The organism is Prevotella sp. P4-51, assembly GCF_002251455.1.
GTDB lineage: Bacteria > Bacteroidota > Bacteroidia > Bacteroidales > Bacteroidaceae > Prevotella.
Map to the genome: position 1 here is coordinate 1 of NZ_NPJM01000057.1, position 57671 is coordinate 57671.

44 protein-coding genes, 1 tRNA gene and 1 CRISPR repeat array (1 of these 46 running past the window's edge) are annotated in these 57671 nt (G+C 50.5%); of the genes, 17 read left to right on the forward strand and 28 right to left on the reverse strand.

The window, feature by feature from the left end; genetic code table 11:
- From CIK94_RS14660 to CIK94_RS09100, 16 genes are all read right to left on the reverse strand, one after another.
- A partial coding sequence (locus CIK94_RS14660; RefSeq protein WP_144008364.1) for a hypothetical protein occupies positions 1 to 232 on the reverse strand: 232 nt, incomplete at its 3' end.
- 295 nt (positions 233 to 527) lie between these two features.
- Complete coding sequence (locus tag CIK94_RS09030; RefSeq protein WP_254046182.1) at positions 528 to 3215, reverse strand: thiol protease/hemagglutinin PrtT; 2688 nt, start codon at positions 3213 to 3215, stop codon at positions 528 to 530.
- 58 nt (positions 3216 to 3273) lie between these two features.
- Entirely contained in the window at positions 3274 to 3402 is a 129-nt protein-coding gene (locus tag CIK94_RS14875; RefSeq protein WP_256387338.1) for a hypothetical protein, read from the reverse strand.
- A 424-nt stretch (positions 3403 to 3826) separates the two neighbouring features.
- Positions 3827 to 3908: transfer RNA gene (locus CIK94_RS09035), tRNA-Leu, on the reverse strand.
- Between the two features lie 55 nt (positions 3909 to 3963).
- Positions 3964 to 4986, reverse strand: a complete 1023-nt coding sequence (locus CIK94_RS09040) for a S41 family peptidase (RefSeq protein WP_094422733.1) — start codon at positions 4984 to 4986, stop codon at positions 3964 to 3966.
- Complete coding sequence (locus CIK94_RS09045; protein WP_094384795.1) at positions 4983 to 5798, reverse strand: DUF3316 domain-containing protein; 816 nt, start codon at positions 5796 to 5798, stop codon at positions 4983 to 4985. The genes CIK94_RS09040 and CIK94_RS09045 overlap by 4 nt, the downstream gene beginning before the upstream one ends.
- On the reverse strand, positions 5785 to 8478 hold the full coding sequence (locus CIK94_RS09050; protein WP_094422735.1) for a DNA gyrase/topoisomerase IV subunit A: 2694 nt from the start codon (positions 8476 to 8478) through the stop codon (positions 5785 to 5787). Before CIK94_RS09050 ends, CIK94_RS09045 begins: the two co-directional genes overlap by 14 nt.
- Positions 8479 to 8678: 200 nt before the next feature.
- Positions 8679 to 9998: a nucleobase:cation symporter-2 family protein gene (locus tag CIK94_RS09055; RefSeq protein WP_094422737.1), complete on the reverse strand. Its 1320-nt coding sequence runs from the start codon at positions 9996 to 9998 to the stop codon at positions 8679 to 8681.
- Positions 9999 to 10276: 278 nt separating this feature from the next.
- Positions 10277 to 12609: direct repeats of the CRISPR family, unit length 36 nt; unit sequence GTTGTATATCGTCCGTTTCCTACATCAAACCACAAC.
- Between the two features lie 91 nt (positions 12610 to 12700).
- The gene (gene cas2 / locus CIK94_RS09060; RefSeq protein ID WP_094422739.1) at positions 12701 to 13063 is read right to left on the reverse strand and encodes a CRISPR-associated endonuclease Cas2; all 363 of its coding nucleotides are present in this window, start codon (positions 13061 to 13063) and stop codon (positions 12701 to 12703) included.
- Entirely contained in the window at positions 13060 to 13944 is an 885-nt protein-coding gene (gene cas1, locus CIK94_RS09065) for a type II CRISPR-associated endonuclease Cas1 (RefSeq protein ID WP_094422741.1), read from the reverse strand. Before cas1 ends, cas2 begins: the two co-directional genes overlap by 4 nt.
- Before the next feature lies 1 nt (position 13945).
- Positions 13946 to 17590 carry a type II CRISPR RNA-guided endonuclease Cas9 gene (gene cas9, locus CIK94_RS09070; protein ID WP_173845694.1) on the reverse strand — a complete coding sequence of 1215 codons (3645 nt, stop codon included), beginning with the start codon at positions 17588 to 17590 and terminating at the stop codon, positions 13946 to 13948.
- Between the two features lie 196 nt (positions 17591 to 17786).
- Positions 17787 to 18356, reverse strand: a complete 570-nt coding sequence (locus CIK94_RS09080) for a hypothetical protein (protein WP_144008061.1) — start codon at positions 18354 to 18356, stop codon at positions 17787 to 17789.
- Between the two features lie 22 nt (positions 18357 to 18378).
- Complete coding sequence (locus tag CIK94_RS09085; protein WP_094384803.1) at positions 18379 to 18561, reverse strand: hypothetical protein; 183 nt, start codon at positions 18559 to 18561, stop codon at positions 18379 to 18381.
- Positions 18562 to 19014: 453 nt separating this feature from the next.
- Entirely contained in the window at positions 19015 to 19899 is an 885-nt protein-coding gene (locus tag CIK94_RS09090) for a carbohydrate kinase (RefSeq protein ID WP_094422750.1), read from the reverse strand.
- Between the two features lie 171 nt (positions 19900 to 20070).
- Entirely contained in the window at positions 20071 to 21120 is a 1050-nt protein-coding gene (locus CIK94_RS09095; protein WP_094422753.1) for a zinc-binding dehydrogenase, read from the reverse strand.
- 99 nt (positions 21121 to 21219) lie between these two features.
- Positions 21220 to 22629 (reverse strand): MFS transporter, encoded by a 1410-nt coding sequence (locus CIK94_RS09100; protein WP_254046183.1) that lies wholly within the window; start codon positions 22627 to 22629, stop codon positions 21220 to 21222.
- A 267-nt stretch (positions 22630 to 22896) separates the two neighbouring features.
- On the opposite strand from CIK94_RS09100, the gene CIK94_RS09105 reads away from it, so the two are divergent.
- Positions 22897 to 23904, forward strand: a complete 1008-nt coding sequence (locus CIK94_RS09105) for a LacI family DNA-binding transcriptional regulator (protein WP_094422757.1) — start codon at positions 22897 to 22899, stop codon at positions 23902 to 23904.
- 192 nt (positions 23905 to 24096) lie between these two features.
- The gene (locus tag CIK94_RS09110; protein ID WP_094384958.1) at positions 24097 to 24471 is read left to right on the forward strand and encodes a RidA family protein; all 375 of its coding nucleotides are present in this window, start codon (positions 24097 to 24099) and stop codon (positions 24469 to 24471) included.
- 284 nt (positions 24472 to 24755) lie between these two features.
- Here CIK94_RS09110 and CIK94_RS09115 read toward each other — a convergent pair whose 3' ends face one another.
- Positions 24756 to 25973: a glycoside hydrolase family 27 protein gene (locus CIK94_RS09115; RefSeq protein WP_094422759.1), complete on the reverse strand. Its 1218-nt coding sequence runs from the start codon at positions 25971 to 25973 to the stop codon at positions 24756 to 24758.
- A gap of 306 nt (positions 25974 to 26279) precedes the next feature.
- Between CIK94_RS09115 and CIK94_RS09120 the strand changes: the two genes are divergently transcribed.
- Positions 26280 to 27041 (forward strand): 4Fe-4S binding protein, encoded by a 762-nt coding sequence (locus tag CIK94_RS09120; protein WP_094422761.1) that lies wholly within the window; start codon positions 26280 to 26282, stop codon positions 27039 to 27041.
- Positions 27038 to 28144, forward strand: coding sequence for a glycerate kinase (locus tag CIK94_RS09125; RefSeq protein ID WP_094422763.1), 1107 nt, complete (start codon positions 27038 to 27040; stop codon positions 28142 to 28144). The genes CIK94_RS09120 and CIK94_RS09125 overlap by 4 nt, the downstream gene beginning before the upstream one ends.
- Before the next feature lie 228 nt (positions 28145 to 28372).
- Here the strand turns inward: CIK94_RS09125 and CIK94_RS14760 are convergent, their stop codons facing one another.
- Positions 28373 to 28591, reverse strand: coding sequence for a hypothetical protein (locus CIK94_RS14760; protein ID WP_254046188.1), 219 nt, complete (start codon positions 28589 to 28591; stop codon positions 28373 to 28375).
- Between the two features lie 890 nt (positions 28592 to 29481).
- On the opposite strand from CIK94_RS14760, the gene CIK94_RS09135 reads away from it, so the two are divergent.
- The 4 genes from CIK94_RS09135 to CIK94_RS09150 are packed head-to-tail and all read left to right on the forward strand — an operon-like array spanning position 29482 to position 32673.
- Positions 29482 to 30024: a hypothetical protein gene (locus tag CIK94_RS09135; protein ID WP_094422765.1), complete on the forward strand. Its 543-nt coding sequence runs from the start codon at positions 29482 to 29484 to the stop codon at positions 30022 to 30024.
- The gene (locus tag CIK94_RS09140; protein WP_044065103.1) at positions 30024 to 30857 is read left to right on the forward strand and encodes a CsgG/HfaB family protein; all 834 of its coding nucleotides are present in this window, start codon (positions 30024 to 30026) and stop codon (positions 30855 to 30857) included. Before CIK94_RS09135 ends, CIK94_RS09140 begins: the two co-directional genes overlap by 1 nt.
- Positions 30858 to 30859: 2 nt before the next feature.
- The gene (locus CIK94_RS09145; protein ID WP_254046184.1) at positions 30860 to 31747 is read left to right on the forward strand and encodes a DUF6175 family protein; all 888 of its coding nucleotides are present in this window, start codon (positions 30860 to 30862) and stop codon (positions 31745 to 31747) included.
- A gap of 14 nt (positions 31748 to 31761) precedes the next feature.
- Complete coding sequence (locus CIK94_RS09150; RefSeq protein WP_094384824.1) at positions 31762 to 32673, forward strand: hypothetical protein; 912 nt, start codon at positions 31762 to 31764, stop codon at positions 32671 to 32673.
- Positions 32674 to 32810: 137 nt separating this feature from the next.
- Here CIK94_RS09150 and CIK94_RS09155 read toward each other — a convergent pair whose 3' ends face one another.
- Both CIK94_RS09155 and CIK94_RS09160 read right to left on the reverse strand, forming a co-directional pair.
- Positions 32811 to 33359: a hypothetical protein gene (locus CIK94_RS09155; RefSeq protein WP_254046185.1), complete on the reverse strand. Its 549-nt coding sequence runs from the start codon at positions 33357 to 33359 to the stop codon at positions 32811 to 32813.
- Between the two features lie 245 nt (positions 33360 to 33604).
- Entirely contained in the window at positions 33605 to 35011 is a 1407-nt protein-coding gene (locus tag CIK94_RS09160; RefSeq protein WP_158216554.1) for a caspase family protein, read from the reverse strand.
- A gap of 398 nt (positions 35012 to 35409) precedes the next feature.
- Between CIK94_RS09160 and CIK94_RS09165 the strand changes: the two genes are divergently transcribed.
- The 3 genes from CIK94_RS09165 to CIK94_RS09175 all read left to right on the forward strand — a co-directional run bounded on the left by CIK94_RS09165 (position 35410) and on the right by CIK94_RS09175 (position 38114).
- Positions 35410 to 36534: an ATP-binding protein gene (locus CIK94_RS09165; protein WP_094384828.1), complete on the forward strand. Its 1125-nt coding sequence runs from the start codon at positions 35410 to 35412 to the stop codon at positions 36532 to 36534.
- An 80-nt stretch (positions 36535 to 36614) separates the two neighbouring features.
- Entirely contained in the window at positions 36615 to 37298 is a 684-nt protein-coding gene (locus CIK94_RS09170; protein WP_094422770.1) for a hypothetical protein, read from the forward strand.
- A 3-nt stretch (positions 37299 to 37301) separates the two neighbouring features.
- Positions 37302 to 38114: an agmatine deiminase family protein gene (locus CIK94_RS09175; protein WP_094422772.1), complete on the forward strand. Its 813-nt coding sequence runs from the start codon at positions 37302 to 37304 to the stop codon at positions 38112 to 38114.
- Between the two features lie 190 nt (positions 38115 to 38304).
- On the opposite strand, the gene CIK94_RS09180 is transcribed toward CIK94_RS09175, so the two are convergent.
- Positions 38305 to 40773 carry a leucine-rich repeat protein gene (locus CIK94_RS09180; protein WP_094388161.1) on the reverse strand — a complete coding sequence of 823 codons (2469 nt, stop codon included), beginning with the start codon at positions 40771 to 40773 and terminating at the stop codon, positions 38305 to 38307.
- Positions 40774 to 41607: 834 nt separating this feature from the next.
- Here CIK94_RS09180 and CIK94_RS09190 point away from each other — a divergent pair.
- Positions 41608 to 43803 (forward strand): alpha-galactosidase, encoded by a 2196-nt coding sequence (locus CIK94_RS09190; protein WP_094422774.1) that lies wholly within the window; start codon positions 41608 to 41610, stop codon positions 43801 to 43803.
- A gap of 363 nt (positions 43804 to 44166) precedes the next feature.
- Here CIK94_RS09190 and CIK94_RS09195 read toward each other — a convergent pair whose 3' ends face one another.
- The 5 genes from CIK94_RS09195 to CIK94_RS14430 are packed head-to-tail and all read right to left on the reverse strand — an operon-like array spanning position 44167 to position 50368.
- On the reverse strand, positions 44167 to 45165 hold the full coding sequence (locus CIK94_RS09195) for a glycoside hydrolase family 130 protein (RefSeq protein ID WP_022311711.1): 999 nt from the start codon (positions 45163 to 45165) through the stop codon (positions 44167 to 44169).
- 28 nt (positions 45166 to 45193) lie between these two features.
- Positions 45194 to 46474: an MFS transporter gene (locus CIK94_RS09200; RefSeq protein WP_022311710.1), complete on the reverse strand. Its 1281-nt coding sequence runs from the start codon at positions 46472 to 46474 to the stop codon at positions 45194 to 45196.
- A 15-nt stretch (positions 46475 to 46489) separates the two neighbouring features.
- Positions 46490 to 47983, reverse strand: a complete 1494-nt coding sequence (locus CIK94_RS09205; RefSeq protein ID WP_094422776.1) for a glycoside hydrolase family 125 protein — start codon at positions 47981 to 47983, stop codon at positions 46490 to 46492.
- A gap of 12 nt (positions 47984 to 47995) precedes the next feature.
- The gene (locus CIK94_RS09210) at positions 47996 to 50161 is read right to left on the reverse strand and encodes a GH92 family glycosyl hydrolase (RefSeq protein WP_094388164.1); all 2166 of its coding nucleotides are present in this window, start codon (positions 50159 to 50161) and stop codon (positions 47996 to 47998) included.
- 48 nt (positions 50162 to 50209) lie between these two features.
- Complete coding sequence (locus CIK94_RS14430) at positions 50210 to 50368, reverse strand: hypothetical protein (protein ID WP_022311707.1); 159 nt, start codon at positions 50366 to 50368, stop codon at positions 50210 to 50212.
- 93 nt (positions 50369 to 50461) lie between these two features.
- Here CIK94_RS14430 and CIK94_RS09215 point away from each other — a divergent pair, with 93 nt between their 5' ends.
- The 5 genes from CIK94_RS09215 (at position 50462) to CIK94_RS09235 (ending at position 56069) form a co-directional block, all read left to right on the forward strand.
- Complete coding sequence (locus CIK94_RS09215) at positions 50462 to 51277, forward strand: prolyl oligopeptidase family serine peptidase (RefSeq protein ID WP_022311706.1); 816 nt, start codon at positions 50462 to 50464, stop codon at positions 51275 to 51277.
- Positions 51278 to 51286: 9 nt separating this feature from the next.
- A complete protein-coding gene (locus CIK94_RS09220) occupies positions 51287 to 52075 on the forward strand; it encodes a Cof-type HAD-IIB family hydrolase (RefSeq protein ID WP_173845696.1) in 789 nt (262 codons plus the stop codon).
- 130 nt (positions 52076 to 52205) lie between these two features.
- Positions 52206 to 53108: a YitT family protein gene (locus CIK94_RS09225; RefSeq protein WP_022311704.1), complete on the forward strand. Its 903-nt coding sequence runs from the start codon at positions 52206 to 52208 to the stop codon at positions 53106 to 53108.
- 13 nt (positions 53109 to 53121) lie between these two features.
- Complete coding sequence (locus CIK94_RS09230; RefSeq protein ID WP_094384846.1) at positions 53122 to 53754, forward strand: helix-turn-helix domain-containing protein; 633 nt, start codon at positions 53122 to 53124, stop codon at positions 53752 to 53754.
- Positions 53755 to 53903: 149 nt separating this feature from the next.
- Complete coding sequence (locus CIK94_RS09235) at positions 53904 to 56069, forward strand: M3 family metallopeptidase (protein WP_173845698.1); 2166 nt, start codon at positions 53904 to 53906, stop codon at positions 56067 to 56069.
- Between the two features lie 249 nt (positions 56070 to 56318).
- Here the strand turns inward: CIK94_RS09235 and CIK94_RS09240 are convergent, their stop codons facing one another.
- Together CIK94_RS09240 and CIK94_RS09245 are read right to left on the reverse strand one after the other, a co-directional pair.
- Positions 56319 to 57329, reverse strand: a complete 1011-nt coding sequence (locus CIK94_RS09240; RefSeq protein WP_094384852.1) for a class II fructose-bisphosphate aldolase — start codon at positions 57327 to 57329, stop codon at positions 56319 to 56321.
- Between the two features lie 194 nt (positions 57330 to 57523).
- Positions 57524 to 57671: the end of an MFS transporter gene (locus tag CIK94_RS09245; protein WP_094384853.1), read on the reverse strand. The gene runs 1082 nt beyond the window's last position; the window shows 148 of its 1230 coding nt (coding positions 1083–1230); its start codon lies off the right edge, out of view — the gene reads right to left on this strand; the stop codon is at positions 57524 to 57526.

Genomic DNA, 57671 nt, shown 5'->3' on the forward strand with positions numbered 1-57671 from the left:
TCTTGTTGTGTTTGAGATGGTTATGTGACACTCTTTCCCCTTGAGGAAGGCCGGGATGGGGCTTGTGGGTGGATGCCGTTGTCGGCAGGTGGGCATCGCTGTGGGGCGTCACTGCGCCTCTTGCTGTCAGCGCAACTCCCGTAACCCACGCCATGTCGCCCATGGCGATTTCGCGGAGCGTGATGGGCATTGCCGCTACCCTGTTGACCGCCATCCCGACTTGCGCAATCATCACGGCTGGCTCGTAACATATGATACGTGGGCTCGTGCCTACTGAACCGTGGGCTCGTGACTTATGATGCGAGGGCTCGTGACATAAGGTACGAGCTGGCCATGGTGGTAGAGGTGATGGCGATGATGCCCTCTGGCTGCCCCTGAGGCATGAGGGGCGAGGCGGAGCGGGTGGCGGTGCTTGGGTGGCTGGTGGCGGTGACGCAAAAAAGCCATCCCCGCTGTCTGTCGTTGGGCAGGGGGGATGGCTATGGTTGCGCCGTGGTGGCGGTGACGGTGGACTGCTGTCGCAGTGGCTATCGCAGAGGGGCGGCGGTGCGGTGCATGAACCGGTAGGTGGTGGTGCGCGCTCCAGCCTCTATCCGCAGGAGGTAGACGCCCTGGGCGAGACCCTGGAGGGAGAGTTCGGCGCGGCGGGCGTCGGTGGCTGGTGCCTGGCCGACCATTGTGCCACTCACGCTGTAGAGCCGTATGGCTCTGAGCCCCTCGGCGCTTACCGCAAGCTGACCGGCGCTGAGGCTCACTGTGGGCACCGTGGTCGGGGCGTCGTCAATGGCTGTGGCGGTGCCGCTATAGATGGAGAAGATGTTGCCCTCGCGCTTGAGGTAGTAAGCCGGCGCCTTGGGCGAGGTCAGCGCCACATCGTTGCCGTCGGTCTTGCCGGTGACATAGATGCGATAGGTGTGGCCGTCGGCAAAGGGCTGGTTGCTCTGACGCAACCAGTAGCTGAAGAGCGGCACATCAAACGATGAATGGACGCTGACATTATCCTCGATACCCGGTATCTGGATGGTCTCATGGGTCTGCGTGTCTTCGCCAAACATATATACGTAGCCCTCGTAGCTGCGTCCTTCGGTTGCGCGTAGCGACACTCCGAGTTTGAAGAGCGGCATCCTGGTGATGTCGATGCTTCCCGACTCGACCTTGGAGTTGGAGTCGTCGGCCAGGAATATCTCCGCCTTGGCCATAATCGGTCTGTCCTGTCCCTTGACCACATCGATATAGGCGGCATCGCGGTCGTGGATGTTGAGGATGGGGTAGTGGAGCGTCTCTGCCTCGTCGCCCGTCATCTCGAGCTGCACCTCGTAGCGCGCTGGGGCGAGTGAGGCGGGGATGGAGAGGGTGATGGGTATCTCGGTCTCGGTGAAGCCCTCGATTTCGGTCAGTGCGTCCACGCGCGTGTCGAGCACCACTGTCCTGTCGGCATCGAGCAGCCTCACCCTCAGATAACAGTCGCGCGGCACGCCATTGAGATTTTTCACGGGGAAGAACGCCACCACCTTCTCGCCCTGATAGGCTTCGTCAGAGAGACGGGGCTGGCCCATCAGCTGGAACCGCGCTTCCTCCGAACAGATTTCCGAGATGCGTGCGGAGCCGTTGCTCAGTTCCACCTCGATGATGGGCACCTTCTTTATGGGGAAGAAATCGTCCCACGAACCGTCGTCCTTGCGGGCGGTGCATACGGCGATGAGGCGGTAGTAGCCATCGGCGAGCTGGGCGAGACTCAGGTGGATGGGCTGGGGCTCGTTGATGAGATAGTCGGTGCCCATATATCCGTCGAGGCCGTCGCCGTAGATTCGCTGGGTGAGTCCGCCGGTGGCGTGGTCGTCAGAATAGGCCACGCGGACGAACTTGCCCTGGGCGTCGTAGACCGCCACGCCGATGTCGCCACGGAAGGGGTTGCCGCGGTTCACAAACGAGCTGACCTCTACGGTCTGCGTCTGCGACGGATTGAAGGTCTTGTCTGCGCCCTTGATGGAGAGCGAGCCGCCCTCGTTGAACATCAGTTGGGGCGAGGTCTCCAGCAGTCCGCGGTCGATGTCGGGATATTTGCCGTTGTTGGGGTGGGCGAGGATGGCGGTGAGGGCGCGGTTGAAGGCAAGAGGCTTGCCCTGAAATTCGCTTCCGGTCTCGGTCACGTTGAGGTTGGTGAGCGAGTAGTAGGCATCGCCCTGTCCTTCCCAACCGAAGTTCATGTGGAAGAGTCCGTTCTGGTCAAATCCGTCGGCCACCCAGGCGTGCCCCGATGCCGTCCCTGCGGGCCGTCCGTCCAGATAGACTGGGCACCCGTTGAGCAGTTCCTGCCGCAGTATCTCGGCAAAGCGGCTGGGGCCCTCTATGGCTTTGGTGACATAGGCAGCGGTGTAGTCGAAGTGCTTCTGCAGCGCCTTGTAGGCAAAGAGTCCCTGGGTGCCGCTCGCGTCGGGGGTGTACTGCATGAACGAGGCTATGCCCACGTCGCTCATCAGCAGCGCCACGGCGTCTTCCTGCTTCTGCGTGGCGGCGATGGGGTAGCGGTAGTCGGGCAGCATGTTGGCCCAGTCGTAGCGCGACTGGCTGAAGTCGGCGCTCACCGTCGTGTTGTAGTACTTGACGAGATACTCGTTGCTCCCCTTGCCCTGGGCGGGCCACTGGTAGTAGTACATCATCTGCGCCACCGCCGTAGCCACGCATACGCTGTATGGGTAACCGGTCTTGGCGTTGAAGGGGTGCGACTGTCCCCACTTGCTCTTCAGCAGCGGCTCTACGGTCTTGGTGTAGAGTGCGTTGCGGGTTCTGGGGCTGAGGGTCACCCGCCCCTCCTTGATTGCCTCGTAGGTCTGGCGGTAACCCTCTAAGAGCAGTTTGACGCAGGGGTTGGCTGTCAGCGTGTCGAGCGTGGTCTCCCTGCTGTAGGCCAGGATTTCTCCCATCTCGTCGTCGCCGGCAACGATGACAAATCCCAGTCCCCGCGCGTCGTTATATATATAATAAGGTGGGATGGGCGTCGCCGTGCGGCTCTGCGCCCTGGCCATGGCGGCACAGTCGTCCGACAGGGTAACCACTCTTCGGGCAATCCTGACAGCCTCCATCGGGCTGATGTCCTTGGCATGCGCCGCTGGGGCAATGGCCGCCAGCATGCTCACCACAACAGTCGCCACAGCCACAGCATGGCTGCGCCACACTGCAAGTCTAAGTATTCGTGCGATATCTTTCATTTCCATTGTTCTATATGTAGATTCAGACATAGGGCATTTGGTTTCAAAAGCATTGTGCATGGCTTCAAAAGCGGTTGCGCATGGCTTCGGAGACATCGCGCTTGGTCTCGTAATTATTGCGCTTGTCTTCAAAAGCGGTTGCAAAGATAATACTTTTTTGCTGATAAATAGCTGTTTTCGCCGTTTTTTCCATAATGCCACATAGATACATTTATTGGGTCATTTATTGGGCCATTTATTGGGTCATTGGGCTAACCGAGTATGGCATTGCTTTGAACAAGCTGGTTCAATCAAATCTGTATTGGTTCTGGTTACTCCCGTAGTTAGGGTCTCAAGCAACGCTTCTCATTCCAAGCATTCAATAATAGCGGAAATTCCGAATAGGGTTGTCTCCTCAGCCATTTTGCAGAATATATTATGCTTGTTGCCCACTTCAAGGTATCCCTCTTCTATCTCTACACATTCCTCCAGCCTGTCAGTAGTGGTGTCTTCAAATGTAGAGGCTGACAGCCTGCCCATCGGGTGACCATGAGTGATGACTGCGCAGGTAATGGGGGCTTGGGTATACAAACAAAAAAATCCTAACTGCTTGTTGATAAGCAATTAGGATTAGCGGGTGCGCCTGATAGGACTCGAACCTACACGACCTGAGCCACCAGATCCTAAGTCTGGCGCGTCTACCAATTCCGCCACAAGCGCAATAATGGTGCAAAGTTACGATAAAAAAATGAGAAACGTGACGATGCGTGAGTTTTTATTTGCTGTCATTCAATTTTTTACGGGCTTCCTCGATGATGGTGTCGATGCCGCGCTGGAGGTCGCTGTCGGTAATGCTCACCACATGGTCGGGGGCTATGCCGTCTTCGGTGCTCTGGCGGTTGCGGTCGTAGATGGGGCAGGCAGAGAACCTCACGCTCCATCCGCAGGGCAGCTCGCTGCTGAAGGGCATGCCGCCTCCGCCACCGGTGTGGTCGCCCACGGTGATGACGCGTGGACAGCAGCGCATGTACTTGACAAACTCGTTGGCGGCGCTGAAGACGGTGCGGTTGGTGAGCACTGCCACCGGCTTGTGCCAGCGTATGCCGCGGCTCGGGCGCAATCGCTGCTCCTTCATGGCAGAGAAGTCGTTGTGGCCGCGGCCCGTCTTGTGCTGCACATATCCCACGAGGATGTCTTCGTCGGTAAAGCGGGCAGCCAGCTGCTCGGCGGCGCTTATCATTCCACCGGGGTTGCTGCGTATGTCGATGATGAGGGCGCGGCAGGTGAGCAGGTAGGCCATGATGTCGTCGAGGTTGCCTTCGCCGAAACCGTTGGCAAAGGTGGAGCAGCGCATATAGCCTATGTTGTCGTCGAGGATGCGGTAGCTGATGCCCGACGCGATGCGGTAGTCGGTGCCGAGATAGCGTCGGGAGAGTGTGTCGGAGAAATTGGAGGGATAGTCTTCGCGCCAACTCCAGTTGCGGCCGATGTCGAAGGTGGAGTAGAGATTGACATGGCCGTCGCGCAGTTCGCTGAGCATGTTGCAGAGAACCTCAAACTGCTGGTTCTCGCTCATGTGGTTGTCTATCTGGCGCGAGTAGCGCTGGTAGACCTCGTTCCAGTCTACGCCCTTCTGGCTGAAGAAGCAGTAGTGCTCGTCCATGATGCGCCATAGGGCTTCAAAGTTGCCGCTCGGCGAGTTGGTGTATTCGTCTTCATCTACGCAGCTGGTCATGCTGATGGCGACAAGGCATGTCAGGCATAGACGGAACAAGAGAGAAAGGCGTGGAAGGGTCATGGCTGTTTAATCTTTTGGATACTGAACTTGCGCACCACACCGATGACAAACGCATGGGTGTAGATGTGTGACTTGAGGTGGTTGACGCTGGCCTGCTGGTAGTCGCCCAGATAGCCGGCGCGCAGGGTGGTGCCCCACAGGTTGTAATCGACGGTGAGCATCTGCCTCATCGACGGCGCGTTGCCTACCCAGGTGGGCACCACGTTGTGGTCGTAGTTGCCCTTGGAGAATATCTCGTAGTAGGACTGTCCGTAATTGGGCGAGAACATGACGCCGGCGACAGGCAGCCACACCTCGTATCTCACTGCCAGCGGATGGCGCCAGTGCAGGGTGTAGGTGGCGGCGGCTGTGGGCGTAAGGTTGAGATAGGCTCTGGCCTGTGCGGGATTGTTGGAGTTGCGGGTGTTGTAGATGAAACCTATGTTGGCGTCGATGTTTCCACCCACATCGAGTCGCAGGGTGCTTCCCTTGAAATGGAAATCGCATAGATGCCAGTGCCATCCGTACTGGAAATTGTAGCTGCCTGCCATCTCGCCACCGTAGCCGCTCTTGTTTTCAAGAAGAGAGAGGCTGCCCTGGTGGATGATTTCATGGAAGAGGCGCGTGGTGTCGGTCTTCTCGCGCAGGGTGTGTGAGATGTATCTCAGTTCGGTGCCCCTGTAATGGAGCGGGGAGAGATAGGTGTCGAGCACCTCGGCGCCTCCAATGCCCACCATGCGGGCATTGGTGACTATGCGCTCGCTCTGGGCCCAAGCGATGGAGCAGGGCACGACTGCCAGAAGCGCCAGGAGGATGATCTTAATTGTCGTCATTGGAGAAAAGGCTGAGTTGGCCGGTGATTTCGTCGATGACCTGCTGCTGGCTCTTGCCGGCATCGGGGTCCAGATTGGTGTCGTCGGTGCTGTCGTCGGCGTCACTGGCAGTGGGCTCGGGCTCAGGCTGGCGGGTAGGCTCAAGCTCTTCTACCGTCTTGACCTTGTAGATGGTGAGACGGCGGCCGTGGGCCTTGACCGAGCGGATGGTGGCGAAGTCGGCAGCCTCGACCTCCAGCGGCGGCTGCTTGACATCGACGCCCTCGAAGGTAACCCTCAGACGGGGATAGGGCGTGTCGGTGAGCAGCACCATCTTGCTCTTGGGGTTTTCGCCCATGATGTTGAGCGGCTTGCGCGAGTATTCCAGCGCAAATCGCTTGATGTAGAGCAGACGGTTGTTGTCGGCATCATAGAGCACGGCGGTCCATATCTTCTCGGGATTCCACTTCTCGATGACGACGATGCCCTCGCTATAGTGGTTGTTGGCGTCGAAGTCGGTGAAGTAGTAGCTGTAGTCGTTGAGGATGACCAGTATACGGTCGTCGTCGCTGAACTCTCCGAGGTAGTTGCCCCGCTCTTCATAGTTGATGCGTCGCACATAGGGGTCGTACCACACCTTGCGTCCGCCCAGAGTGGAGTGGCCGCGGCTCTTGAGCGAGATGCGGTGAACGGGCTTCTTGGTGAGGATATTGCCTCGTGCCGTACGGTTCTTGATAAGTATTTCGGAGAAATCCTTTTCGAGGAATATATTAGCCTTCTTCTTGGCTGTACAGTCGGGTTCGAGCGTTATCTTTATCACTTCGGCCTCGCCGTTGGGGTTGGCAGTGAAGTACATGATGCGCGAACCCTCGGTGCCTTGGGTCAGGTCGTACTCGCGGTCACGAGTACAGCCGTTGACGAAGAAACGCTTGATGAAGCACATGCCCTTGCGGCCGTCGCGATAGACCACGTTGAAGATGGTGCGCACATCGTTCTTCTTGAACACCTGCGCCCAGATTACGTTCTTGCCCACGAAGAACTTGTCGGCCACCTTGACGATCTTGTATTTGCCGTCGCGGTAGAAGATGATGATGTCGTCTATCTTGGAGCAGTTGCACACAAACTCGTCTTTCTTGAGTCCGGTGCCCATGAAGCCGTCGCTGCGGTTGATGTAGAGCTTCTCGGTGGCCTCGATTACCTCGGTGGCTTCGATGGTGTCAAAGTTGCGTATCTCAGTGTGGCGTGGATGGTCGGCGCCATATTTCTCGATGATATACTCATACCAGTTGATGGTCACGTCGGTCATGTGGGCCAGGTCGTGCTCTATCTCCTTGAGCTCTTTCTTGATACGCGCCAGCAGTTCGTCGGCCTTGTCCTTGCTGTATTTCAGAATGCGCTGCATCTTGATTTCGAGCAGACGCAGCAGGTCGTCGCGTGTGATGCTGCGCACCAGCTTCTTCTTGAATGGAGCAAACTTCTCGTCGAGGAACTCCACCACGGCGTCCTGGTTGGGAGCCTGCTCGAAGCGGGTCTCCTTGTACATGCGTTCCTCGATGAAGATGCGCTCGAGCGAGATGAAGAACAGCTGCTCGAGCAGCTCGTTGCGGCGTATCTCCAGCTCCATCCTCAGCAGGTCTTTGGTGTGCTCGACCGAGTGGGTCAGCACGTCGCTGATGGTGAGGAAGCAGGGTTTGTTGTCCTTGATTACGCAGCAGTTGGGCGAAATGTTGGTCTCGCAGTCGGTGAAGGCATAGAGCGCGTCGATGGTCTTGTCGGGGCTTGTGCCCGGCGCCAGATGTATCAGTATCTCCACCTCGGCGGCGGTATTGTCGTCGATGCGGCGTATCTTGATTTTACCTTTCTCTATAGCCTTGGTGATGCTGTCTATCAGAGTTGATGTGGTCTTGGTGAAGGGGATGTCGCGTATGGCGAGCGTCTTGCCGTCTACCTGCTCTATCTTGGCTCTTACCTTGACCATTCCGCCTCTCAGTCCGTCGTTATATTTGGATACGTCTATCGAACCGCCGGTGGGGAAGTCGGGGTAGAGGGCAAACTTCTCGCCGCGCAGATAGGCTATGGCAGCCTGGCATATCTCGGTAAAGTTGTGGGGCAGAATCTTGGACGCCAGACCCACGGCTATACCTTCGGCTCCCTGGGCCAGCAGTAGCGGATACTTCACGGGCAGCGTGATAGGCTCCTTGTTGCGGCCGTCGTACGACAGTTGCCAGTCGGTGGTCTTGGGGTTGAACACCGTGTCGAGGGCAAACTTGGTAAGACGGGCTTCGATGTATCGTCCGGCAGCAGCACGGTCGCCGGTCAGTATGTTGCCCCAGTTGCCCTGGGTGTCGATGAGCAGCTCCTTCTGGCCCAGTTGCACCAGCGCGTCGCTTATCGACGCGTCGCCGTGGGGGTGCAGCTTCATCGCCTCGCCCACCACGTTGGCCACCTTATTATATCTGCCGTCGTCCATGCGCTTCATGGTGTGCAGTATGCGTCGCTGCACAGGCTTCAGACCGTCCTCGATATGAGGTACGGCACGTTCCAGGATCACGTAGCTGGCGTAATCCAGAAACCAGTTCTTGTACATTCCCGAAAGGTGATGCACGGCAGAAGCGTCGAAACGGTCGGCGGGGCGATAGTCAGAGTGCTGGTCGTTGTCCAGTATATCGTCTGTTTCCTCTTTGGTCTTGTCGTCGTCCATAGTTATTATCGTTTATTGCAGAAAGTTTACAAAATTAGGAGTTTTTTTTGATTTATGCAACGAAAGAATGGCAAAATGCTTGATTTTTCATGATTATGATAGACACGCCGACCCCTGAAACCGAAGAGACGACAACCGGCAGGGCGCTGTGGGGCCCATCGTCGGCTGTCGTCTCTTCAGTAATGGAGTGTCTTGTATCGTTATTGCTTGTCAGCAGCGTCTTCCTTCTCCTTGGGCAGAATCAGATTGAGCACCACGGCCAGGAGGAATACCACAGCCACACAGTTGTCGGCAAATACCGTACGCACAATCTCAGGGAAGATGTTGAACATGTCTGTGGCCTGGGTGAAACCGAGTCCCACGCTCAGCGAGAGGCTCACGATAATCATGTTGCGCTGAGAGAATCCAGAGCGGGCCATCATGCCGAAACCGGCAAAGAGGATGCTGCCAAACATCATGATGGTGCAGCCTCCAAGTACGGCCTGGGGTATGGTGGTAAGCACATAGCCTATAGCCGGGAATATGCCGCCCACAATCATTACCACGGCACCCACGCCTATCGTGAAGCGGTTGACTACGCCCGACATGGCAGCCAGACCCACGTTCTGGCTGAACGAGGTGATGGGGGTACAGCCGAAGAGTCCTGATACACTGCTCACAAAACCGTCGCAGCAGATGGCAGACCCCATCTCCTTCTGCTTGGGGTCGCGTCCGAGCGCGCTGTTGCAGAGCGCCGATGTGTCGCCTATCGTCTCTGTCGCCGAGACCAGATAGACCGCCGTCACCGAGAGTATCGCGCCGATGTTGAACTCAGGCGTAAAGGGCAGCAGCTTGGGTAGCGCCACAATCGATATATCGCTGAGTCCACTGTAATCAATCATACCCATGAAGAGAGCGAGGATATAGCCCGCGATGAGGCCCATGAGTACCGACAGCGACCGCAGGAAGCCCTTGGCAAACACCTGGCAGAGCAGACAGGCCAACAGCGTAACGCTGCCCACAATCCAGTTGTCCATGCTGCCGAAGTCGGCTGCGCCCAGTCCGCCGGCAAAGGAGTTGGCTCCCACCGGCAGCAGCGAGAATCCGATGGCTGTCACCACAGTGGCTGCCACGACATGCGGAATCAGTTTTATCCAGTATTTGGCGAAAAGTCCCAGCAGTCCTTCCAGCACGCCGCCCACAATCACCGCTCCGATGAGGGTGCCCATGCCATAGGCTGCGCCAATGCTGATGGCCAGCGAGAGAAAGGTGAAGGAAATACCCATCACGATGGGCAGCCGCGAACCTATCCGCCATACGGGGTAGAGCTGCACCAGCGTACCTATACCCGCTATTACCATACAGTTTTGTACGAGCACCGCACTGACTGATTTGTCCAGCCCTATGGCGCTGGCAAGAATCATGATAGGCGCAATGTTGCTGACAAACATGGCCAGTACATGCTGAAGACCGAATGGGACTGCTTTGCCCAATGGCACTCTACCGTCAAGCTGATAGAGATTCTCTGTAGAATTTGTCATAACTATATCAGTATAAATAGAAATATCGCTTGATAACATTTCTTTCCGCTCCGTGTCTATCCCACAGCCATAACTGCTTGCGCTGTCAAGCCCCAGGTCTGCCACAGAGACGCTACAAAGTTACAAAAAAACATTGACCTCCAATCCCTCAATCCCCATTTTTTCTTCTGCCATGCACAAAGGGGCGGGATTGGGCGCGGATATATGCCTTATTATATATATAGGAGGCGTCACATCCGTTTTGCCATCCGCTGGTGGAGTCGCTTGGGGGAGAATGGCATCTCGTGTTGTCTGTTTCTACATCAAACCACAACTATGGTTCCGTTAGAGCCTGCCGTTACTAGTTGTATATCGTCCGTTTCCTGCATCAAACCACAACTATGCCGGAAAAGGTATTGGCAGTGGTAACGTTGTATATCGTCCGTTTCCTACATCAAACCACAACCCTGGTTAGGCGCAGACCGCTATGAGTGTGTTGTATATCGTCCGTTTCCTACATCAAACCACAACTGGCACGCCGTTCAATGATGTTGCCACCAAGTTGTATATCGTCCGTTTCCTACATCAAACCACAACCGTAAGGATGCTGTAAAGGAAGGAGATATTGTTGTATATCGTCCGTTTCCTACATCAAACCACAACGCTGACAGCATACAGGCAGCTAAGGACAACGTTGTATATCGTCCGTTTCCTACATCAAACCACAACCCCTCGGCGGTCTCTACGAGCTGCAAGCCCGTTGTATATCGTCCGTTTCCTACATCAAACCACAACATATTTTTTGATATAAATGAATATTTTTTAGTTGTATATCGTCCGTTTCCTACATCAAACCACAACAAGATGGTATTTGTACCTTTCCTTGAAACGTTGTATATCGTCCGTTTCCTACATCAAACCACAACAAGATGGTATTTGTACCTTTCCTTGAAACGTTGTATATCGTCCGTTTCCTACATCAAACCACAACCGCGTGAAGCGGAGACGCGCTAACGCGCTTGTTGTATATCGTCCGTTTCCTACATCAAACCACAACCTTCGGACGTATCTATAAAAAATGGCAATGTTGTATATCGTCCGTTTCCTACATCAAACCACAACCTGAAGATTTCAGTTTGTCTTCGTCGAAATGTTGTATATCGTCCGTTTCCTACATCAAACCACAACCATGATGTCGAACAACATCTTGTGGCATCCGTTGTATATCGTCCGTTTCCTACATCAAACCACAACGGCGGCGTGAAAGCATGATTTGGCGTTCATGTTGTATATCGTCCGTTTCCTACATCAAACCACAACAGGAAACGGGAACGGTTCTTTTCGCAACCGGTTGTATATCGTCCGTTTCCTACATCAAACCACAACGGTACATTACAAGGGTCGTTCATGTCCTTGTTGTATATCGTCCGTTTCCTACATCAAACCACAACCAAAAATAGCAAAAAATACTCAATTTGAAGTTGTATATCGTCCGTTTCCTACATCAAACCACAACGCTGCCACCGCTGCATGCAAGTAACACACCGTTGTATATCGTCCGTTTCCTACATCAAACCACAACTGTCAGTTGATGATGACTGGATCTACAGGGTTGTATATCGTCCGTTTCCTACATCAAACCACAACTTTTTTTCAGTTGCGCTTTCAAGTGCCTTTGTTGTATATCGTCCGTTTCCTACATCAAACCACAACATGTAGACGCGTCTACCGTTGAGCTTCCCGGTTGTATATCGTCCGTTTCCTACATCAAACCACAACTTTTTTCTTCTGATGTCTATCATCATATTGTTGTATATCGTCCGTTTCCTACATCAAACCACAACATGCTTGGTGATGGAGACGATGTAGAAATAGTTGTATATCGTCCGTTTCCTACATCAAACCACAACTGGCTTTGACCATCAGCAGTTTGCCGAAAAGTTGTATATCGTCCGTTTCCTACATCAAACCACAACCTTACTAAAGAGGTTACTGATTTCGTTGAGTTGTATATCGTCCGTTTCCTACATCAAACCACAACCCAACAGCGAGAGAGTACGGCTATAATCTGTTGTATATCGTCCGTTTCCTACATCAAACCACAACTATCATGATAAAGGGGTTCGATAAACAAACGTTGTATATCGTCCGTTTCCTACATCAAACCACAACTCTTCTCGCCACCTCCACTGTACTTGAATGTTGTATATCGTCCGTTTCCTACATCAAACCACAACCGATAGGCCGAACTACTGCCTCCGAAACGGTTGTATATCGTCCGTTTCCTACATCAAACCACAACCCTTTAGGTAAATAGTTGTTATAATGTAAAGTTGTATATCGTCCGTTTCCTACATCAAACCACAACCTACGCTGCTAAGTACACTACGAAAGACCTGTTGTATATCGTCCGTTTCCTACATCAAACCACAACCGTTCCGTTGTGGCATACGAAAAGAAGATTGTTGTATATCGTCCGTTTCCTACATCAAACCACAACATATCCTTACTCCTTTTCAATTAATCTCAAGTTGTATATCGTCCGTTTCCTACATCAAACCACAACTAACGCCTTAACGATGGCTTTATACGTTGCGTTGTATATCGTCCGTTTCCTACATCAAACCACAACCTATAATATCTAATAAGCTATATACTAATATATTACTTATACTTTTTATTATAAAAAATGGCCGTGTAGGCTTTGTTCTATCGCAAAAATACTAAAAAAACTCCAACTGAACAGGTTCGCTGATGATTTTTTTTGTGATTTTGCTTAGTTTAGTACTCTTGGGAACTCCCCAAAAGTTGTAGATTTCTCCATATTGTCGGTCTGTCACAGTCAGAATGCTTACCTTCCCTGATTCAGGCAGCATAGATTTTATTCTTTTGATATGCACTTCCATGCTCTCACGTGATGCGCAGTGCCTGATGTATACAGAGAATTGCATCATGGCGAAACCGTCCTTTTCTAAGTTCTTCCGAAATAGGGAGGCTGCCTTCATCTCCTTCTTCGTCGTGACCGGTAGGTCAAAGAAAACGAATATCCACATGATATGGTATGCATTTAGCCTGTATTCTGTCATGTCACCTCGGGCAATGTCAGTTTTTTCGCTTCTAATGAGTAATATTTCATGAGCGATGCAGACGTAAAAGTCAGAGCTACTTGTAGAGGCCTTGTCTTGCTTCCTATCTTTACATCACAATTGAGGACTCTCAGTATTAGTTCTTTAGTTGTCTTGTTTACCTCATGGTGACCGTCACGGTACAGTTGATAGACGATTTCATCGACATAGGGGCGATAGGGTTCCATGACATCGTCTGCCAGGGGAAAAGCATTGTATCTGCTTTTATGGAAGACGCCTAAATTGGGTAAGAGACCAGAGCCGAGTAGCGCACGTGCAGTAGCTGCCCTAAGGATGGAATAACCATAATTGAGCATTGCGTTGGGCACGGGGCCTTCTCTCTCCCTCTTGAAGTTTCCACCAAACAGTAGATTCCAATATACTTTTGCGGCAATTCCCTCACGGTTGTCAGTGTCGCCACTCCTTACAGCCATATATAATGGCTTGAGAGCAGCTCCATTCAATCTCAACTTGGTTAATAACAGCGACTGGTTTTTGATTTTTGCTTCTATAATCTGTTTCCATACCTGCTTCTTCATAGGGTCGCTTACTGCCAATTGGCTCTTGATGCTTTCTGCCTGGGTGGTGTTTGCGTCCAGAGGCTGCAGCATGGCTGTTGGCATCTGCTTGTTGTCGCATAAGATTACAGCAACATTATTCTTCACCAACTCGTTGAGCAATGGCAGGCTGATGCTTATCTGCTGGTTTTCCAATATCACGCATCCTATGTCTTCTATCGGACGCGTTACTACATCATCGCTATCTTTCCATGAGATTACCAATTGGCAATTCTTCAGAGAGAGCCTTACTGGAGTGGAGAAGAATAATGTTTGCTTTATCATATCACCTTAGACTTTTGATTTCACCAGCTTCATTGATTTCAAAATCACATCCTTGGACAAGAGCTTTTATTTGGGTATGCAGCATCAGTATCGAAGGACGTAAATCCTCCCCTTGTTTATAGGCTCCATTTTTTGCCTTAATTTCTTTGCTTGCTCGGGCTTCTTCATGGAATGTAAGCGTAATTTTCCCATAGGAATTATTTTTGCCAGGCAAGATAGACAATCCCGTCACCTTATACAATCTCCTACTAATCTCAGCTTTTGTTCCTTCCCAGATTTCAGAGGGATTGTTTTCATAGAGCAGCACCATGGTTCCTATCTTCAGCGTATAAGCCAATGGGTAGCCGCTTGTGCTCTTGACGGGTACTATATTGTCGTCGGCAGCCTCTTTGTCATTACTGGTCTTGAAGTATCGTGCGGCTTCCAGCATATTGACAAGTTCAAACTCGCTCTTTTCTTTCCCCTTTTGGTCTTTCCCCTTGTAGATAGCCATCATATAGTTTCTGTCATTTGCTACATGGAAGGTTCTCTTATACTCTTTGACCGACTGGTCGCGATGCTGTCGGATGTGCAAAGGTGATGTTACAGAGGGCATGTAGCATCTTACCTTCTTGATAGGTATCCGTTTCTCTTCATTCATCCATATCGGGCCGGCGATAGCCTCTTTTATTCCCTTCTCGGCTATGGCTTTTCTTATGATTTCCCTTACAGTTTCATCTACAATGCTCTTTATAAAGCTATCAACGTTGAGTTGTGCCACATTGAGCGATGCCAGCTCCACGCGTTTCACATACTTGATTTCTCCATCGTGTTCGATAGCTCCATAGTATGTATCATTATGCAGGCTGCCACGGGCAGCATCTCCTTTACTCATGACTTTCTTGCCATTGATGAGTATGCGCCTACGCCCTTGCTTGTGCATATTGTCGGGAGTATAATGATAGACCAGCAATTCATCCTGGATAGTTTTCATATCCGTGACAAATGTCGGCCAAGGCATGTCGAAATGAGCTTTTGACGTGCCAAACCATTCCGAGTTTTCCTCATCGTGATAGTAGGCTCCTAACTTGTTGTATTCATCCCTTCCTATGCAGGCGATGACGATGGCATCGATGCAGTGGTGTACATGGTTCACACGCTCTTTCTTGTCATAGATTTCCTGTATACCCCAGATTTTTCGGAAGTCGGATGTGGCTATGCCCTTGACGGTATAGACATGATGGAACAATGACTGCAGATACAGGCGTGCATATTTGGAAATGATGCTGATGTCTGCTCCTTGTCTGCGGCTGAAGCCTTCGGGAACTTCCTGCATGGTAAACCTCATATACTTGCCTTTCCAGTAGTCGCGTTTTATCTCGAATAGGCGGCGCTTGCGTATCATCCTGTCTCTCTGTTCTTTAGTACTGCAACCCTTGGTGGCGCGTTTGTTCTTGCGTATTTTGGTCTCCAGCTCTTCATATTCCCTTTTCCATCCAGATATTCGGGAGAGAATTTCTTCGTGATTGGGCAATTCTGAAGGCAACTTGGTCTTCTTGGTTTCGCGATTGAATCTGCAGTCACAGAGAGTCAGATTCATACGCGTGCTGTCTCCGCCCACACTGCGTGGTATGGTGTGCTCGATGTCATACTTGGGATTGGCACCGATGAAGCTGGCTACCGAGATGTTGTCTCCGGTATAGAGGCAAATGTGCTCTTGCTCTTCCCACAGCATATATTTCAGTATGTCTTTATCATTTGGCACGATTTCTAATCCCGTTTCCTCTTTGTACAGGTCGATGATGGCTTTGCGTGCCTTGTCCTTTTCATTTTGGTTCTCGCGTTGGTAGTCGTGCAGGGCAGCCCGCTTGTTGGCATCGTTCAGTTCGCGCGCAAACTCGATATGTATAGTGGTGTCGGCATCTATTTTCCCTTCCGCCAGAAGGCGGTTTATCAGTTTGCGCAGTCTGAACATCGAGCGCATAGCCATAGGGTTGCGTACGCTGTCCAGACGAGGAGAACCCAAGCGGTATTCGCCCAGTTCGTTGGGCATAACCCGTGCGTAGGTTTCGGTCATCGAGGGATGATACAGTTCCTTCAGCGCGTCATCCGTCGCACCATACTGCTGCTTCAGATAGTCTTTGATGCAGACCTCCAGCGTTCGTGAGTCTTTGCGGGCGTCATATCTATTTATCTCATTGATGACATTTTCTATTGCACCTTCTCTGGTTTCCGGCAATTCCCATATATACTGAGGCACGACCTTCCCCATATTCGCCAGGAATACGGCATGCGAATAGAGCAGACTTCTACGCAGGAAAGGAAGAATCTTGAGGATGGCTTTCAGACTGAGCGAGGCATAGGCAGACGGTATCTTGATGGTGCTGAACTTCTTTGCATCCTCTTCGTCGAGTTGCAGCCGCTTTTGGGCAAACTCTTTCAGCTTGTCGGTGTCTGAATAGAAAAACAGCGCATGCCATACGTCATTTATTATCTGACTTCCGCTCTTGCCTTCGCCCAATGTATATACCTCGCGGATGCCTTTTTCCCAGTCATCATCGAATATGTCTTTTAGGCTGGCAGTTACGGGGCAGCCGGAGACAGAGGTGTCCATATCGTAATTGAGCAAATATGGCATTTTGGCATCTTTGCTTTTCTTGATGCAGCCATACATCTTCTTGGGGGCAAGTTTCTTGGCGATATCCTCAAAGTCGAAATTCGCTTTTGACTTCCTGTAGAACAGGGGCATGATTTTTTCCCGTTCTTCCGCATTGAGTGGGCGCAGCGTTGCGTCTTCGGGCGTCTTTATCTTGATATTGTTGATAAACGCCAGCATCCTGAATTCTTCATATTTAGGATGAGACGCCGGACATTTAGCCTTGTTCTTTTCAAAGACGCATTTGCCTACCTGCTTCTTTTGGGATTTCAGCGGCCGCTGGTAGAATATGGCTTTTTCTATCTGCTGCGCGAGGTCTTCAGGGAGCCTCTGCTTCTCACAGATAGCCTTAAACTCGGCATGGTAATGCTCTATACGGGCAGTATAATGATTGCGTATCTTCTCCTTATTATTATATAATGTATAGAAGTAGTCGCCGAGATATTCGCAGCCGGCTTTCTCCATCTCTTTGGTAAGGTCGCTGATACCTTCTTTTACCTTTCCGCTTTCATCCGAGTCCTGTTCTTTGCGGTTGCTCAGAAAACCTCTGCGTTGGATGATGTGGTAGAAGGCGCGACCAAGTTCGTAGCGGTCTGTCAGCTTGTCCATATCCAGCACTTCATGCAGACATCTGTGTCTGCAGGCATAGGGATTCTTTCCAGCTGCGTCATCGGTGCTTTGCCATTGCATGAAGAGTTCGGTTTTGGGATATATCTTTTTGAGGCGCCAGTCTCTCAGCTCTTCATGTGAGAGTGGAGGGCAGAGATGATTGTCACTCAGAATGTGCAGCAGGTTTATTTTGCGGAGCTTGATGCGGTAATAGCGTACGCGGGTACTCTTGTGCAGCGTGCGTTCTGAGGCTTTTGATGATTCTATACCTTTGTCAATCTTTACACCTTCCTGGAAGATGTTTACACCGCGGTCTATCAGATGATAGCCCTTCTCGTCCTTATCTACGATGGCCCAGCCGAGGCTGTTGGTGCCGGTGTCTATGCCAAGAATTCGTGCCATAATGAGTTATGATGATGTTTTCTTAGTTATTTTCGGTAAAAATACAGAAAATTGTTTGTTTGAACAAATTATTTGTTATATATTTGCAGCAGAGAATAAGATTCCTACATCTTATCACAATAAGGCAGTAATGCCGAAGGGTAAAACCTATACTCCCGCTTCGGTGGGAGTTTTTTTGTTTTTAGCCCCCTTGACTTTATAAATCCTCCATAATGTTTTGTCTCAGCTTGTCCTGGTTGGCTTTGTCGTAGTAGCTGAGTTGCACGAAGCAGTCGAATTTCTGATGGGTTATTTCGAGGGTTATATCTCCGTTCTTGCAGGCAAAGGTGCAATGGTATTTGCAGCGGTCAAACTGAACTTCGTACATGCGGCTGTTGTCGTCATCTGCATACTTGTTTTGAAATTCCTCCACACATACTTTGGGCTCGCCGTATTTCTCGGTGAGCATGTCCTTATAGCTGGAGTAGCAGCTTTCGAGATCGGCCCACTTGTCCATCTTAGGAAACTCTACGCAGACACGGCATATCATGCCACTTTTGTCGGCCACGGCATAGATATGGCAATTCTTGTAACCGGCAAACTCGCCTTTCAGCACCGACACTCCGTCTTCGGTGCCTAAGGGCACATATCCTTTGGCCTTGAGTTTGAGGGTAAACGACAGCAGGGTTCCTTCCATAGGGATGCCCTTAAACTTCATGTGTTCGGTCTGGGCTGAGCAGAGGCATACTGTCAATGTCAACAGCAATGTACATAATAGATGTTTCATAGTTGTATGTGTTAGTTGATTGTTATCGGGTTCTCGGTATACCCTTTTCGGCGATAGACTTGATACGAATTTCCCGGCCTATGGTTTCAGAGATGTCGTATTGCCCCCATCCTTCTTCCCGTGGATTTTTCTTTATCATCTCGTCATACCACCAGTCGTAGTGCTCGCGACTGATGATGCCCAGGTCGTGGGCTTGATGTACCATCGCAAAGCCACAGGGCAGCCACGGATGTGCTGCAAAGTTACAAAAAAACATTGACCCCCAATCCCCATCTCCCCACTTTTTTCTTTAGCTGAAGTGTGCGATGGGAGAAGGAATGGGTGGAATAGGTGCGGCTGTATATCTTTTATTATATTTAGCAATTCTGTTTTTCTGTTTCTGAGATTGAATTATAAAAAGAAGGACGAGAGCAATGTAAATAATGCCCCCGTCCGATTAGTCTTCACAACGGAATAATCTTTATTGGATGTACAAAAGTACTAATATCCTAACTAATCACAACCTTTGACGAACAGGAAATGCAGAAGCCCGGTTGTCGTTGGCATAACAAGTGCTCATAACGCTTCCTGCTCTGCGTGTGTCCGAGTCCAGCGGTCCGCATGCTGATTCTGCCCCAATGTCACGGCCGCTTTCAGCCGCTATGGGGCAGAAGAGGTGTCATCTGGTATATTCTTCGGGCAATACAGGCATGGCACCATGCTGTGTGCAGACGTATGCCGATACCTTCACCGCCAGTTCGTGGGCTTCCCTTACGCTCTTGCCCTTCAGGATGCTTGCCACAAATGCGCCTGTGAACGAATCGCCGGCGCCCACGGTGTCAGCCACTTCCACTCTGGGTGTCTCGATAAATGATATCTCGCCTGGTGTAAATACGTAGCTGCCGTTTACGCCACAGGTCAGGATGAGCAGCTTCAAGTTGTATTTGCCCAGGAGAAGCCAGCATTTGTTCTCCAGGTCTATGCCTGGATAGCCGAAGAGGCGGCTTATGGTGATCAGTTCCTCGTCGTTGATCTTGAGGATATTGCATCGCTTGATGCTCTCGGTGATAATCTCCTTGTTATAGAATCCTTGACGCAGATTGATGTCAAAGATTTTGAGAGTTTCTTTCTCTTCAGGCATATTGTCGAGAAATCGGTAGATGGTATTGCGTGACACCTCGTTGCGCTGGGCCAGCGAGCCATAGCAGACGGCGGTGCAGTTCTTGGCCAATCTGTCCAGGGCGGGGGTATAGGGTATATTGTCCCAGGCTGCTCCTTCCTTGATGTCATAGCAGGGGATTCCATTGGTGTCGAGCGTCACCTGTACGGTGCCGGTAGGGTAGTCTATCTTTTCTATCTCATAGTTGAGATGGTGGTCGTCGAGTTCCTTTTCCAGTTCCTTGCCCAACTCGTCATCACCCATTGCGCTGACAGCCCAACTGTCGAGCCCAAACTGAGAGACATGATAGGCGAAGTTGGCTGGAGCGCCACCGAGTTTCTTTCCACTCGGCAGCATGTCAAAGAGAGCTTCGCCGATACCTATTACTGATTGTTTCTTTTCCATTGTCGTTTTTAGTTTTAGATTGCTGGATATATTGTCTGTCTTCCGTTGCGTGGGCTTCTTTCTGGCGGTGCCCATTGCTACGGTCCAATCTTTTGGACAGTCTGTACACATCAGTACATCCTTTCTCTGTATCTGCCAATGGTGTGCAGACTGTCTCTTCTTGCCTGTCTGCTATTTCTTCTCTTGTGGTTTCTGGTCTAAGTCGATGATAACCTTCATACTCGTCTCGCGATGGCTGTCGATGAATCTGTATGCGTCATCATATTCCTCAAAGGCGAAACGGTTGCTTATGAGAGGCTTGAGGTTGACGATGCCTTTGCTCACATAGTCGATGGCGGTGAGATAATCCTCGTGGCGGTACATCATCGATCCGATCAAGCGCAGTTCGTGTTCGCCCAGGTGAAACATGCTAAGGGCTGGGTCTTTGGCAAAGACAGCCACGACCACGATGTCGCTACCCTTCTCGATGGTCTCCATCAGCGAGCGTATAGAAACCTCTACGCCAGCCACTTCAAAGCCTACCTGATAGCCTTCTTCGCCGAAGAGTTCTTGGGCAGCTGCCTTGAGGGGCTTCTTGGTGATGTTGAGCGTATGCTCGATGCCACACTCGCGGGCTTTGTCCAGACGCAGGTCGCTCACGTCGGTGATCAGTACGTTCTTGGCGCCACGGGCGATACAGAACTGGGCGATGAGGTTGCCGATGGTTCCAGCACCGCTCACCACTACATTCTTGCCTTTTACCTCGGTGCGGTTGCTGGCATGGGCGCCTACGGCGGCAGGTTCTATCATGGCTCCATAGTCGAGGCTCATCCCTTCGGGCAACTTGGCTACGCGGTCATCGTCTACGACGAAGAGGTCCTGGGCTGCGCCGTCAGCCTGGAATGCCTGTACACGCAGATGTTCGCAGACATTATACTGTCCGCGTTTACAGGGGTTGCACTTGCCGCAGACCAGCTGGGGGCGGGCGGTGATGTGGTCACCAGGGCTGCATACGGTTACCTCGCTGCCTACAGCCACTACCACTCCCGAGTACTCATGTCCCTGTACCACTGGATAGAATGTGGCGGGGTGGAGACCGTGGTAAGAGTGTATCTCACTGCCGCAGATGCCGATGCGCTTGATGTTGACGAGCACCTGATGGGCTGTCAGGTCAGCTGCCTCGGGTTCTGCTATTTCCTTAAACTCGATTCGCTTGGGTTCTACTAATATTGCTTGTCTCATAGTTGTATTGTTTTTTTATGGTTGTTATCGTTAATGTTAGTGTGTTGGGCAATTTCCGTTTGTCTTGTCCCACCCATCGGCCTGATGACCGATGGAGTTTTATTTCTTTTTGTTTTCCAGTTCTGTCATGATCTGGTTGTATTGTTTTTTGTTGAGTCTGTATAGACAGAGACACCCTGCGGTGATGATCCATAACACTCCTGGTATGGTGCTGAAGGCGTGGTGCATGATGCTCAGCACTTCCGGGTTCTGCACAGCGTTGCTTACATATCCTGCACTGCCCAGGGCAATGGCGAGAAGCGATGTGCCGAGCGCCATGCCTATCTTGTTGCCCAGAGAGATGAAGGCATACTGGAATCCATCGTTTCTGATGCCCGTTTTCCACTCACCATATTCCACGCAGTCTGGGATGATGGCATAGATGGCAGTGTTGAATCCAGAGAAGAAGAACCATGACAATGCTGAGAACAGGTAGAACATGATGGCGCTACCGTTGGGACTGAAGAAGTACAGAGCGATCATCGTGACACCAGTGAGGAAGGCGAAGATGGCTGCAGCCAGACCCTTGTTGCCGGTCTTTCTGAATACCATGGGGAAGCAGGCGGCACCGATGATACTTGGCACGATGATGGCCATCGAATAGAAGGAAAAGAGCGTGGCCGAACCTTCTACATAAGTGAAATAGTAGAGCATGTCGGCGTTGCGTCCATAGTGGATGAAACCGAAGAGCAGCTGGCCTAAGAGAGCGAGCATATAGGGCTTGTTCTTCATCATGGCACAGAGCTGTACCTTCAGCGGGAGCTTCTGACCCACAGGTATCTCCACCACCTCTCTGGTTTTGCGGAAACAGAACAGATGGCAGGCGGCGAAGATGATGCCATAGAGCACAGCCACGGCGAGATAGCCATATTTGGTGTCGCCGGCGCCAAACCAGCTGATGAGTGGCACGGTTACGATGTTGATTACGCCGATGGCCATCATCGCGCTTACCGAGCGGCTGGTGTTGAGTTTGGCTCTCTCGTCGATATCCTGTGTCATGGCTCCGCAGAGAGTGCCATAAGGCAGGTTGACGCAGGTATAGCCCAGTACCAGGATGCAGTAGGTCACTGCCATGTAGATGATCTTGGCGGTCTGGCTCCATTCGGGGTGTGCCCAGAAGGTGAGTATCAGCACCAGTGCCGTGATAGGGGCTCCGAAGAGCAGCCATGGGCGGAATCGTCCCCAGCGAGTATGGGTCTTGTCGGTGAGTGCGCCGATGATTGGGTCGTTGATAGCATCCCAGAATCGGGATATAAGCATCAGGGTGGCTACAGCGCTCATGCTGATTCCAAACACGTCTGTGTAGAATATCATGAGGAAGTTGCCTACAAACATCCAACTGAAGTTGCAGCCCACGTCGCCCATGCCATAGGCGAGCTTGCTGATGAAGGGAACTTTACCCTCTGCATTGTTTTTCTGCGAGTCGTCCATCTGTGAACAGTTCGCTTGACACTTACTGTCTTGTTCCATCTTTTTTAGGTTTGGGTAGTGTATTGTTTTTAATTCTTAGGCGTTGGGAAGTAGTACTCTCCGAGAGAGCCTGCTCTTCCCTTATCACGCTGTAAAGGTAGCGTGAATTCGCAGGCAATTCAAGAAAAAAAGCATCTTTTTTCCCACAACCGTTCTCGCAACCGTTCCCATTTTCTGCAACCGTTCCCAAAAAGATCCGCATTTTGTTGTTGCTCTCATGGAGAATAAGTATCTTTACAAGCGCATAGACAAAAGACCCAAAGAGATATGGCAAAATACGTCACCATTATGGATATTGCAAGGGTATTGGGCATCTCCAAGTCCACCGTCTCCCGTGCCCTCTCGGGAGATACCGGCAATGTGAAGGCCGAAACCCTGCAGAAGATTTTGGCAACCGCTGAGCAGATGGGGTATCATCGTAACGAACTGGCAGTACATCTCAGGCAGCAGAGTACCCATAACATCGGCATCATCATCCCCGAAATCATCACCACGTTTTATATGACCTTTATCAACGAGGCACAGGCCATCCTGCGCAGACAGGGCTACAAGGTGATGATAGCCATCTCCAATGAGAATCCCGAGCAGGAACGTGAGAATATCCTGATGATGGAGCAGCTGCGCGTCGATGGCATCCTGATGAGTGCCTGTGACAAGGAGCGCAACGTAGATCTATATAATAAGGTGATAGAGCGAGGCATCCCCATCGTGTTTTTTGACAGAACCGTGGAGAGGGTCAGGGCTTCCCAGGTACGCATGGACGATTATATCATGGCGTTTTTCATGGTTGAGGCTTTGCTGCGCAAGGGTTACAAGCACATCATCCATATTCCCGGTCCGTCTTATATCCGCAACAGTTATGAACGGTTGAGAGGTTATCGTGAGGCGCTTGAGAAGTTTCATGTCGAGTACCAGTCGCATGATGTCCTGCTGCCGGCATTGTCGGCCGAAGAGGGCAGTTGGGTGATGGAGCAGTATCTGGCCAAGGGGGTGCCTTTTGACGCCGTCTTCGGATTTACGGAGACCGCTGTCCTGGGAGCCAAGAGCGTCATCCAGAAGCACGGCTTGCGCATCCCTGACGATGTGGCGCTCTGCTGCATGTCGGGTACTACCCTGGCCACCCTGGTACATCCCCAGCTGACGGCTGTCGAACAGCCCATCGCCAAGATGGCGCAGGAGGGGTGCCGACTGCTGTTGGAGCATCTTGCCGATGCAGACAAGCCGATAGAGGAGATAGCTCTGAGAGGCGAAACCGTAATAAGAGAGTCTACATAGAGGCAGCGGGTGTGTCATCCATAGGATATGGCACACCCGCTGCTTGTCTTGTCTGCTTCCTTTACGGCTCCAGAGTCTCTGCTTCCGCTTCTGCCATGCAGCTGTAGAAATACAGGGAAATATAGTTGGTTGTCGTGGAAAAATAGTATTTTTGTAACCCGAAGGACAATATATACACTAACAGACAATATGATGAAAGTAATCCATTCTGAACTCGCCCCCAAAGCGGTGGGGCCTTACAGCCAGGCCATTGTGGCCGGTGGCTTCGTTTTTGCGTCGGGCCAGCTGCCCATCGATCCTGCCACAGGTGAATTTGCCGAGGGCGGCATCAAGGAGCAGACCCGCCAGTCGCTCACCAATGTTACCCATGTGCTTGCCGAGGCAGGCATCGACCTGAGCCATGTGGTCAAGACCACGGTGTTCCTCTCTGATATGGCCAACTTTGCTGCCATGAACGAGGTCTATGCCACCTTCTTCAGCGAGCCTTACCCAGCCCGCTCGGCGGTGGCTGTCAAGACGCTGCCCAAGAATGCGCTCGTAGAGGTAGAGGTTGTGGCTGCTCTCTGATTTCCCTTCCTCCGCGCCCCGATGGCGTGCGAGTCTAATTGACAAGCCGTGTGGCTTTCCCGAGGTCATTGTGACTGGTATCGGGTGACCACACGGCTTGTTTTCGGGATGTCCGCAGACGATAGCTGCGCCCATCCTCCTATGCGACGGTCACCGAAGGCAAAGGGGAGGTTATCGTGGTTGCTGTCAGTATGCTATAAGATGACAGGAGCATCATGGCTGCAGCGTTTTTAGCTTGCCGCCAGATGCTCCTGTTATTCGTTTTTCGTCGGTTAGGTGTCTTCTTACTTCACCACAAACACCTTGGTCTCATGCGCAGCCACGCTTCCTTTCCAGCTCTTGGCTTTCCGGGCTATGTCTCGGTGCTGCCATACATCGCGCACGGTGTACTTGCCGTTGAGCCCGAGGCTTGCAAAGTTGAGGCTTATGCGTTGGGCTTCGTCCGAGGGGTTGAGGATGGCCACAGCGTGCGAACCGTCGGCGAGCGGTTTGATGTAGACCTGCTGCGCAGGCAGGTTCACAATGCGTTCGGCAGCCTTGCCCAGAGCGTCTTGGTTGATGGCGATAATCTCCTTGTTGAGCAGAATGCGGCGGTCATCGTCGGTCACCTTGCGCAGGTCGTTGGTCATGGCAAGCACCGACGACAGCATACACCACATGCTCATCTGCGTCTGATATTCGGTCGTGGTGCAGCCTACGCCACCGAGGTCGCTCGACGGCCCGCCCGTTCCGTACAGGCCGACCACCAGCATATCCATGTCGGGCCATTGTCCCTGACGGGCGTGTTTTGCCAGAGGCGCCGTTATGTCGATGATGTCCAGAATACCCATGCCGCCTTGCTTCACGATGTCCTTCCACATATCGCGCACATCGCCCGAGGTACGCCAGAGCTGTCCTCCCACCTCTTCGCACCACTCTTCGCATTGGCGCTGACCCCACTCGCAGATGCCGAGCACGATGTCGCGCCCCGAGTTCTGCAGAGCGTTAGCCATAGTGCGGTAGCGCTGTCGGGCGGTGGCACTGTCGGCAGGAGCGTTGCAGTAGTCGTACTTCAGATAGTCGATGCCCCATGAGGCGAAGGTGCGTGCGTCCTGCTCCTCAAAACCCAGACTCGCCGTCCATCCGCCGCAGGTGAGCTGTGCCGCATCCGAGTAGATGCCGAGCTTCAGTCCTTTGGAGTGTACATAGTCGGCGAGCGCCTTTATGCCCGACGGAAACTTCTCCGGGTCGGGTATGATGTTGTTCTCACGGTCGCGTCCGCCTTGCCAGAGGTCGTCGATGAAGATATATTCGTAGCCGGCGTCGCGGAAACCGCCTTCAACCATGGCGTCAGCGGTTTCGCGTATGAGCTGTTCGTTGATGTTGCCTTGGAAGAGGTTCCATGTCATCCATCCCATTGGTGGTTTCGGAGCAAGTTGTCGACGTGGGGTGGGGGTGTTCTCTGCCAAAGCGAAGAGCGACGCGAGGCAGAGCGCTGCCGATAGGATAAGCGATTTGTTCATAATGATTTGTCAATTGGTTGTTTGTTATTGTCCATAGGCTGTGCCGTGGCGATATAAAGCACGGGGCTTCCGTCTGCTTTATATGCCTTGCGCATAGGCTTTTATATTATCACGTACAAATTTAGCAATTATTTCCCGAAGTCCCGTACCAAGTCTCCGATTATTTCATTATCGTGGCACCAGCCCCTCAGCCCACCGCCGGCATATACACTGCCCCAAGCACTGCCCTGTATGTGATTTTTACCGAAAAACTGCACGCTTGGCGTATTTTTTTGTATTTTTGTGACCATATTATAGTGTTTACCTATGACTATACATCAAATCACATTCAGTCCCACTGGCGGCACGCGACGCGTGAGCGAGTTGCTGTGTGCGGGCATCGGCATCACGGACACCGCCACCGAACTCTGCTCGTGGGAGGACGACATCGCTTATCCCGACATTGCTGCCGACGACCTGGCCGTCATCTCCATGCCCGTCTTTGCCGGACGCGTGCCGATGCTGGCTGTAGAGCGGCTGAAACGCGTCAGCGCCCATGGCGCCCGGTGCGTGATAGTCGCCGTCTATGGCAACCGCGCCTACGACGACGCCCTCGTAGAGATGCAGGACATAGCCACCGCAGCGGGTTTCCGGGTGATGGCAGCCGTGACAGCCATCGCAGAGCACAGCGTGTGCCGACAGCTTGCCGCCGGACGCCCCGATGCGAGCGACGCCGCGCAGCTTGGTGAGTTTGGTGCCGCCATCCTTGCCCGCGCAGCCCTGTCGGCGCCCATCCCCGAGTTCACTCTGCCGGGTCACCGTCCTTACCGCGAGTACAGCCCATGTGCCGTGCCCGAAGCCGATGACCGCTGTCAGGGCTGCGGAGCATGTGCTGCCCAGTGCCCCACCAGAGCCATCGCGCCAGACCATCCCCAGACCACCGACCCAGCCCTCTGCATCAGTTGTATGCGTTGCGTGCAGGTGTGCCCCGTCCATGCCAGAGGCATCGGACAGCGCCTCTCCATGCTGGCAGTCCATCTCGAACCGCTCTGCCGCGAGCGACAGGAGAACAGACTCTATCTCCCATGATGCCGACTATACAGGGACCGGAATACACCGTGCATGGGGCTACGGTACGCAAGGTCGTCGCAGCCTTCGACTCGTTCAAGGGCAGTCTCTCTGCCCGGGAGGCATGCGAGGCGTGTGCCCAAGGCATAGGCAGAGTCCTGCCCCACGCCGCAGTAGTTCAGCTGCCGCTGAGCGATGGAGGCGAAGGGCTGGTCGAGTGTGTATGCCGGCTGCTGCCCTCACACCCTGTTACCGTCGAGGTGCATGGCCCCCTGATGGAGCCTGTCACCGCCGAATATGCAGTGTCTATGGATGGTCGTACCGCCTATATGGAGATGGCGGCGGCAAGTGGACTGACGCTCGTGCCCGTAGGGCGGCGCGATGTGATGCGTGCCACCACCTATGGCGTGGGCGAGATGATGGCCGACGCCGTAAGCCGAGGCTGCACCGAGATAGTGATGGGTATCGGCGGAAGCGCCACCTGCGACGGCGGCAGGGGCATGATAGAGGCCCTGGGCGACTGTCGGCGCCTGGCGTCACGGTGTAGAGTCACCGTGGCTTGCGATGTAGACAATCAGCTGTATGGCGAGCGGGGTGCCGCCTGCATCTTTGCCCCGCAGAAGGGTGCTTCGCCCGAGCAGGTCAGGGCTCTCGACGCTCGTCTGCGCGACTTTGCCCGTGCCACTGAGCGTGCCGGACTCGCCACGCCACTACTCGCCCTCCACCCGGGGGCAGGTGCGGCGGGAGGACTGGGCTATGCGCTCATGGCATACCTCAACGCCGACCTCCGCTCGGGCATAGACATCATGCTGGAACTCGCCCATTTCGACGACGCCATCCGTGATGCCGACCTCGTAATCACGGGCGAGGGCAGGTCTGACGCTCAGACACTTATGGGCAAGGTTCCCTGTGGGGTGCTGGCGCGCTGCCGCCGCGAGGGAGTGAAGGCGTGGCTGCTGTCGGGCGCGGTCGACGATACCGAGGGGCAGCTCTCGACTGCGTTTGACCTGGTGGCGGGCATCAACGATGCCGACCCCCGACCGCTCGCCGTGCTGATGCAGCCCGAGGTGGCACGCCACAACCTGGCTGCGACCGTGGCAAGACACATTGGTGGGGCGGGGTAGACGGAGGTGTGAGAAATCATGTCATCATTTCTCATGAATGTGAACACGTTATTGTATATTCATCCGCATGTGGATGAATGGTTTAAGAAGACAACGCTTCTGAGAAATGACAATTGTCAGACATATTCCGACTTGTTTACATCAAATAGTTCATATATCAAGAAGAAAGCCTGTCGGTAATGAAGAATTTTCACTATCGACAGGCTTATCTGTATTTTATCTATAAAGTTATCTCCATAGAGGATCCGAAATCCAATTCTTAGGGAATCCCATTGCTGCCGGATCTACCTGGGGATAAGAAACGAGTAAGGATTTGAGTTCATTCTTGAAGTCCAATCCATATCCCATGGAATCAAGCCAGAATGCAATACAACAGGCTATAGCATAAACTTTGTTCGCATCAACACCATTAATGTCAACCCACGCACCACGTAAAGAGGCTTTCATTTGTGGAGCGTTGGAAAGATAACGATTCCAAAGTCGTGAGTGGTGAGCGCAACAGTTTCTCAGGACCGTTACACTACGCATCCAGCTTTCCAACACCTCATGCTGTGGAAGATTGAATTGACGAGCTACACGCTGTAACTGACCTCTCCAAGAAATGTTGCAGCCTTGGATGAATCAGCAATATTTAAGCCTCTACTTTTTAGTAGTTCTATTTGTTCCGAAATAGAAACAGCCTGTTTAGTGTATAATCTTAATGTTCCCATAAAAGCAAAAGCCCCGCCCTGGTTCGCTGTTCAAATGGGAAGCGTGGCGGATTCTGTTGCTGTAAAGATATGAATAATCATTGATAATACGAACTTTTTAGCGAGAAAAATCACGCAAAAGTGGAATTCTTTGACATATTTATATTTAATAATGTTAAATCGGACATTAAAATCATACTTTATCAGCCAAACAAAGTGGTTTCCAAGATGAAAGTGTTATCTTTGTATCGTCTATACCCATGCCGAAAGCCTCAATGGGCAGAGGTTGGGCAGACATATACATAGTAAAAGGCGTATCTGACGCTTTGGTTTTGACGATTCGTGAACTTCGCAAACTCATTTGTCAGTCAAGAACAAAGCAACAAGGAACGTCTCATGGGTGTATTGTATACAGCCCTAATTGGCTTCGGTTGCATTTTGCATTCGTTGCCAAGAAAGGGTATTTATATACTTACACATACGTGGGGCTTTCGGCGTTGCTCGTTTCGGACTGACAGGGCAATGCGAAGGCCTACGAATCGTGGAACGAGTGACAGACTGGCTCCACGTTCTTTTATTTTGTATATTCGCCAATAAAAAATTAACCCTGCTGTGGTAGCCAGGCAGTCATCTTAAAAATAATACAAGATGAAAAGATTTTTATTCGTTACCGCAGCATTGCTCGCAATGTCGGTATCATTCTGTTTCGGTCAGTCCAAAGAGGACATTAAGGCAAGTATCGACCGTTGTGCAAAATTGGAGAAACTTTGCTCTAAGCAGCCAAAGCAAACTGGAGTTGCAGATGTTGACGCCTATGTACAGGGTGTTTACAACGCAGCCATCAGTTCTGCTGCGTCATCAGCTCTACTCCAAGACCTTTATTATCGTCAGATTGGCGAGACGAAGGATGGTGTTAAAGACGTAAGTATCAAGAAACCTACTGTAGAGGAACTTGTCGCATTAAGCACAACTCTAACTGCAGAAGGTGTTTCTATCGCTGAGGCTGGGAAAGGTGCAGAAGCTGCAACCAAGGCATCTTCTACTAACAAGAATCCAATGAAAATAGCTAAGATAGCATCAGCTCTCGCCTTTACAAAAGATGCTTACCCTGTCTTGCTTGAAGAGTCAAAGGCGAAGGTCGCAGCCATCAAGCAGATGATTGAAACAGCAAAAACTGCAAAGAATCTGTGATGGGAAATTATCGCATTTTATATGCGGTCATACTTGCGTGTATCCTTTGTGGGTATACGCAAGTTTCTTTAGCAGCCGATGACCGCCCTGTCGTAGGCGTAACTCAGTTTACCTGCGATGAAGAGAGTCCATACACAGGACTTGTAACAGAGAAAGTTGTGGAAATGCTGACTAACACTCACCGCTTTGTTGTAGTTGACAGAACAAGTCGCGATAAAGTAGTTGATGAACTTGAACTACAGAAGAGCGAGGCTTTTCTCGACAGCCATAATCTTGCAGAACAAGGTGCGGCTGTTGCTGCCGAGCAGTTGGTAACAGGACATATTGTTAAGATACCGGTTTATCGCATGAAGAACAGTGACGGAAGCACACGTGGTTATAAAGCAAGTGTAGCATTTCAGTTGAAAGTTGTTGACGTAGAGACAGGCGTAAGCAATGAGGCACAGAGTTTTGATGGAAAATGCAGTAAGGAAATGCTGTCGCCAGAGAGTGCTGTTACAGCAGCCATGCAAAGCCTGCAATCCGACATATATGAATATTTCCGTATCAATTTCCCCGTCAAGGGAAAAGTCTTGAAGACGATAGATAAAAGCACGATACTTCTCAACGTTGGCAAGGAAGCTGGAATCAAGGTCGGTGATACGTTTACGATAGAATCAGTAGAGATGCTTGATGGCAAACCTTATCCATCTGAACTTGGAAAGGCCAAGGTGACAAAACTCTCTGGAGAGTCATTCGCCGAATGCAGCGTGTCACGCAAAGTCATTATCGCTATTGAAAATAGTAAAGCTTCTCACAATTTAGTTCGTTGTAACTTAATTATCAAAAAATGAGTATGAAAAGAATAGCAATAATATTATTGGGACTGTGTGCTTTCTGCTGCACATGGGCACAAAACATAGAGTCTCAAGTTACTCCTTTACCTACGGCACGACCAAAGATTATGGTCATACCATATACAATGCAAGGTGAAGACATACGTACCGTTTTGGAGAATGACGTGAATAAGCGTATCGCTTTAACCAAAATAAAGGAAGCATTCGATCAAAGGGGGTATACTACAGTTGATTTTTTTGCCAAGGTAAAAGCCTTGTCAAAAGCAACCGCATTAGGCAATACCCAACAACAGGATGTTAAGACTATGATTATACAACAGTCTGGTGCAGATGTTTATGTCGAAGCGGAAATAAACCTGTTGGAATCTCCTTCTGGCAATGCCATGAAAGTAATCCTGTCTGGTTATGAAACCTCTACTGCAAATTCGCTTGCCAATGCAGTTTGCGAAAGCGGTAAGTTTTACACCGATGACTATGGTAAACTTACATCAAGAGCTGTTGAGGCAGGGATGGACAAATTCTTGAACACCATGCAGGAGAAACTGATGAACATAGCTGAAAACGGACAATCCATAGCGGTAACAGTCGGCATTGACGAGGCATCATCTCGCTCTATGTCGCAAGAGGTTGGCGCAGACGGTCTTGCTTTGTCCGATGCCTTGGAAATGTGGGTGGAAGAAAATGCCTATAAAGGTAATTACCATATCCAGGGAACAACCGACAAGCAGATGCTCTTCGACGATATTCGCATACCGCTAAAAGACGAGAACGGAAGAACGTATAATATCAATAAGTTTGGATTGAAGTTGTTGACATTTTTCAGGAATCTTGGAATCAAGATTGAGAGAACTACAAGCAACAATATGCTAATTGTAACCATTAAATAACGGGAGTGTGTATTATGAGAAAAGTCTTGCTTACATTGACAATCTTGTTGACTTCTTATGCAACTATTTTCGCACAAGGAATAGAAATAGCCTTTGCGCTTCCTGTTGGTAATTGCCAATTAAGTGATAATACGGCAAAGATGCTGAGGAGCAAGTTCTTGCCAGCCATGACTGAAAGTGGAGTTGAAACAGCCGAGGTAAGTACCATTGCCATAAAGCCAGAGATTAGTTTCGTTAATAAACAAGTTGTTGAAGGCGGTATGAGGAATATACATACAAGCGACATACAGTTCAATTTTGTCTGTACCAATCTTGCCACAAGCACAACTTTTGCAAGTTGTGTCGTTACAGTACGTGGGGAAGGATTCTCTGATGATGACGCAATAAAAGATGCCATTTCTAAATTGTCTGCCCAAGATAAACGTCTAACAGACTTTGTGAATAAGGCAAAAGATAAAATCATAGATTACTATCAGCATAATCTTAATTCTGTTATATCACGTGCTCGCACTTTTGCCAATATTCAACAATATGGTGAGGGACTGGCTCTGTTGTTTTCTTGTCCTGCGACAATCTCAGATTACACAAAAGTCAATAACGAGATAACTACAATTTATCGTCAATACCAAACGCAGGAATGTAATAATGTCATTCAGAAAGCTCGGGCAGAATTCTCTAACGGTAATTTTGATGCAGCAGTCGAATATCTGCAACAAATAGATATGACAAGCTCTTGTGCTACTGAAGCCAAACAACTATGCATGCAAATCAAGCAAACTAAAGATGCAGAAGCTAGACGGGCTGTTGAACTCATTGAAAGGCAATCACAACGTGAGACGGATATTGAAAAAACTAGAATTAAAGCGGCACGTGATGTGGCTGTTGCTTATTGTAAAAGAAGAACTGATGTGTATTTCGTTTGGTAACATTATTCGTGTATTCGATTAGGTGTGAGAAGCCTATATGATTTCTCACATCTAATCATTACTGTTTCGTATAATTGTCGTGTTTTTACGATTCTAAAAGTTTGTTGGCGAATAGAATGTTACTATTCACTGTTCTTTTATCGCCCCAGCCCTTTTCCTTTCTTTTGTGGAACGCTTCCAAGCCCTACCTTTTGTGTTCCGTCCCAATTCGTAAGTTGGTCAGCGCAGCCATTGGAGCCACCAAGCGAAACGTATGTGTCTGCACTACATGACATATGGTCAACAAAAGCGAGAAAGTTGTCAATGGCGTTGTCTGTGAATTGAGCTTCATTCGTGGCGAAGAGTTTTGTCCAACTGGTGACACATTCTTGCTTGAAGTCTGTAAAACCTTTCCACGACATACCAGACAAGAAACTTTTTGCTGCCGATTCTATACAGGCTTTAGAGTCCAATCCAATGTTATGCTTTACAGCAGATGCCATAATGCCATAGTATATGGAAGCCGATTCTTTCTCGTTGAAGTTGACTCTGTCTGTTTTTGCAAAGGATGATAAAGCTTCGTGTCCCTCATGGATGAACTTGTCAAGCACTCCTATGTATCTATTTTGCCGAGCCATGCTTTCACGTTTGGCTTCGGCTTCTTGCCGAGCCTTTTCTTTTGTTTCTTTCTCCTTACGTGCTTCCACTCGTCTTCAAGCATCAGCCATTTCACCCTGAGTTCGGGATAAGAATGTCTTTGTAAAAGTTGGTAATCCCAAGTTTAAGAAGACAACGCTTCTGAGAAATGACAATTGGCAAACATATTCCGACTTGTTTGTTATAATTGAGCCCCTTCTTTAAGGGGCTCTATTATTGATTTGATTTTTTCACCTTATATTATATATGATATATCCAGAAAGCGGACACAACCTGCATAACGGATAATCATATTTTATTTCCTAAACAGTTTCATCGTGCGCCATACATCCTGCATTTGGGCAGATGATGAAATGGTAGGAGTCTGTGATTTGTTATTCACAACTATTGACTTTTGCGATACATTGGTCTTGATATAATCTGCCAAATCGCCAAGAGTTACATTTCCACGTGACTCCTTTAACTTTTTAAGTAGGAAATACGTAAACAAGCCATGTCCTTTCTCTTTATATGGATAAGCTGTTTCGCTCCCATCTGCAGCAGAAAAGACTACTACATTACCAGTCACAATGTCTTTCTTTGGCTTGATAGCTACACCTCGTGCAGAAACAATCATACCGTTTTCTCTACGGCTACCACTGAAACAGGCATCCATAAAAACTATGACTTGCTTGGCATCGATGCTTCCGATTGAAGAATACAGACCACTTAGTGGTAAACATGCCTCCAACATAGATGGTGTGGCATCTGCTGGCAGCAGATAGGCTTCATTGTTCTTTTCATTTGGCACTCCATGACCGGCATAGTAAAAAATAACATTTATATCACCCTTGTATGCTTGCGAAATCTGTTTTAATGTACTCAACGCGCCCAATATCTTACCATAAGTAGCATCAATATAAACCTTTATGTTTTCTTTCGGAAGACCTAATGTTTTATGACAATACTCAGAAAAGATCTTTGCATCATTGACTGCGAAAGGAACACTCGCAACATTCTGATAATTCTCATTGCCTATTATGAAGGCAAACGTATTCGAAGATTTTACAGAAGAGACAGGAATGTCTTTGTCTATCGTACGGTCTATTATAGCAACAGGCTGAGTTTTCGCTTTTTGTAATGATAGTGGTTTCGTTTGTACTTTATTGTCAGCTACGTCAACCATTATTTCTGGCAAATCTATATTTGCAGACAAATTCTGGTCAGGCACATAGTTGTTAAGCGATTTATATACATTGTTGCCCAGTTTGAATGAGAATGAAACAATAGCGGCTCTATCGTTTACAATATCGTAGTTCGGTGTTATTTTAACATCATTTTTCCATTTTTCCTTAAATGTCGGAGCTTGCGCAATAGGGACTTTTATGAATAACGTATCTACATTTTTGATATACACAGGAAAGGTTTCATTTTCAGGGTCATAGGCAGCAAGAACATATCTCAAATCTGCACGTTTGTTGGTGTTGAGGTATTTTGACTTATTCTCTTTTGTCAGTTCCTTTACCTTTAGATTCTGATTGACGGCGGTTACGCGTTTCTTCCACTCTGACTGTTTCTCAAATTCTGATTTTTTCTGCCAATTCTTTATATCTTCCTCTATTAAGGGTTTGGCATAGTTAAACTTAATTTTTACATGCAACCCAAAGCAGAGATGTGGCACATGAGGAAAGCACCATGAAAATCGGCTATAGACGTAGAGCACATTGGTGCTGACATGAAAAAGGGGAACTCCAGTTGAGACGTACAAGTACAATAATGAATAGACGTAAGCATTGAAATTGCACATCGAGCAAGCATGATTCACGTAACAAGTGGCAAAGTGGAAAAGTGGAGTTGCAATATGCTGCAGCCATATTAAAAAGAGAATAATGTCATCCTGAAGTATAAGACGGTTTTGTTCGCTTTTGCGTTTGGCGAATGGATTGACAGATATGATTATAAAAGGAAGAGGCGACGCGGACAAACAGAGGTGAAATATATGAAGAGGGAGTCTATTTTATGAGATTTTTCAATCAAGTTCACAAAGTTGTGGGCCACAACCTTGTGGACTACTTCTTTTTTCATTACCTTTGTAATCTAATTAAGTAAGGAGTAAAGATTATGGAGAAAGCTTTTGTATATGGTATGTCGGTCGGAGGTAATAACTTTACAGACCGAATTGAAGAAACCAAGCGTATCAAGCTTGACTTTGAAAATGGCGTTAATGTTATTCTTATATCTCCAAGACGCATGGGTAAGACCTCTCTTATAAAAAAGGTGATTTCCGAGATTGACAACCCTATGCTAAAAATCGTCTATATGGATATATATGACTGCAGAAGTGAATATGATTTCTATAACCGATTTGCCGAAACAATCATGAAGTCCACTGGCAAACATTTGGAGCAAGTAATGGAGAACATCAAGCGTTTTTTGGTTAGAATCTCGCCCAAAATTTCATTTAGCCCAGAACCTAACTCTGAGTTTTCTGTATCATTGGGTATAACGCCTAAGGATTATTCTCCAGAGGAAATTTTGAATCTTCCTGAACGTATTGCCAAGGAACAGGGCGTTCGCCTTGTAGTATGTATTGACGAGTTTCAGCAGATAGGAGAGTTCACAGACTCGCTGACTATACAAAAACATCTACGCGGTGTTTGGCAGCATCATCAAAATGTGTCTTATTGTTTCTTTGGCAGTAAGAAGCATCTGATGGAAAATATTTTCCAAAGTCGTCGTATGCCTTTTTATCAGTTTGGGGAGATGCTGCATCTCAAGTGTATTCCTACGGAATATTGGGTCCCCTTCATCTGTTCTCGATTCGAGAAGTACGGCAAGAAGATAACAGAAGAGTATGCTGGCAGAATATGCCAAGTGGTAAAGAATTACTCATCTTATGTGCAGCAACTTGCATGGAACGTTATGGCAGAAACAGAAAAAGAAGTAAACGAGGAGAATTTCGAAGAAGGCTTGAAGGCTCTGTTGGAGCAAAACAGCAGTCTCTTTATACAACAGACAGAGGGGCTTACGACCTATCAGCTCAACTTCATTCGTCTTTTGTGCAAAGGCATACATTCAGGATTTACCACTCAAACGGTTTCTGAAATATATCCTTTGGGTAGTAAGTCAAATATAGACCGTATAAAGAAAAGTTTGGTTGACAAAGAGATTATCACCATTGAGAAAGAGGGTATAGTCCTTGCTGACAGTGTATTTGAACTTTGGTTTAAAAGAGAAATGATGTAGTCTATAGACGACACTATGGTTTTCCCTTCACCAGCTTGACAATTATAATTAATCTGTTTATTAGCCAAAAGACAGAAAATATGAACGAGTATAAAACAATAGACTCTCTTTTGAAGAAATTTGCTGATCCAATAAAAGAGGATTACGAAGCATTGGCAGTTAGTCTGATGAAAAACTTTTCCATCGCTAAATGTGAAAAAGATAGTGAAGGAGTCAGAAACGTGAAGTACCGAATAGCTGATTTGGAAATATATCTATATTCAACAGACGATACTGAAGACGTAGCAACTTTGAGTAGAGACTGTATCGAAGGGCAATGGTTCTTTCATCGATTTGGAGTAGATGTCGCATTTCGCACTTTACGTGGAGATAACAATGAACTGATACGGTTTGGCGGTGTGCTGATTCGTGGATTGGAGAAGTACGAAAACGGAAAGCATGTCGGCAATATATCAGGTAGCCAAAGATGTTTGTTTGACATGTTTAATGCGTCAGATGATATGCCTAAACTTATTGAAGACAAACCTTTGGATCATATCGAGATATTCAATACTTATAGAGTAGAGAATCAACCTCTACCTTATCGTTATTTCAAAGGCGGTATTGATTGGCAAATGAAAAGAAAATACGTTTTTCAGACCCAGAAGACAACCAATGGGACGACCGAATATCACATATGGCACGACTATAAGGATTTGCCAAAGAATATGTATGAAAACATTCCTAAAGATTTTGATGTAATAAAGAAAATATATCCAAGATAAATCATGATTACTGATGATCAAACAAACAAAGTATACTTTTCTGAATATCTGAGGGCTTACAAATGTTGGAAAAGCATTAAAGAAGCGTTGCTTGAACATGAAATAAACTTCGAAATGCTGCCCGGTACAAAAGATATATGGGTGAGAGACTTCATGCCGATTCAAAAGGATGTAAAATCTTTTATAGGATATGAGTATAATCCAGATTATCACAAAGAAGAACAACAGTACATCACACCAGATGTGCATAATTGCTTTGAATTCACGCACAACAATCTAATGATAATGGACGTCATCGTAGATGGCGGCAATGTGATAAAGTGTAATGACAAAGTAATCATGACAGACAAGGTCTTCGTCGAGAACAAGGAGAAAAACCGTGAGTTCTTAAAGACGATTCTCGAAGAAAGTTTTGGCTGTGAAGTTGTTTTCATTCCATGGGACAAGGCTGAGAAATGCGGACATTCAGATGGAATGGTACGCTATGTTGAACCAGGGCATATTGTAATAAACAATTATGCAGATATAGATGAGCAACTTCGCGAAGAATTATTGAAGGTTTTGCGTCTACACTTTTCGAAAATAAGCGAGTTACAATATGGCAAGTATGCGCAAATGAATAGTTGGGTGCATATTAATTTTCTTCGTGTTGGCAATTTCTTGCTTGTACCGCAAATAGGTATTGCCAGTGATACCGTGGCTATTGAACAATTGAAGGAGATATATCGAGACTGTGAAGTCGTGCCTTGTGAAGCAAAAGGCATTGTTGCTAAAGGTGGCGCTTTCAATTGTGTATCATGGAATATAAAAGAATAGCTGAGGTATATAAAAAGGATATAAAGAGGTTATGAAGCCCAGTTTGAAACTTTAGCAAAATGTTCCGACTTGTTTGTTATAATTGAGCCCCTTCTTTAAGGGGCTCAATTATTGATTTGATTTTTTCACCTTATATTATATATGGCATATCCAGAAAGAGGACGCAACCTGCATAACGGATAATCATATTTTATTTCCTAAACAGTTTCATCGTGCGCCATACATCCTGCATTTGGGCAGATGATGAAATGGTAGGAGTCTGTGATTTGTTGTTCACAACTATTGACTTTTGCGATACATTGGTCTTAACGTAATCTGCCAAATCGCCAAGAGTTACATTTCCACGTGACTCCTTTAACTTTTTAAGCAGGAAATACGTAAACAAGCCATGTCCTTTCTCTTTATATGGATAAGCTGTTTCGCTCCCATCTGCAGCAGAAAAGACTACTACATTACCAGTCACTATGTCTTTCTTTGGCTTGATAGCTACACCTCGTGCAGAAACAATCATACCGTTTTCTCTACGGCTACCACTGAAACAGGCATCCATAAAAACTATGACTTGCTTGGCATCGATGCTTCCGATTGAAGAATACAGACTACTTAATGGTAAACATGCCTCCAACATAGATGGTGTAGCATCTGCTGGCAGCAGATAGGCTTCATTGTTCTTTTCATTTGGCACTCCATGACCGGCATAGTAAAAAATAACATTTATATCACCCTTGTATGCTTGCGAAATCTGTTTTAATGTACTCAACGCACCCAATATCTTACCATAAGTAGCATCAATATAAACCTTTATGTTTTCTTTCGGAAGACCTAATGTTTTATGACAATACTCAGAAAAAATCTTTGCATCATTGACTGCGAAAGGAACACTCGCAACATTCTGATAATTCTCATTGCCTATTATGAAGGCAAACGTGTTCGAAGAGTTGACAGAAGAGACAGGAATGTCTTTGTCTATCGTACGGTCTATTATAGCAACAGGCTGAGTTTTCGCTTTTTGTAATGATTGCGGTGTCGTTTGTACTTTATTGTCAGCTACGTCAACTATTATTTCTGGCAAATCTATATTTGCAGACAAATTCTGGTCAGGCACATAGTTGTTAAGCGATTTATATACATTGTTACCCAGTTTGAACGAGAATGAAACAATAGCGGCTCTATCGTTAACAATATCGTAGTTCGGTGTTATTTTAACATCATTTTTCCATTTTTCCTTAAATGTCGGAGCTTGCGCAATAGGGACTTTTATGAATAACGTATCTACATTTTTGATATACACAGGAAAAGTTTCATTTTCAGGGTCATAGGCAGCAAGAAAATATCTCAAGTCCACACGTTTGTTGGTGTTGAGGTATTTTGACTTATACTCTTTTGTCAGTTCCTTTACCTTTAGATTCTGATTGACGGCGGTTACGCGTTTCTTCCACTCTGACTGTTTCTCAAATTCTGATTTTTTCTGCCAATTCTTTATATCTTCCTCTATTAAGGGTTTGGCATATTCGCTAAATGTCTTAAAGAGGCCACCATACTCAAAGTTGTTGGCTTTTAATGTATAAAATGCAGAACTAAATGGCGTATAACCCCAGCTGTCAAACACCCCGTTATGAATTGTAATTTTGGAAGTGAGTCCATAAATTTCAGTTAGTTTATAACAAAATGCAAAAGCCATATCTCCTATATAGGTCACTTTAGATGGAATAACAATCTTTGACAGACTATGGCAATTATCGAAAGCATAATTACCTATATATTCCAATTGTTTTGGCAGTTCGATAGAAGGAAGTGACATACATCCACTAAAGGCACCATCCTCTATTCGTTTAGTGCCTTCGAAACGGACTTTTCGAAGTCTTGTGCAATCACGCACCATGTTTTTTTCTATCACGGTTCTATAACCCAAATCCAGAGTGTCAAGATAGTTATCCTTATAGTCCCCAAAGATTTGTTTCATGGTCACTCCATGTACATTAACATACGCATAAGTAAGAGATTTGCAGTTGGAGAAAGCGCCATTTCCTATTTTCATGTTCTCATTAAACAAATATATCTTGTTTAGTTTATCACAGTATTTAAATGCAGCGGTTCCTATTTTCTTTATTGATTCAGGTAAATGAATATATTCCAGGTTTGGTAATTGATAAAAGGCGAAATTTCCAATTTCTTCTACTCCATCTTCGAAATCAACGGATACTAAAGACGTATATTTGGTAAAACTATGGTCGCCAATACGTAATGTTTTAGGTATCGTAAGGTAACGAATATTCTTGGCGACATCACTATTAAGGGAGCAAAACAATATAGGATAACTCTTACCTTTATAAGATACATAGGCAGGTATATCTAAGCAAGTAGGGTCTTTCATTTGTTCCGGGTACAAATTATCCACGGAACCATATAGAATACCTACGCTTGTGGTAAGACTATATTCAATACCCTGTATAATGACACGTTTCTCCTTCTTCGCCTCTATTTGGGAGGTGATTCCCCACAAAAAGACAAACAACATCAAATAGCGAAATAAAATCTTTTTTTGTAACATATCATGATAGTGATAGTACGTCCATACTTTGAGAAATTTGGTAGTTTGAGCAGCCACATTTGTTACTAAACAAAAAAGGGAAACCGTAAATGCAAATAATTTTTTCATTGTGATAATCGTTAGTTATTAAATGTTTTTAGTACAATACACCTTAAATGGAAAGTTCTATAAGTATCAGGACAACAACAGCCTGTCCATGATATGCTCATGCCAGACATTTCGCTTGTCTTAGTGTTACACTAAAGATGACCAAAACCTGACTATTGGCAAAAATACAAATTAAATCTGAATAGCCCGCCTCTTTTGATGCTTTTTTTGCAAATATAGTACATTTTTTTGCAATCATGGTTCAACTTGGTATTCTTTTATTCTAAATCACCGCCCCAACCTTAGACTTGCTAACTACCTTTGGTGCATGAATAAAATATCTAACCGCAGTTGCGGGCTCGTATCAATAGTTACGTGGTTGCGTGTCGTAAGTCACGAGCCCACGTATCGTAAGTCACGGGCTCTCGTGACTATTGATACGAGCCGACAACTGTGGTCAGAGGCGCGGCCGGCGTAGTTGCTGCGGTGGTCGGCTTAGTCGCTGCAGTGGCCGGCGTAGTTGCTGCGGTGGGCGGCATGGTCGGTGTAGTGGTGGCGATGGACTCTAAAGAAACCGTGATAATTGACAATCATCATGGATGGAGTGAAAATAATCGCCCTTTTCTTTTGCCATGCACCAACCTTTGGCTAACTTTGTAGAAAGTTAGGTCCCTGCGCCCTGCCCCGATGGCTGCCCTGGTCGCAGACACGATGAGCGCTCGGGCCATACCTTTTAATATATCGGTGAACACTATCTGTATATCGGTGAACACTATCAGTATATGGGTGAACACTATCTGTATATCGGCGAACACTATTAATATATATAGGCGAACAATAACTAAAAAACATATAATGATGAGAAAAATCTTTGTGATGCTGTCGTTGTTGGCAGCGGCCGTGACCCACGCCGCCGAACAGCCCCAGCGCGTGTCGGTGGAGACTCCCCACATGTCGTTAGTCCTGGAAGTGTCGAAAGACATGCAGCCCCGCTATGTCTACCTTGGCGAGCGTCTTGGCAAGCATGACCTCGACAACGCCGTACCTCTGGCGCGCACCCCCATCTATCCCACCTACGGGTCGGAACTGGTGCATGAACCCGCACTCGCCATAACCCACGCCGACGGGGCTATGGCCACCGACCTGCGCTATACAGACACCAAGGTGGTGGCAGAGCCCAAAGCCACGGTGACTATCGTGCGCATGCAGGACAAGGTGTACCCCGTGGTGGTAAACATCTGCTATCGCGCCTATAGCGATGTGGATATCATCGAGACATGGACCGAGATAGAAAACTACGAGAAACGCCCCATCACCCTCAACCGCTTTGCCAGCGCCATGCTGCCCATACGCCGCGGCGATGTGTGGATGACACGCTTCCACGGAGCATGGGGCAACGAGGCAAGGCTCGTAGAGCATCCGCTGCAGCGTGGATTTGTGACCGTAAAGAACAAGAACGGTGTGCGCAACTCGCAGACAGAGCATGCCGAGGTGATGTTCTCGCTCGACGGCAAGCCCGCAGAGAACCACGGACGCACCATCGGAGCAGCCTTCTGCTATACCGGCAACTACCGTCTGCAGGTGGAGACCTACAATACCGACTACCACTATCTGCTGGCTGGCATCGACGAGGAGTGCTCTGCCTACCATCTGGCTCGGGGCGAACGCTTTGTCACCCCTGTGCTGGCGCTCACCTACAGCAATGAGGGCAAGGGCGGTGTGAGCCGCACGTTCCACCGCTGGGGCCGCGAGTACAAACTCTGCCACGGCAACCAGGTGCGCGACATCCTGCTCAACAGCTGGGAGGGCGTGTATATGAATGTCGAAGAGAAGAAGATGGACCAGATGATGGCCGATTTCAAGGCCCTCGGCGGCGAGCTCTTCGTGATGGACGACGGATGGTTTGGCGGCAAGTATCAGCGCACCGACGACGCTGCTCTGGGCGACTGGGTGGCCGACACCCGTAAGCTGCCCGGTGGCATCGAGGCTCTGCTCGACGACGCCAAGCGCCACGACATCAAGTTTGGCATCTGGATCGAGCCCGAGATGACCAACGAGCGGAGTGAACTCTACGAGCGCCACCCCGACTGGATCATCAACGCCAAGAACCGTCCGCTCGTGGGTGGACGCGGCGGCAACCAGCTGGTGCTCGACATGGGCAATCCCAAGGTGCAGGACTTCGTCTTCGGCGTGGTCGACAATCTGCTTACCCGCTATCCGCAGATAGCCTATATCAAGTGGGACGCCAACATGTCTATCATGTCTCACGGTTCGCAGACGCTCTCTGCCGCCAACCAGAGTCACCTCTATATCGCCTATCACGCGGGCCTGAAGAAGGTGCTCGAGCGCATACGTGCCAAGTATCCCGACGTGGTGATGCAGAGCTGTGCCAGCGGTGGCGGCCGCGTCAACTGGGGCATACTGCCCTACTTTGACGAGTGGTGGGTGAGCGACAACACCGACGCCCTGCAGCGCATCTACATGCAGTGGGGTACCAGCCACTTCTTTCCCGCCATCGGCATGGCTTCGCACGTGAGCGCATCGCCCAACCACCAGACCATGCGCCGTCTGCCCATCAAGTATCGCTTTGATGTGGCTATGACAGGCCGCCTCGGTATGGAGATGCAGCCCTGCGATATGACCGACGCCGAGCGCGACTTTGCCAAGCGTGCCATCGCCGACTACAAGACCATACGGCCTGTGGTGCAGATGGGCGACCTCTACCGCCTGGTGAGCCCCTACGACGACCAGCACATCGCTTCGCTCATGTATGTGACTGAGGCCAAGGACAAGGCTGTGTTCTACTGGTGGAAGATGGCCAACTTCGTAGACGACCATCTGCCCCGCGTGTGCATGGCTGGTCTCGACCCGCAGCGCATGTATCGCGTGCACGAGCTCAACCGCATCGACAAGGACCCCCTCTTCTGCGAGGGCCGTCTCTATAGCGGCGCCTTCCTCATGAACCACGGACTCGACTTCCCCTACAATCACAAGACCGATGTAGAGACCAACGGATGGTCAAGCCGTGTGCTCTATCTCACAGCCGAGTGATCCCTGGGCGCACAGCCCGTGACAGATAACTTACAAATACATAGATTGCAACGCATTGCGCGTTGCAATTTATGTATATGGCAGCAGGAAATAATCTTTTCGTGCTATGATTTCATTGTCTCTAACCGTTACTTGATCTTAATTTAGGCTATTTCCGGTTTTGAGCAGATTGGCTCTGGTCTGGGTGAAGCCATAGCGAGTTATGCCTCCATCAGTATGGCATGAATATGAGTCAGAAGACCTGTCGGGGTTAGACCGTTTGGTGCTAATGCGCAAAAAAAGAGGATGACGGCGCTGTGCCGACATCCTCTCGTAAGGGTTGTGATGACGGCTCCGCAGAGGAAGCCGACATAATGGGTGCTATCAGATGATACTGTTCTTGCGGGTCCACTCGATAATCTCGGGGATGTAGCCGAAGGCCAGTCCGGTGACGGTGTCTGCACAACCGTAGTAAACGGCTACGCGTCCGGTCTCGGGGTCGTGAAGCTCGGCACAGGGGAAACATACGTTTGGCACGTCGCCGGTGAGCTCATACTGCTTCTGCGGAGAGATGAGGTAGGGACCGCTGCGGTAGATGGGCTTCCAGGGCTGCTCGAGGTCGAGCAGAGCCGAACCGAAGCTGTATACATAACCATTGCAAGAGTGGAGCACGCCGTGATAGAACAGCAGCCAGCCCTCGCTGGTCTCGATTGGGATGGGGCCGGCACCAATCTTCATGCACTGCCATGCACTCTGCTCGAATGGAGCGGGAGCCATCACGTGGCGGTGCTTGCCCCAGAAGCACATATCGGGCGACTCGCTATAGAAGATGTCGCCGAAGGGAGTGTGGCCAGTGTCAGAAGGACGAGAGAGCATGGCGAAGTTGCCATTGATCTTCTTGGGGAACAACACGCCGTTGCGGTTGTAAGGCAGGAAGGCGTTCTCCAGCTGGTGGAAGGTCTTGAAGTCGGTGGTCCATGCCACGCCGATGGTTGGGCCGTAGTAGCCGTTGCACCATGTGACATAGTACTTGTCCTCTATCTTGCACACACGTGGGTCGTAGCCATACACCCACTGTCCCACTTCCTCGTTGTCGCACTGGAAACGGAGCGGTTCTTCATTGATGTTCCACTTCTTGCCATCCTCAGAGAAGCCTACGTGGAGCACCATGCGGCGGTTGGTATCATCGCAGCGGAAAACGCCAGCGAAACCATTGCCGAAGGGTACTACGGCACTGTTGAAGATACTGTTGCTGGTGGGCAGCAGGTCGCGGGGGATGATGGGGTTGTCGCTGCAACGCCACATTACATTCTTGCAGTCTTGCGGACGCTCTTCCCAAGGCATGTTGGGCAGGGCTTGTCCTTCAATAATCAGTTTGCTCATAATCGTGATGATTTTGGTTGTATGAATATTATTGTTTCTTGTCTGGATAGGTGAATGGCACAAACCAGGTGATAAGCAGTGCGGGTATGATGAATATCAGCACAAAGAGGAAGAAGCCCTCATAGCCCAACAGCGTGGTGAGCTTTCCGCTCGACATGCCGGTGACCATCACGCTGAGGTTCATGATACCCGAGGCGATGGCATAGTGGGACATCTGGTTCTTGCCGGGAGCTATCTGGTGCATCATAAACATGGTGAGGCCCACGAAGCCAAATCCGTAGCCGAAATACTCTATCACGATGCCGCCGCCGATGAGCCAGAGGCTGCTGGGCTGGTAGATGGCAAGGAAGGTATAGACCAGGAAGGGCAGGTTGAAGATAAGGGCGAGGACAAACAGCACCCGCTTCAGACCGAAGCGCGCGATGACGTTGCCGCCGAGGATAGAGCCCACCACGAAGGCTGCGGCTCCGAAGGTGCCATAGTAGGTGCCAATCTGCTCATTGCTCAGTCCGAGTCCACCCTGGGAAACGGGGTCGTGGAGGAAGAGGGGCACCACCTTCATCACAAATCCCTCGGCGAGGCGATAGATGATGATGAAGAGGATGTAGTAGATGATGTGTGCCTTTTGGACAAACTCCTTGAGCACATCCCACAGTTCCTTCAGTGTCTCGCTGGCACTCTTCTTGTCGTCGTTGTGCTTGCCGTCGGTGGGCAGGATGAAGTAGTGGTAGATACCCAGCGCGGTCATCACCACGCAGAGGAAGACGAGGATGGCGGTCCAGGCATTGAGCACTCCCACCATGGGGGTGATGATGCCGGCTATCCACACCAGCAGTCCGGTAGCAAAAATCTTGGCGATATTGTAGAACGCACCTTGCCAGCCTATCCACCGGGCTTGGTCCTCCTTGGACAGCACGCCCATATAGGTGCCGTCGGCAGCAATGTCGTGGGTGGCACCACTCAGTGCAACTACGGCAAAGAGGGCTATAGAGATGGCGAAGAAGTCGGGGAGGTGGAGCGAGATGGCTGCCAGACCGAAGACGACGCCACTGACTACCTGGGTGAGGACTACGAAGAACTTCTTGGTCTTGTAGAGCTCAAGCAGGGGGCTCCACAGGAACTTCAGGGTCCAGGGCAGCATGATGAGGCCGGTCCAGAAGGTAATCTCTGCATTGCCTATGCCCAGGTCCTTGTACAGGAGAGACAGTACCATATTGAGCACCACAAAGGGCATACCCATGGCAAAATAGAGGGTGGGCACCCAGGCAACGGGGCTCACCTTCTTATTGGCTAAATTGATTTCTTTCATTGTTGTTATCAGGTTTTATTTCTTGCATGAGATAAGCAGGTCGGTCTTGCCGTCCTTGACGAGCTTCAGGATAAGCTCGCCGAAGAGAGTGTTCTGCCAGGCAAACCAGGGACGGGTGTAGTGCATCGAGTCCTTGATGTCGAACGACTCGTGGATGACTCCCGTGTTGGCGTCGGTGTCCATAAGCATCTGCACACACTCCTTGATCTCCTTGTCGTCACGGCTGGTCATGGCGCGCATGATGAGGCTCATAGGCCAAGCCATGTCGTAGCCCATGTGGGGACCACCGATGCCTTCGCCAGCCTTACCGCGGAAGAAATAGGGGTTGTCTTCACTCCACACGAAGCGGCGGGTGTTCTGGTAGATGGGGTCATCTATGTCGACATCACCCAGATAGGGCATGGCGAGCAGACTGGGCACGTTGGCATCGTCCATGAGCAGGTGGTTGCCCATACCGTCGACCTCGTAGGCGTAGATCTTGCCATACTTGGGATGGTCGTAGACGGCATACTTCTGCAGCGCGGCCTTCACCTCGTTGGCCAGGTCTGTGCACTGGCTGGCCATCTGGCTGTTGCCGTTGACACGGGTCAGCACGTCGGCCATCTTGTTGAGGGTGGTCACTGCCATGAAGTTGGAAGGAATAAGGAAGAGGAAAGTGGTGGCATCGTCGGATGGACGGAAGACCGATGCGATGAGTCCGACAGGACGCACGGGGGCTCCAAGGCCCACGTTGCAGACGGTGTCGAGCTGTCGGTCGGTGACGCGCAGGAACCTATAGGAGCCAGGGCCATTCTTGCGCTGCTGCTCGTGGAAGGTGGCAAGGATATTCTTGACCACATCCTGCCAGAGCTGACCCTCGAAGATAGAGGCGTCGCCGGTGACGAGCCAGTACTCGTAAGCCAGGCGCAGCGGATAGCACAAGCTGTCTATCTCATACTTACGCTCGTGCAGTCCGGGCTTCATGCCGCTGTCGTCGCTCATCCAGCGGCTCTTCTCGGCGAAGTCGCGGTGGAACGCATTGGCGTAAGGGTCGTACTGGATGTTCTTGAACTGACGCAGGATGACACCCTTGATCATCTGCTGGATATTCTTGTCCTTCTTGGCAAACTGGAGATAGGGCCATACCTGGGCTGCAGAGTCGCGGCCCCACATGGCGTGGATGTCGCCGGTATAGACAAAGGTGTCGGGGTTGCCGTCGGCGTCTTCCTCGTAGTGCACGGTGGTGTCGAGGGTGTTGGGGAAACAGTTCTCAAACATCCAGGCGAGATAGGGCGAGTCCTTCAGACGCTTCTTCATGTCCTTGATGCACTGCTCGATGACCTTGGAACGGAAGAGGCGTTCCTCGACAGCCGGGCGCTTGGATACGTAGGGTGTGGCGACGGCTATGGCGTCGATATACTCCTGTCCGAACTCTTTCTGGTTTACCGAAGCCTGGGCCTGGGCCGAGGTCGTGGCAGCAAAGGTGAGCAATCCTGCGATTGCCACCTTTGTGATATTGCTGATGTTCATAGATAGTGTCATTTAGGGACGGTCCTTAACCTTGGTGCCGAACTTAGAGGGCTTGGCACCCATTACAAACTCGAGCACACCGCCCTTCATCAGGTCGGCATAGTCCATATACGACTTGGTATAAGGACGGCCGTTCCACTTGACGCTCTGGATGTACATATTCTTCTTGCTGTTGTTGCGGGCAACGATGTCGAGAGTCTTGCCTTCGCCGACATTGAGTGTGGCGCGGTCGAAGATGGGTGAGCCGAAGATGAACTTGCCGCCCTCGGGCTCTACCTGATAGAGACCTACGCTCGACAGGATGTACCAGGCCGACATCTGGCCTACGTCTTCATTACCGCTGAGACCGTCGAACTCGTTCTTGTACATCTCGTCGAGTGTCTGGCGGATGAGGCGTGCACCCTTCCAGGGCTGGCCTACGTAGTTATACATATATAATATATGGTGGCTGGGCTCGTTGCCATGGGCATACTGTCCGATGAGGCCCGAGATGTCGGGAGAAGCCTCGGCGCCCATGTCGCCGTTGACGATGAAGAGGCTGTCGAGCTTGGAGACAAATCGCTTCTCGCTCTTGAAGCAGCTCACGAGACCATGAACATCGTGGGGAACGAGCCAGGCATACTGCCAGGCATTACCCTCGGTGTAGTCGTCCTGACGGTGTACGGCGTGGAAGGGGTTGAAGGGCTCGCGGAACTTGCCCTTGCTGTCAACGCCACGCATGAAACCGGTGGCGGGGTCGAAGAGACGGCGGTAAACCTGGCTGCGGTTGTAGAAGTACTGGTAGTCTTCCTCGTGACCGAGCATCTTGGCCACCTTGGCCACGCCGGCGTCGGCGAGGGCATACTCCAGAGCCTTTGCCACAGTCTCATAAGTGGGGTCGAGGTCGCAGGGGATGTAGCCATACTTCTTGAGCAGGTCCATGCCACGGTCGTCCTTCATGGCCGAAGCCTTCATGGCCTCGTAGGCTGCCTCTTTGTCAGCCACCAGACCCTTGAGCACGTAGTCGGCGAGGATGGCCACGCCGGGGTTGCCCACCATACAGTCGGTCTCGTTGCCCATAAGATGCCAGATAGGCAGTTTGCCCTGCTGCTTGTAGATATGGATAAAGGTCTGTGCCATATCAGCAGCCTTGTCGGCATGGATGAGCGACATCAGAGGCATGTTGGCACGGTAGGTGTCCCAAAGAGAGAATGTGGTATAGTTGGTGAACTTGCCACGGTGTATCTTGTAATCGGCACCACGGTATTCGCCATTGACGTCGGAGAATACAGAGGGAGCGGTCATCGAGTGATACATGGCGGTGTAGAAGATGGCGCGGTCGTTGGCGTTGCTGGTCTCAATCTTGATTTTGCCCAACTCGGTGTTCCAAGCCTCGTCGGCAGCCTTGGCTACAGCGTCGAAGTCCCAACCGGGCACCTCGGCCTGCATGTTGAGCATGGCGTTGCCCTCGTTGACGGCAGAGAGACCCACCTTGACCAGCACGGGACGGGTGGCGTCGGCGAGCTCGAGCACGGCGATGGTGTCATTGCTCTGCACCATCTTGACGGGAGTGGAGAACTCGGCTGCGAAATACACCTGCTGGTTCTTGGCCCATCCTGTAGACTTGCGATAGCCTGTTATCAGTGTTGGGCTCACCTGGCGCATGCCGCATACTTTCATCGTATCCCATCCGATGCCCTGCAGCAGGTCGAGCTTCATCAGCGCCTTCTTGGCATTGGCGAATGTGTAGCGATGCATACCCACGCGCTGTGTAGCGGTGAGCTCTACCTTGACATTGGGGTTGTTGAGCTTCAGGCCATAATAGCCGGGGCGGACGGTCTCGTCGCTGTGGGCGAAGATTACAGAGTCCTGCGCAGCGGTAGATACGGGCAGCAGAGCGATGTCGCCCAGGTCACCGATGCCGGTTCCGCTGAGGTGGGTGTGACCGAAACCGATGAGTACATTGTCGCTATAATGATAGCCCGAGCACCAGTCCCATCCACGGGTCTTCTCGGTAGGACCGAGCTGGATGTAGCCGAAGGGAACATTGGCACCGAGGAACACGTGGCCATGGCCGCCGGTTCCCACATAGGGATTCACATACTGCGTAAGATTTTCAGCGTGGACAGCCGTGGTGGCACCACACATTACGCTCAAAGCCAGGAAGGCCTTGACAGATAATTTTCTTAATATTTCCATTGTTAAAGCTAATAGTTTTGTACAAAGGTAGCAATAAATTGGCAGAATTTAGGCCTTAGGGATAAAAAAAACACTTGCAGAGGCATATCCGGCGCTATTTTTTATAAAAATAGCCTTCGCAGCGGCAAGCACCGTGATGATGGCGGCGTCGGCAGCGTTTGTGTAAGCCTCGTCGGGGTGCGGGTTGACCTTTGTCAACATCATCATCGATTATGGCGCGATTTATAAAGATTAACGCTATTGTCACATATTATTGCTGGTTTATCATTAACTTTGCAATAACGTATAAAGACATAGCTGATGAAACTGAAGACGATATTCCTGGCCTTGCTGTGGCTCACGACGCTTGCCGCCCATGCAGCCACCGACGGTCAGGGCAAGATGGAGGCCATGCGCGGCAAGGTTCCGGGAAGCTACAACTTCTGGATATTCACTCCCGAGGAGTACGAAGCAGAGGGACGTGGCGTGCCGCTGGTCATATTCCTCCACGGCGCCAGTCTGTGTGGCAACAATTTGGAAAAGGTGCGCCGCTATGGGGTGCTCCACGCCATACAGAAGGGTAAGATTGTGCCTGCTGTGGTGCTGGCGCCGCAGAACGGAGGTGGAGCGTGGAACCCCAAGAAAATCAACGACCTGCTGGAGTGGACCGTGGCACACTATGCCATCGACACCACCCGCGTCTATGTCCTGGGCATGAGCCTGGGAGGCTACGGCACGATGGATTTTGTGGCAGCCTATCCCGACAAGGTGGCAGCTGCCATGGCGCTCTGCGGAGGCTGCTCGGTGAAGGAGCCCGCGGGGCTGGGCCAGGTGCCCTTGTGGATCATGCATGGTACCGCCGACCGCGCCGTGCCTATAGCCCAGTCCAAGCGAGTGGTCGACTATCTGCAGCAGAGCGGCAACGACCAGCTGCTGCGCTACGACTGGATAAAAGGGGGCAACCACGGCACACCCGCACGCCTCTTCTATCTGCAGAAGACCTACGACTGGCTCTTCTCTCACTCCCTCCACGACTCGCCGCGTACGGTCGACCGCACCTTCGACATCGATATGGACGATATCCGCCAGACCTACGACGAACTGAGATGGTTCAGAGGAATGTATGACAACGATTAGACGACGATAATGAATATCAAAGCACTCTTTTTCGACATCGACGGCACGTTGGTGAGCTTCCCCCCCCACACCGTGCCCGCCTCTACCGTAGAGGCGCTCGAGGAAGCCCACCGGCGTGGCGTGGGCATCTATATATCCACGGGCCGCCCCATGGCCTTTATCACCAACCTCAAGCCCATCGCTCACCTCATCGACGGATATATCACCACCAATGGTGCCTACTGCGTGGTGGGCGATACGGTGGTGAGCCGTCACCCTATGGACCCCGACGACGTGGCTACCGTGCTCGCCGACGCCATCGACAACCACTATCCGGTGGTGGTAGACGGTGAGCGGACCATCGTGGTCTACAACAATTCCGACCTCGTAGACCGTATCTATGTCAAGGGGCTTGGCGTAGATGTGCTCGACTACAGCCTGACGCTCAAGGACCTGGGCACAGAGGGCATCCTGGAGTTGTCGCCCTTTATGACCCGCGCCCAGGAAGCTGCACTCAGCCCACGTCTGCGCCATGTCACCTCGGGCCGTTGGCACCCGGAGTTTACCGACTTTACCCGCCAGGGTGTCGACAAGGCACTTGGCTTGCGCGAGATGGCCGGTTTCCTGCACCTTGACATCAGCCAGACCATGGCCTTCGGCGATGGTGGCAACGACATCGCCATCCTCAGTGCTGCTGGCATTGGCGTGGCTATGGGCAACAGTGCCGACGATGTCAAGGCGGCTGCCGACTTCGTCACCACCGATGTCGACAACCACGGCATAGCCCACGCTTTGCGCCACTATAAGATTATAGACTGAAAGGTAGGGACAAAAACTATCTCCTTTTAATCAAGAATTAGAGAAAAAAGGATAACAATCAAACATATTATCGTGGAAAACTGCGTAACTTTGCACACACTTTATAACCATAATAAATACATCGACGACAATGACCTTGACTATTGAAAGAAAGAAGGCAATACGCAAAGAGATACGTGACTATGTGATGATAAGCATAGCCATGATTTCCTATGGATTGGGCTGGACCATCTTCCTGCTGCCCAACAAGATACCTACGGGCGGTGTGCCGGGTGTATCATCGGTACTCTACTGGGGCATGGACATCCCCGTCCAGATGTCCTACTTTGCCATCAACGCCACGCTGCTTCTCATTGCGCTCCGCATATTGGGCTGGCGCTTCTGCGTGAAGACCATCTACGCGGTGTCGTTGCTCACGGCGCTTTCCGCCGTCTTCCAGGAGCATTTGGAGAGCATCCATCTGCTGGAGGGCGACCCCTTCATGACCTCCATCATCGGCGGTGTGTTCATGGGTAGCGGTATCGGCTTGGGACTGGCTTTCAACGGCTCTACCGGAGGCACGGATATCGTGGCAGCCATCATCAGCAAGTATCGCAACATATCTTTGGGCCGCGTGTTCCTCGTGGTCGACCTTACCATCATCACCTCGAGCTATTTTGTGCTGCACGACTGGGAGAAAATCATCTACGGATATGTGACACTCATCGTCTCGTCGCTCTGCATAGACTATGTGGTCAACTCCATGCGCCGTTCGGTGCAGTTCTTCATCATCTCCGACAAGTATGAAGAGATTGGTGCCCGCATCATCAATGACCCCCACCGCGGCGTGACCGTGGTCAACGGCCATGGCTTCTACTCGGGCCGCGATGTCCACATGCTCTTCGTGCTGGCCAAGAAGAGCGAGTCTCACAAGATATTCATGCTCATCAACGAGATAGACCCCAAAGCCTTTGTGTCACAGAGTGCTGTAATCGGAGTCTATGGCGAGGGCTTCGACAAGTTCAAGGTGCGCACCAAGCGTTATCAGGAATAATTCTTCATCCACCATGCGCGACGACAGTCAATACATACACGACCTCACGGCTCAGGGCGAGCACCGGCAGCAGGACTTCAAGTACGAAATCACCGACGCCGGCAAACTGGCGCGTTCGGTGTCGGCATTTGCCAATACCGTGGGCGGCCGCCTGCTCATCGGCGTGCGCGACGACGGTACCATAGCCGGAGTCAAGACCGAAGAGGAAATCTACATGATGACCCGTGCGGCCTACGGATGCTGTGAGCCCGAGGCCGACATCAACTTCAAGACCTATCATGTCGATGGGCGCAATGTGGTGGTTGCCACCATTCCGCCCGCTACTGCCAAGCCGGTGTGCGCCTTCGACGACGAGGGCCACAAGACCGCCTATATGCGCATCAAGGATGAGAATGTGGTGGCGTCGCCCGTAATTATAGAGATGTGGAAACAAGAGCAGCGCGAAGAGAACGTGATGCCCTACACCGATACCGAGTCGGGGCTGATGGAGATGATGCGTCTCAATCCTCACCAGCCTCTCCAGGTCATCTCCAAGATAGCCCACATCAAGCGTTTCCTGGTCATCAAGATACTGGCACGCCTCATCCGCTACGACATCGTGGGCTGGGAGTGGGACGGCGAGGACTTCCTCTTCTATCTGAAATAGGCTGCACCCGTGGCAGGGCACTCTGCGCATGTGCGGGTGCCCCAGTTGGCAACAAATTGCCACGCAAGACAAAAATGTTAATGGTTTTTGTCTTTTATACCAATAGTATTGAGTAAATTTGTAGGCACAAGACTCAAACAATCATCAATATGGAAATCAACAAGGCTTTTATTACCATCGGACTGGCAACAGCTTTGCTGCAAATGCCTGTCGCCGCAGATGCCCAGCACGCCGGTAGTGCATGCTGTGACCACGGCAACAAGACCTGTCGACAGAACCCGCTGCTCCAGAAGAGCACTCTCCCCTTTGGAGCGCCCGACTTCGCACGCATCAAGGAGACCGACTACCTGCCTGCCATCGAGGCTGCGGTCAAGCAACAGCGTGAGAACATCCAGAAGATAGTGGACAACAAGGCCAAACCTACCTTTGCCAACACCATCCTCGCCTACGAGAACAGTGGCGTGCTGCTCGAGAATGTCAGCAATGTCTTCTTCGGACTCTGCAGTGCCCACAAGACGCCCGTCATCGCCGACACCGAGAAGAAGGTGACACCCTTGCTCACCGACTTGGACAATGAGATATCTTTCAACCAGAAGCTCTTCGAGCGCATCAAGTATGTATACGACCACGAGTACAAGAGCCTTACCGGCGAAGACCAGCGACTCACCGAGGTGATATATAAGGGCTTTGTGCGTTCGGGCGCCATGCTCTCTGCCGACAAGATGCAGCGCATGAAGCAGATTAACTCGCGTATCTCCGACCTCCAGCAGCAGTGGGGCAACCTCCTGCCCGAGGCGACCAACAACGCTGTGGTATGGGTCGACAGCAAGGAGAAGCTCGACGGTCTGAGCGATGCCGACATCGCCCAGTGCAAGAAGGATGCCGAGAGCCGTGGTGCCAAGGCTCCCTACTGCATCGTAATCATCAATACCACACAGCAGCCCATCCTCGCCAGTCTGCGCAACCGCGACCTGCGACGCCAGGTCTATGAGGCCAGCATCCACCGCGCCGACGGCACGCGCCCCGAGTTCAACACCTTCTCCATCGTGGCCGAAATGGCTCGTCTGCGCGCCGAGAAGGGCAGCCTGATGGGTTATGCCAACTATGCCGACTACTCGCTCGAGAAGACTATGGCCAAGAACTCGCAGAATGTCAACAAGTTCCTCGCCCAGCTCATCAAGGAGTATTCGCCCAAGGCCGACGCCGAGACTCGCGCCATCGAAGCCTATGCACAGAAGACTGAGGGCGCCGACTTCAAGCTCCAGCCCTACGACCGTTTCTACTACTCTGCGCTCATGAAGAAGGAGGTGCTCAACATCAGCGATGACGAGGTGAAGCCTTACTTCAACCTTGACAGCGTCGTAGAGAAGGGTGTCTTCTATGCAGCCCAGCGCGTCTACGGTCTCCAGTTCAAGCGCCGCCCCGACATCCCCACTTATCATCCCGATATGAAGGTCTTCGAGGTAAGCAATGCCGATGGCAGTCCTCTGGCTTTGTTCTATTGCGACTACTACCGTCGTCCCACCAAGCGCGGTGGCGCATGGATGAGCGCCTTTGCCAAGCAGAGCAGAGAGCGTCATCAGTTACCTATTATATATAATGTATGCAACTACGCCAAGGCGCCCGAAGGCCAGCCTTCGCTCCTCACCTGGGACGAGGCTACCACGCTCTTCCATGAGTTTGGTCACGCCCTGCACGGCATGTTGTCCGACTGCCGCTACAACACGCTCTCCGGTACAGCCGTAGCCCGCGACTTCGTCGAGATGCCTTCTCAGTTCAACGAGTCGTTTGCCTCCATCCCCGAGATATTCGACCACTACGTGCGCCATGCCGTCACCGGAGCTCCCATGCCTGCCGACCTGAAGAAGCGCATGCTCGAGAGCATCAATTTCCAGACCGCCTACGCTCTGGGCGAGAACCTTGCCGCCACCAGCGTCGATATGGCTTGGCACCTGATGAAGGCCGACGAGGTGCCCACCGCCGACAAGGCTCCTCTCTTTGAGAGCCAGGCGCTCAAGAAGGTGGGCCTGCTCAACGCGCAGATACCTCCACGCTATTCCACCTCTTACTTCAACCACGTATGGGGCGGTGGCTATGCTGCCGGTTACTACAGCTATCTGTGGACCGAGGTGCTGGCAGTCAACATTGCCGACTATTTTGCCAAGCATGGCGCCCTCGACCCCGCAGTGGGCAAGGCGTTCCGCGAGAAAATCCTCAGCCGTGGCAACACCAAGGACCAGATGGAGATGTTCACCGACTTCACAGGCATGACCTCTCCCGACGCTTCCGGACTGCTCAAGGCCCGCGGTCTGTAGCCCTTCCATTGCCGCCGGTCTTCGTCTGTGGGCGAAGGCTGGCGGTACACAATACGACAGATGACAAGAGTCCCGGCGAAGACGACCATTGCGTCTTCACCGGGGCTCTTCTTTGATGCGCCTGTTGCTGTCTTTGCGCCATCCATCCATCTCTCCAGTGCGCATCTATACAGAGAGGCGGAGCCCATAGGTCATGGACTCCGCCTCATCATTTGGGTTATCATTGTTGCCGTCTATGCGGCGCGATGATTAGTCGAGGTTTGCGAGCTTGTTGTCAGAACCGAGCACGTCAGTAATCTTGTGCTTGTACATCTGCTCCATGAGGTCGCGAGCGGGACCGCAGTACTTACGTGGGTCGAACTCTCCTGGTTTGTCGTGGAATACCTTGCGAACGGCAGCGGTGAAGGCCAGACGAGAGTCAGAGTCGATGTTAATCTTGCAAACGGCGCTCTCAGAAGCCTTGCGGAGCTGCTCCTCGGGGATACCAACTGCGTCAGGCAGCTTGCCACCGTACTCGTTGATCATGTCTACATACTCCTGAGGAACAGAAGAAGAGCCGTGGAGAACGATTGGGAAGCCAGGCAGCTTAACCATAATCTCATCCAGAACGTCGAATGCCAATGGAGGAGGAACGAGCTTGCCGGTCTTGGGGTCGCGGGTGCACTGCTCGGGAGTGAACTTGTAAGCACCGTGAGAAGTACCGATAGAGATAGCCAGTGAGTCTACGCCAGTGCGTGTGGTGAAGTCGATAACTTCCTCAGGCTTTGTATAGTGGCATACGTCTGAAGAAACCTCGTCCTCAACACCTGCCAATACGCCGAGCTCACCCTCAACGGTTACGTCATACTGGTGAGCGTACTCTACTACCTTCTTGGTAAGAGCGATATTCTCCTCGTAAGGCAGAGCAGAACCGTCAATCATTACAGAAGAGAAGCCCAGGTCAACGCAGCTCTTGCAGAGCTCGAAGCTGTCTCCGTGGTCGAGGTGGAGAACAATCTCAGGATGCTTGCAGCCCAATTCCTTGGCATACTCTACTGCACCTTCTGCCATGTAACGGAGCAGAGTCTCGTTAGCATAGTTACGGGCACCCTTAGAAACCTGAAGGATAACCGGTGACTTCAGCTCAGAAGAAGCTTTGATGATAGCCTGCAGCTGCTCCAGGTTGTTGAAGTTGAATGCAGGGATAGCATAACCGCCATTGATGGCTCTCTTAAACATCTCGCGGGTGTTAACGAGGCCTAATTCTTTGTAGTTTACCATAATTGTTATTTGTTATAAAAAATGTAGTCATTTACGGACTATGCCCGTATCGTGATGATACAGGCCCTATTCCGACTGCAAAAGTACAACGAAAAATCGTCAATCCAAAGGTTGACAATGATTTTTTTTGGCTCGTTGTGGTTGTTTTTCACATTATTTTCCTATTGGCTGCGGTTAGGCGCAGAAATGCAAAATCAACTTTGCAAAACCGAGCCGTCACCACCATGGCTTCTACCGTGGCGGAGGCGCAGCGCATAGGTGGTCACCACGGCAAAGCCGATGAGGGGTATCACAAAGGGAACCACCAGGTTGACGTGGTCGGCTATCAGCCCCATCAGCAGA

Coding starts and splice junctions, on each gene's coding strand:
- CIK94_RS09105 (WP_094422757.1), top strand. CDS start 22,897: ATGGCAAAATACGTCACCATTATGGATATTGCAAGGGTATTGGGCATC.
- cas9 (WP_173845694.1), bottom strand. CDS start 17,590: ATGGCACGAATTCTTGGCATAGACACCGGCACCAACAGCCTCGGCTGG.
- CIK94_RS09175 (WP_094422772.1), top strand. CDS start 37,302: ATGATTACTGATGATCAAACAAACAAAGTATACTTTTCTGAATATCTG.
- CIK94_RS09115 (WP_094422759.1), bottom strand. CDS start 25,973: ATGAACAAATCGCTTATCCTATCGGCAGCGCTCTGCCTCGCGTCGCTC.
- CIK94_RS09110 (WP_094384958.1), top strand. CDS start 24,097: ATGAAAGTAATCCATTCTGAACTCGCCCCCAAAGCGGTGGGGCCTTAC.
- CIK94_RS09150 (WP_094384824.1), top strand. CDS start 31,762: ATGAGAAAAGTCTTGCTTACATTGACAATCTTGTTGACTTCTTATGCA.
- CIK94_RS09195 (WP_022311711.1), bottom strand. CDS start 45,165: ATGAGCAAACTGATTATTGAAGGACAAGCCCTGCCCAACATGCCTTGG.
- CIK94_RS14875 (WP_256387338.1), bottom strand. CDS start 3,402: ATGGAAAAAACGGCGAAAACAGCTATTTATCAGCAAAAAAGTATTATC.
- CIK94_RS09140 (WP_044065103.1), top strand. CDS start 30,024: ATGGGAAATTATCGCATTTTATATGCGGTCATACTTGCGTGTATCCTT.
- CIK94_RS09240 (WP_094384852.1), bottom strand. CDS start 57,329: ATGGTAAACTACAAAGAATTAGGCCTCGTTAACACCCGCGAGATGTTT.
- CIK94_RS09095 (WP_094422753.1), bottom strand. CDS start 21,120: ATGAGACAAGCAATATTAGTAGAACCCAAGCGAATCGAGTTTAAGGAA.
- CIK94_RS09200 (WP_022311710.1), bottom strand. CDS start 46,474: ATGAAAGAAATCAATTTAGCCAATAAGAAGGTGAGCCCCGTTGCCTGG.
- CIK94_RS09050 (WP_094422735.1), bottom strand. CDS start 8,478: ATGGACGACGACAAGACCAAAGAGGAAACAGACGATATACTGGACAAC.
- CIK94_RS09170 (WP_094422770.1), top strand. CDS start 36,615: ATGAACGAGTATAAAACAATAGACTCTCTTTTGAAGAAATTTGCTGAT.
- CIK94_RS09215 (WP_022311706.1), top strand. CDS start 50,462: ATGAAACTGAAGACGATATTCCTGGCCTTGCTGTGGCTCACGACGCTT.
- cas1 (WP_094422741.1), bottom strand. CDS start 13,944: ATGATAAAGCAAACATTATTCTTCTCCACTCCAGTAAGGCTCTCTCTG.
- CIK94_RS09090 (WP_094422750.1), bottom strand. CDS start 19,899: ATGGAAAAGAAACAATCAGTAATAGGTATCGGCGAAGCTCTCTTTGAC.
- CIK94_RS09225 (WP_022311704.1), top strand. CDS start 52,206: ATGACCTTGACTATTGAAAGAAAGAAGGCAATACGCAAAGAGATACGT.
- CIK94_RS09205 (WP_094422776.1), bottom strand. CDS start 47,983: ATGAACATCAGCAATATCACAAAGGTGGCAATCGCAGGATTGCTCACC.
- CIK94_RS14430 (WP_022311707.1), bottom strand. CDS start 50,368: ATGATGATGTTGACAAAGGTCAACCCGCACCCCGACGAGGCTTACACA.
- CIK94_RS09085 (WP_094384803.1), bottom strand. CDS start 18,561: ATGGTACATCAAGCCCACGACCTGGGCATCATCAGTCGCGAGCACTAC.
- CIK94_RS09080 (WP_144008061.1), bottom strand. CDS start 18,356: ATGAAACATCTATTATGTACATTGCTGTTGACATTGACAGTATGCCTC.
- CIK94_RS09135 (WP_094422765.1), top strand. CDS start 29,482: ATGAAAAGATTTTTATTCGTTACCGCAGCATTGCTCGCAATGTCGGTA.
- CIK94_RS09120 (WP_094422761.1), top strand. CDS start 26,280: ATGACTATACATCAAATCACATTCAGTCCCACTGGCGGCACGCGACGC.
- CIK94_RS09235 (WP_173845698.1), top strand. CDS start 53,904: ATGGAAATCAACAAGGCTTTTATTACCATCGGACTGGCAACAGCTTTG.
- CIK94_RS09220 (WP_173845696.1), top strand. CDS start 51,287: ATGAATATCAAAGCACTCTTTTTCGACATCGACGGCACGTTGGTGAGC.
- CIK94_RS09180 (WP_094388161.1), bottom strand. CDS start 40,773: ATGAAAAAATTATTTGCATTTACGGTTTCCCTTTTTTGTTTAGTAACA.
- CIK94_RS09230 (WP_094384846.1), top strand. CDS start 53,122: ATGCGCGACGACAGTCAATACATACACGACCTCACGGCTCAGGGCGAG.
- CIK94_RS09125 (WP_094422763.1), top strand. CDS start 27,038: ATGATGCCGACTATACAGGGACCGGAATACACCGTGCATGGGGCTACG.
- CIK94_RS09210 (WP_094388164.1), bottom strand. CDS start 50,161: ATGGAAATATTAAGAAAATTATCTGTCAAGGCCTTCCTGGCTTTGAGC.
- CIK94_RS09030 (WP_254046182.1), bottom strand. CDS start 3,215: ATGGAAATGAAAGATATCGCACGAATACTTAGACTTGCAGTGTGGCGC.
- CIK94_RS09100 (WP_254046183.1), bottom strand. CDS start 22,629: ATGGAACAAGACAGTAAGTGTCAAGCGAACTGTTCACAGATGGACGAC.
- CIK94_RS14760 (WP_254046188.1), bottom strand. CDS start 28,591: ATGAAAGCCTCTTTACGTGGTGCGTGGGTTGACATTAATGGTGTTGAT.
- CIK94_RS09040 (WP_094422733.1), bottom strand. CDS start 4,986: ATGACCCTTCCACGCCTTTCTCTCTTGTTCCGTCTATGCCTGACATGC.
- CIK94_RS09055 (WP_094422737.1), bottom strand. CDS start 9,998: ATGACAAATTCTACAGAGAATCTCTATCAGCTTGACGGTAGAGTGCCA.
- CIK94_RS09190 (WP_094422774.1), top strand. CDS start 41,608: ATGATGAGAAAAATCTTTGTGATGCTGTCGTTGTTGGCAGCGGCCGTG.
- CIK94_RS09145 (WP_254046184.1), top strand. CDS start 30,860: ATGAAAAGAATAGCAATAATATTATTGGGACTGTGTGCTTTCTGCTGC.
- cas2 (WP_094422739.1), bottom strand. CDS start 13,063: ATGACAGAATACAGGCTAAATGCATACCATATCATGTGGATATTCGTT.
- CIK94_RS09045 (WP_094384795.1), bottom strand. CDS start 5,798: ATGACGACAATTAAGATCATCCTCCTGGCGCTTCTGGCAGTCGTGCCC.
- CIK94_RS09165 (WP_094384828.1), top strand. CDS start 35,410: ATGGAGAAAGCTTTTGTATATGGTATGTCGGTCGGAGGTAATAACTTT.